Origin of the sequence: Glutamicibacter sp. NPDC088483 (assembly GCF_044753145.1) — a bacterium.
In the GTDB taxonomy this organism is placed as follows: Bacteria; Actinomycetota; Actinomycetes; order Actinomycetales; family Micrococcaceae; genus Glutamicibacter.
In genome coordinates this window covers 55,809-112,662 of the sequence record NZ_JBIVMP010000001.1, presented here as the reverse complement: position 1 = coordinate 112,662, position 56,854 = coordinate 55,809, and the positions used below count along the sequence as shown (strand labels likewise).

The following is a 56,854-nucleotide window of genomic DNA, read 5'->3' as shown; positions in this document are numbered from 1 at the left end:
GATTCGCGGTGACCTGCAAGAACACGCCCTGTGCCGGGCCGCCCTTGTGGTACTGGCCGGTGGAGTGCAAGAAGCGCGGACCCCAGCCGAAGGTGACTGGACGGCCGGTCTTCTTGGCGAGCAGATCGCGCAGTGCGGCAAGCTCCTGGTCCGCATTGCGGTTCAGGTATGCCTGGATGGCAAGGTAGCCGTCTGCCGGAAGCTGCGCGGCGAGCTGCTCCACAGCCGCCTCCAAGGTCTTGGCCCCGGTGCCGTAGAGCTCAACTGGTCCGTCCACTGCATCCGGTGCGCTCTGCGCCGGAGCATCGAGCATGGAACGGGCGGCGATCTTCGCGGCCTCGACATCAGGCTGGTCGAAGGGGCTGATGCCCAGCAGGTAGCCGGCCACGGCGGTGGCGTACTCGAAGATCATGAAGGCGGTGCCCAGCGGTGCACTGAAGTGCACGGCGGTGGCGTCCTCGTCGAAATCCTCAGGCAGCGCGTCGTAGACGAACAGCGGCAGCACGTCCTGGGCCGGGTTCGCCAGCTCCGGTGCATCCACATGCGCGGCAACAGGCAGCACGCCCTTGCCTTCCTTGCCGGTGGACTCGGCGATCAGCTGCTCGGCCCAGTCGCCGAAGCCCGGCAGTGCATCGCCCACACAGGCAATCAGCAGCTTGTCGCGGCCCGCGGTAGCCATGGCGGCACCCAGGTGCAGCGCGAGGTTGTCCTCGTCGTCCAGGGCCAGCACATCGTTGATCAGCCCGGATTCTTCAACCAGGGCTTCGATGTCCGCGCCGGCCAGGCCCGAAGGGACCAGGCCGAAAGCGGTCAACGCCGAGTAGCGCCCGCCGACGTTCGGATCCGCAGTGAATACCGCGCGCACGCCATCAGGATTATCCATGGGCGAGCCCGGATCGGTGACCAGCACCAAGCGGGTCGCCGGATCAATGCCGGCAGCCTGGAACGCAGCGGTGAACGCACGGCGCTGCGAATCGGTTTCCACGGTGGAACCCGACTTGGAAGCAACTACCACGACGGTGCGCTGCAGATCGGTTTCCACGATCTGCTTGACCATCGACGGATCGGTGGTGTCGCAGATGACCAGTTCCACCTCGTCATGGGCGGTGATGACCTCAGGAGCCAGCGAGGAGCCGCCCATGCCGCACAGCACGATGCGGGTCAGGCCCTCTTCTTGCAGCTCATCGCGCAGATCCAGGATCTGCGGGATCAGTTTGCCAGCTGCCTCGAAGGGGTTGACCCAACCGAGGCGGATGGCCGATTCAGCTTCTGCTTCAGGACCCCAAATGGTTGGGTCCTGGGCGGCGATGCGGCTGCCGATCTTCGCTTCGATCAGCTTCGGGAGCAACGCGTCGACGGAGGCCAGGGCCTCGCCGGAGGTTACCAGACCAAGCTCCATCTACTTGGCTCCCTTCAGTGCCACAGCCATGTCCTCAAGCAGTTCGTTCCATGCGACGTCGAACTTCGATACGCCTTCAACCTCAAGCAGGTCCACGACCTCGTTGTAGTCGATGCCCAGCGCAGCGAGCTTGTCCAGCACGCGGTTGGCGGCGTCGTAGCTGCCAGCGATTGCGTTGCCGCGGACCTCTGCTTCAGCCGCGGTGGCGTCCAGGGTCTTCTCCGGCATGGTGTTCACGGTCTGCGGTGCAACCAGCTCGGTGACGTACAGTGTCGATGGGTAGGCAGGATCCTTCACGCCGGTCGAAGCCCACAGTGGACGCTGGACGTTGGCGCCGGCAGCTGCCAGCACCTCGTAGCGTGCCGAAGCGAAGGACTCTTCGAAGACCTGGTAGGCCAAGCGGGCGTTGGCTACGCCGGCCTGTCCGCGTACGGCTGCTGCCGCATCGGTGCCGATGGCATCCAGGCGCTTGTCGATTTCCGAATCCACGCGGGAAACGAAGAAGGAAGCGACCGAGTGGATCTTGGACAGGTCCAGGCCCTCGGCCTTGGCCTTCTCCAGGCCCAGCAGGTAGGCGTTGATGACCTCGCGGTAGCGTTCCAGCGAGAAGATCAGGGTGACGTTCACCGAAATGCCAGCGGCAATGGTTTCGGTGATTGCTTCCAGGCCCTCGACGGTTGCCGGGATCTTGATCAGCACGTTTTCGCGGTTCACGCGCTCGTACAGGGCCTTGGCCTGGGCGATGGTTGGTGCGGTCTCGTGAGCCAGGCGGGGATCAACCTCGATGGACACGCGGCCATCGAAGCCCTTGGAGGACTCGTAGATGCCCTTGAACAGGTCGCAGGCTGCTGCTACGTCATCGCTGGTGATCTCGGTGATCGCGTCTTCTACCGAGCGGTGCTTCTGCTCGGCAATCGCCTGGCCATACACCTCTGCCTTGGACAGTGCCGCGGCGAAGATCGATGGGTTGGTGGTCACGCCGACCACGTTCTGCTCTTCGATCAGCTTGGCCAGCGAGCCGCTGGTCAGTCGTTCACGCGAAAGGTCGTCCAACCAGATGGAGACGCCAGCGTCGGACAGGGCCTGAGTATTCGGGTTGCTCATAATAGTTACTTCAGTTCCTTACTTGGCAGCGTTCTGCAGGGAGGTTTCGGCGGCGGCTACAACAGCCTCGGTGGTGATGCCGAACTCCGAGTACAGCTTCTTGTAATCGGCGGAAGCGCCGAAGTGATCGAGCGAAATGATTTCGCCATGTGCCCCGACCAGCTCGCGCCAGCCCTGGGCTACGCCGGCTTCAACCGAAACGCGGGCGGTGATCGCGGCGGGCAGGACCTCTTCGCGGTAGGCAGCATCCTGCTTGGCGAACCATTCCAGCGAAGGCAGGGATACCACGCGGGCAGCGATGTTCTTGGCTGCCAGTGCTTCACGGGCCTCAACGGCCAGCTCAACCTCGGAACCGGTAGCCAGCAAGATGACATCCGGGGTGGTCTCTGCGCCGTCGCGGACGGCTTCGGCCAGGATGTAGCCGCCCTTCAGGGTGCCTTCTGCGCCGCGGAAGCCGGTGGCCGCGCGGTCGTAGATTGGCAGGTTCTGGCGGGAAAGCACGATGCCCGATGGGGTATCGGTCAATTCCAGCATGCCGCGCCATGCGTAGGCGACCTCGTTGGCATCCGCTGGGCGGACCACATCGAAGTTCGGGATGATGCGCAGGCTAGCGAGCTGCTCCACTGGCTGGTGGGTCGGGCCGTCTTCGCCCAGGCCGATGGAGTCGTGGGTCCATACGAAGATCGACGGGACGCCCATCAGTGCGGCCAAGCGGATGGCCGGACGCTGGTAGTCCGAGAAGATCAGGAAGGTGCCGGAGAATGCACGGGTTGGGCTGGAGAGCACAATGCCGTTCACGATCGAAGCGGCAGCGTGCTCGCGGATGCCGAAGTGCAGTACGCGGCCGTATGGGCTGGCGGACCAGGAATCGGTGGAGCGGCGCTCGGGAGCGAAGGACTTCGCGGTCTCGATGGTGGTGTTGTTCGAACCGGCGAGGTCGGCAGAGCCGCCCCAGAGTTCTGGCAATTCATCGGCGATCGCGTTGATGACCTTGCCCGACGCGGCGCGGGTAGCCATGGTGGAGCCTGGCTCGAAGGTCGGGATCTTCTCGGTCCAGCCCTCTGGCAATTCGCCAGCCTGCAGGCGCTCAAGCAGGGCGGCTTCTTCCGGATTGGCTGACTTCCAGGCCTCGAAGGTCTCGTTCCACGAGGCGTGCAGCTGCGCACCGCGGGTTACGACCTCGCGGGCGTGAGCCAGTACATCGTCCTCGATCTGGAAGTTCTTCTCGGGGTCGAAGCCCAGGATCGTCTTCAGGCCGGCAACTTCGTCGGTACCCAGCTTCGAGCCGTGGATGCCGCCGGTGTTCTGCTTGGTCGGCGAAGGCCAGCCGATGATGGTGCGCAGGCTGATGATCGATGGGCGGGAGGTCTCGGCCTTCGCGGCGCGCACAGCAGCATCCAGTGCGGCCATGTCCTCGACGTATTCTCCGGTGACGGTCCAGTCCACGCGCTGGGTGTGCCAGCCGTAGGATTCGTAGCGGCCCAGCACGTCTTCGGTGAAGGCGATGTCGGTGTCGTTCTCGATGGAGATCTTGTTGTCATCGTAGATCACAACGAGGTTGCCCAGTTCCTGGTGGCCGGCCAGCGAGGAGGCCTCGGAGGTGACGCCTTCCTGCAGGTCGCCATCGGAAGCGATGACGTAGACAGTGTGGTCGAACGGGCTGGTCCCTGCCTCGGCAGCTGGATCCAGCAGGCCGCGCATGCGGCGCTGGGAGTAGGCGAAACCAACGGCGGAAGCCAGGCCCTGGCCCAGCGGACCGGTGGTGATCTCAACGCCGGCGGTGTGGCCGAACTCGGGGTGGCCCGGAGTCTTGGCGCCCCAGGTGCGCAGCGCTTCGATGTCTTCCATCTCCAGGCCGTAGCCCGAGAGGAACAGCTGCAGGTACAGGGTCAGCGAGGTGTGGCCCGGGGAAAGCACGAAACGGTCTCGGCCGATCCAGTTCGGATCCTTCGGATCGTGGCGCAGGTGCTTCTGGAAAATCAAGTAGGCGGCCGGAGCCAAGCTCATTGCGGTACCGGGGTGGCCATTGCCAACCTTTTCGACGGCGTCGGCTGCCAGGACACGGGTGGTGTCGATGGCCTTACGGTCCAACTCGGTCAGTGAGAATTCTTCAACTAAGGATTCAGTCGCCACAGCGGCGTTCCTTCCATTCAGGCTTGGACGGGAGATATCTCCCGCTGACACGCAATACGCCGTCGCCTCCTGCTTCCTCCGGCTGTGCTTTATTCAGAGGGATGCAGGTCGCGACGGCGCAATCTGAGTCAACTCTATCGCGAAAAGGCGTATTGGGGCGTTGGATTTAGCAAGATGACACAGAATTATTCGGTTTGCGCAGAAGGTGGACTTGATACGGCTATTCATGCCACGGCGTGAGCGAATTGCTCAGGCATTCTGCGCATTCGTGCGCAGGTGGCAGCCGGGGGATATGGGTGGCCGGGCACTTCTGCCAGCCGGTGCACGGCAACCAACTAACGTTACAAGGAATAAGATTTGTTCAGCTGGCGGACATCAGTTGCCATCTTTGTTCATTTGGGAGCAGCGTCCGGGGGACCACGCGCGATCTGCCGAAATACTGTTGGGCATTTGGGACCGGATGAGTTCTCCCGCCGCGCGGGGTTATTCCATCGAAGGCTCCCGGCTCGTCGACTTTGACGTGCTGCAACGGTTCGCGGGAAACGCTGGTTGGGGCGGGGGCCGCCTGCAGAAGATCGGTTCGAGGAGCAGAATCCGATGGGAGCGCGAAGCCGCAAAGGTGCATGGCTAGCCACCGGGCAGGTGATTGTAGCGTCTTGAATTGAGCCAAATCACCATTTTTCAACTGTGATCCTCTCCGTGGGGAGTTTCAATCAATTTCTATCCAGCGTAGAATGACAGTGTCTGTCTTGTACCCGTGAAGAACTGAGTGCGTTTAATTGAAGACTCAAAGTGTCGCCGCAGCATCAGTGCCCCGCGCATCGCGTCAGCCTGATGAAAATGCCGGCGATTTTCTGAAGCGCAAGGCCAATGCCTATGTGGCGTTGACGAAGCCTCGCGTAATCGAGTTGCTGCTAGTGAGCACCCTTCCGACCATGATCTTTGCCGAACGGGGTTTCCCCTCCGTCTGGCTCATGATCTCCACCCTTGTTGGTGGAGCTATGGCCGCAGGTGCTTCTGGTGCATTCAACTGCTATATCGATCGCGATATGGATAAGTTGATGAAGCGTACCAAGGGGCGCCCTTTGGTCACTGGGGACCTCACCCCGAGGGAAGCACTGGTCTTCTCTTGGGTATTGGCCATAGCCTCCCTGGTGGTTCTCTGGGTTGGCACCAATCCGCTGACGACCGCCTTGGGCCTGGCTGCAATCCTCCTCTACGTCGTGTTCTACACTTTGATCCTCAAGCGCCGTACCGCCCAGAACATTGTCTGGGGTGGCATCGCCGGCTGCATGCCTGTGCTGATCGCTTGGGCCGCAGTGACCAACACAATTGAATGGCCAGCGATCATCCTGTTCCTGGTGATCTTCCTCTGGACCCCACCGCATTACTGGCCACTGTCCATGAAGTATGCGGATGACTACAACGCGGCTTCAGTGCCTATGCTGGGCGCGATCGCTAACGCTCGCCGCGTTTCGGTGCAGGTTGTGCTCTACGCTTGGGCCACTGTCGTTTGCTCGATGCTGCTGGTCCCACTAGGTAGCGCAGGAATCGTTTACACCGCAATCGCTGGCGGCGCGGGCATCTGGTTCGTCTACGAATCGCACGTGCTCTACCGCGAAGCGCAGAGCGACCATAAGCCGGCTGAGATCAACCGCAAGGCCATGAAGGTCTTCCATATCTCCATCACCTACTTGTCGATCGTATTCCTGGCCTTGGCCATTGACCCGTTCGTGGGTAGCCCGCTGTTCGGCTAGGTTCAACGCCCCAGCTGAGCGTCGGTTAGCGCCCTTCCTGGAATCCAAATGAAATTGGATTCCAGGAAGGGCGCTTTTCTGCGTTCAGGCGTAGTTGCCCTTTACGTTGGTCAATGCATGCGCACCAAGCGTTTAGGCAGAAATTACTCTCATCGAGGGAGATAAGACTGGACCTTGCTATGCAAGTCTTGCTACGCAAGGTATGGTTATGGCATGTCCGATCAACGCGAGAAAATCGCCACGAATATACGCAAGGGCGTCCTTGAGTACTGTGTGCTGGCTTCGTTAGCCAGCGCAGATAAATACGGGTTGGAGCTGGCAGAAGAGCTCACCGCGCGGAAGCTTACCGCCGGCGAGGGGAGCCTGTATCCGTTGCTGGCGCGCATGAAAGCCACTGGGCTGGTAGAAACCTACTGGGAAGAAAGCGCGTCGGGACGCAAACGGAAGTACTACACCATTACCGAGCACGGGCATCTGATGGTTGGCGAGTTCCGCGGGGTATGGGAAGCAATTTCAATGCAAGTCACCGATCTACTTGGAGAACAACATGGCATCGACAGCTGAGCAGTACAGCGCGGAAGCGTATTTGCGGGAATTGGGGAAGCTCCTGCGCGGTGCTCCAAGGGATATGGGCTTAGAGCTTCTGGAGGATGTGGCGCAGCATATCGAGGATGGCCGAGCCCTAGGCAGGGATGATGACCAGATCCTCGCCGCGCTAGGCAGTCCTGAAGCTGTTGCAGCCCCTCTGGTGGCCGAGTACGCGGCTCCGCAAGAGCGGGCCATCCTACGCAGGAATAGCTTGGTGCTCGGTGCGGTGGCACTGGTCCTCGGTGTCCTTGTCTCCATCATCGATACGACTCTGGCAGATACCCTGGGTGACCTGATTTTTGGCGCTTCTGTGCCAGGAGGTGAGGGCAGTAGCTACGACTCGATATATGAGCAAGGCGCATTGCAACTGCTGATCTTCGCAATATTCGGACTTGGCGTAGCGGCCACCGCGGTCATGAAGGGAAAAGCGGCACGAATCTACGGCTACGCGGCGGCCTTGTGCATGACAGTGCTCGTTGCCGGATTCATTACCAGCAGTGGAATCTTCTATATCCCGTCAATGATCGCAGCATGGATGCTTGTCGGAATCAATGGGCGTTCTTCCAAATCGGTGAATCGAGAACCGCGTTCGAAATTGATCCGCATCATTGGTGGCACTGCTCTGCTATTGCCAGTCGTGTTCCTGGGAGCCGCATCGTTCACGGGTATCGAGCCGAACGTCGCCGTATACGCATACCTTGCCCTGGGCTTGGCCTGCGGCATCGGGTTCTTGTCCAATTCCCGGATTGCTCTATGGGCTACCTGCGCTTGCGGTGCTGCCCTCCTTGCGGTTTCCGTCGTGGATCAAGGGCTGCTGCTTGCGTCATTCTGGCTAGCCGGAACAGTCTATTTCTTCTTTGGACTTTATGGTTTGATGTGGTTCACGCGCCGTGGAACGGCCGGGGGACAGCGTTAAGCATCTGGGGGTTGCCCTGCACATCGAGTGCAGGGCAACCCCCAGTCATTTACTCAGGATTCTAGTAATCGTTGCGCTGGTATTCGGGAAGGATGGCAGCCCGATCCCAGACGTTTGCCGAGGCGGCAAGCAGCAAGCTCGCGCCGAGCATGTGGGAGAGTACCAGGGCGACAGGCAACCCATTGAAATGCTGGATGTAGCCAATTGCTGCCTGGACCGCAATTGCCGCGACAAGCCACCAGATGGCGATGCGAAGCTGGGTGTTTCCGCCCTGCTTGTAGGCCAGGATCAGCACCACGATGGTTGCGGCAACGAGCAAGTACACCGGAGCAGTATGCATGCGGGTTACCAGCAGCGGATCGAACAAGTGGCGCGGGGCATCGGCATCGCCTGCATGCGGTCCGGTGCCGGTCACGATAGTTCCGAATGCCACTGCGAGCAGGGAGAAGATCCATGCGGCGAAGGAGAGCTGGCGGATCGACTTGCTGCTCTGATCGAACTTGCGGTTCTTCAGTTCCTTGGCGGTGCGGTTCACCTGGAATGTTGCCATGATGACCAGTGCGCCGGAAATCAGGAAGTGAACCGAAACGACCCAAGCGTTCAGTCCGGTCCACACGGTGATGGCTCCGATGAGCGCCTGCAACGCGATGCCGGCGAGCAAGCCGATGGACAGCTTGAACAGGGTGCGGTGGGTCGGGCGCATCTTCCAGATGGAGATCAGGAACGCGACAGCGATGACCAGCAGGACAAAGGTCAGCAGGCGGTTGCCGAACTCGATGATTCCATGGATGCCCATTTCCGGGACAGGGGTCATCGAACCGGGAACGCAATTGGGCCAGTGGGAGCAGCCGAGGCCCGAATTCGTCAAGCGTACGGCTCCACCGGTGACGATAATGCCAATCTGCGAGATCAGGGATGCGATCGCTAGACCATGCACGAGGCGAGTGACCTTCGTGGGCAGTTTATCGGCCCAGCTCTGGGTGGCTTGGGCTGAAGACATTGAAATCTCCCTTTTCGGAATTTGGGTGGTGGTCAGCTCCATTTGAACAGCTTGATGGCTGCAAAGGAGCCAACTGCTGACCAAAGGATCAAGAAGATGAGGCCAGCAATGCTGAACTGGCCGTGGATCAGGGCATCGCGCATGGCATCGCCCAGCGCTGCTGATGGCAGCGCATTCAGGGTTGGCTGGGCCCAATCAGGGGCCATGCTCAAGGGGTAGAGGACACCGCCGGCACCGGCCAGCAGGATCCAGGCAAGGTTGGTGATCGCCAACGTCGCTTCAGGGCGGACGGTGCCGGCAATCAGCAGGCCCAGCGCGGTAAACGCGGCTGCGCCCAGGAGCAGGAAGAGTATAGCCGGAGCAATGCCCCAGGGGTTCGGATGCCAGTCCAGGAACAACAAGGAGACAGAGCAGATTAAGACGACCTGGATCAGCAGGACCGACAGCACGGCAATGACCTTGCCGAAAATCAGTCCGGTTTTCCCCAGCGGCGTAGTGGAGAACATGGTCAGCACGCCATAGCGGCGGTCAAATCCGGTGCCAATTCCCTGCCCGGTGAAAGCCGTCGAAATGACGCACAAGGCCAAGACGCCAGGAACGGCGGCATCAATGCTGCGGTCTGCGACATCCTTGACCAGATCGGTCAGGGTGAGCACGAAGAGTGCAATGAGCGGCATGACAACAGCGAGAATGAGCTGTTCGCCATTGCTGAGCATCTGGATGGATTCGTATTTGCCCTGGTTCAGGATTCGGCGCAGTGGCGAGACAGCATTGGAGCGTGCCTGTGTTTGGCTCATGCCCTTCCCTCCTTTTGTGCGATTTCAAGGAAAACGTCTTCGAGGCTTCGTGACTGCAAGTTGAGCTCGGTTGGCAAAATGCCCTCCTGGAGCCACCAATGGGTTAGCCAGTTCAAGTGTTCGGGGGAGTTGACCCCGTCGAGCCGGTATTGGCCGGCTCCGGTCTCCTCCAGGTGCAATCCTGCCGGTGGTTCAGGTAGGCGCAGCCCTGCTGGGGCGCAGAAGGACACCGGGCGGGTGTCCTGGTCTTCGGCAGCGCGGGCCGTCAGCTCGGCCACGGTGCCTTGCGCCACGGTGCAGCCCTTGTCGATGATGTAGACGTAGTCGCTGAGGCGTTGCGCGTCATCCATGAGGTGGGTGGTGAGGATGATGGCCTTTCCTGCATCGCGAAGTTCGGCAATGAGGTCGAAGACTACCTGGCGGGACTGCGGATCCAGACCAGCACTTGGTTCATCGAGGAAGAGCACTTCCGGATCTCCGGCCAGCGCCAGGGCCAAGGCGACGCGCTGCTTCTGGCCACCAGAGAGACGGCGGATCGTGCGGGTGCCAAATGATTCTAGATCCAACCGTGTGATCAACGCATCAATATCAATGGGCTTCTGATAGAGGGAAGCGACGTGCCTCAAGAGCGGAACCGGGCGCATTGAGGGTGGCAACCCTCCGTCCTGGAGCATGACTCCGACGCGGGAACGCAATTCGGGATTGTCGCCGAAGGGGTTCTGGCCCAGGAGTTCGACGGTTCCGCCTTCGGGCTGAAGCAGCCCCTGGGCACAAGCGAGGGTCGTGGATTTGCCGGCTCCGTTAGCGCCTAAAAGCGTGGTGACCTGACCCGGATAAGCTTTTAGGGACACCGACTCCAGGACTCGCAACATGCGATTGTCCAAGGCGGGGACCGGACCTAAATCTTTAGCCAGCTCGTTGATGACAAGGCTGGGAGTTACAGAAGACACTGAAACATTCTACGACATGTCGAACTGGCTGAGCTGAGTGTTTTGTCACCAACCCTCGAGTTCCGTTGAGGTGGGCGGGACAATGGAAGTGTCAGAGGTTCGATTCAAGTAACGCACTGGTCGGGCAAGCATGTCCTTAGTAAGTCCTTCCTTACTAGACCTAGAGCAAAAATTTACGCATGATTGTGTTGTGTATTCATCAAATTCAGAATCAGCTAGTGGCTCCACTGCCGCGACAGTTGGCGCAGTTGGGGATACCGAGGAGCGTACGCGCGACCGCGTCCTGTACGCAGTACTCGAGGACGGGCCGGTCAGTGCTGCCGAGCTTGGAAGCAAGCTGGGCTTCACGCCTGCTGCGGTCCGCCGTCACCTCGACGCGCTCTCAAAATCGGGACTCGTAGAGGTGAAACTGGTAGCCAACCAGAAAACCGGTGCTGGACGTCCGTCGCGTCGCTACGTGCTTTCGCACCGCGGGCAGACGAAGTTGGGCAACGATTACCTGGAGATTGCTTCCGACGCATTGAAGATGCTCGGCGATGCGGCCGGAGAGGACGCGATTCGCAAGTTTGCGCGTAACCGCTTCGCATCAATGGAAGACCGATACGCCAAGGCGCTGGTCGGCGTTGAAGGGCTGGAAGCACGAGCCGAGGTGCTGGGCAATTTGCTCAGTGCAGATGGATTCGTGGGATACACCCGAAAAGTGGATACCAAAGTGGCAACTGCCCTGATGCATAGCGTGCAGCTATGCCAGGGACACTGCCCGATACAAGACTTGGCACGAGAGTTTCCAGTGTTTTGCGACATGGAAACGGAAATGTTCGCCCGCTTGCTGGGCGTCGACGTCCGACGACTGTCGACCTTGGCCGGTGGAGGACACGTGTGCACGACCCACATCCCTGTGGGGCGTGAAAAGGCGCCAATGCGCGCTGAGAAAAGAACTCGAATTCAGTTCACGAAGCAGGAGAGGCCGCGATGACGGATCAGATTGCACAGGAGTCTGCCGACCCGGGTGTAATTTCCGAAATTCTGGAGAAGAACCCCGAACTCCACGGAATCGGCAATTACGAATACGGCTGGTCAGACAAGAACGACGCGGGTGCAAATGCGCGCCGTGGCGTCGACAAGGACGTAGTGGCGAATATCTCCGCCCTGAAGTCCGAGCCAGAATGGATGCTGGAGCGTCGCCAGAAGGCGCTGAAGTACTTCGATCGCAAGCCAATGCCTACCTGGGGTCCAGACCTCTCGGGTATTGATTTCGACAACATCAAGTACTTCGTGCGTTCCACCGAGAAGCAGGCGACCTCCTGGGAAGAACTTCCAGAAGACATCAAGAACACCTACGACAAGTTGGGTATTCCAGAGGCTGAAAAGCAGCGTCTGGTGTCTGGCGTTGCCGCCCAGTACGAGTCCGAGGTTGTTTACCACCAGCTGCGTGAAGACCTTGAAGCCCAGGGCGTCATCTTCCTTGACACCGACACTGGACTGAAGGAGCACCCGGAGATCTTCCAGGAGTACTTCGGCTCGGTCATTCCAGCGGGCGACAACAAGTTCGCTTCGCTGAACACTGCCGTGTGGTCCGGCGGCTCGTTCGTGTACGTCCCGAAGGGCGTCCACGTGGAGATCCCGCTGCAGGCTTACTTCCGCATCAACACGGAAAACATGGGCCAGTTTGAACGCACCCTGATCATCGCTGATGAGGGCTCCTACGTTCACTACATCGAGGGTTGCACCGCACCGATCTACCAGTCGGATTCGCTGCACTCTGCCGTTGTGGAAATCATCGTGAAGAAGGACGCCCGCGTTCGCTACACCACGATCCAGAACTGGTCGAACAACGTCTACAACCTGGTGACCAAGCGTGCCGTCTGCGAAGAAGGCGCCACCATGGAATGGGTCGATGGCAACATCGGCTCGAAGGTCACCATGAAGTACCCAGCCGTTTACCTCGTTGGCGAACGCGCCAAGGGTGAGACCCTGTCCATCGCCTTCGCCGGCGAGGGCCAGCACCAGGACACCGGATCCAAGATGGTCCACATCGCTCCGAACACCTCTTCGGCCATTGTGGCCAAGTCGGTGGCTCGTAACGGTGGCCGCTCGGCTTACCGCGGCCTGGTCCAGGTCCAGGAAGGCGCCAAGGGCACCAAGAACTCGGTGGTCTGCGACGCGTTGCTGGTCGACCAGATCTCGCGTTCGGATACCTACCCGTACATCGACGTCCGCGAGGACGACGTAACCATGGGCCACGAGGCGACCGTCTCGCGCGTTTCCGAAGAGCAGCTGTTCTACCTGATGTCCCGCGGCATGGCCGAGGACGAGGCCATGGCAATGATCGTGCGTGGCTTCGTTGAGCCAATCGCACGCGAGCTGCCTATGGAGTACGCGCTGGAACTGAACCGCCTTATTGAACTTCAGATGGAAGGATCGGTCGGCTAAGAATGTCGGAGACCACCACCCATATCCCAGCAGAGAAGGCGCGCATCGGCGCACCATCGATTCCTGGTTTCACCGAAGAGGGCGAAGACCTTTCGCCGATCAACGACAATGACAGCTCGCCGCTGGCCGGTGCCTCCACCAAGGCGCACAGCCACGGCGGCGGAGTTGGAGTTCCCGATTCATCGCGTGCCGGTCGACTGACCAGCACCAACGTAGATGACTTCGCCAAGCTGACCGGTCGTGAAGAGGACTGGCGCTTCACCCCGCTCAAGCGCCTGAAGGGCCTGCACAGCGATGACCTCACCGGCGCGGCTCCGAAGATAGAGCTCGCCGGCAACGGAATCGCCAAGCTGTCGGTTGTTCCGGCTGGCGACGCGCTGAACGGTGTTGCGCATACCCCGGATGACCGCGTGTCGGCCAACGCTTGGAAGTTCGCTTCCGAGACCCACGTTGTGACGATCCCGAAGAACGCCGAAGGTGCCAACGCAACCCTGCGCATCACCGGCGAGTCGCTGGCAGCGGCGGCTCAGCACCTCATCGTTGTTGCCGAGGAAAATTCCGAAGCTACTGTTGTGCTGGACCACGTTGGTTCGGCAGTGCTGGCACAGAACGTCGAGTTCGACGTCCAGGCCAACGCCCGCCTGACCGTGATCTCCCTGCAGGCTTGGGAAGATGACGCCGTTCACGCTTCCTCGCAGCAAGCGCTGGTAGCTGCTGGCGCTTCGTTCAAGCACATTGTAGTTTCCTTCGGTGGCGACTTGGTTCGCGTGAACCCATCGGCTCGCTTCATCGGCGAACGCGCTGAGATCGAGCTCTACGGCTTGTACTTCGCAGATGCCGGCCAGCACCTGGAGCACCGCTTGTTCGTTGACCACGCTGTTGCCAACTGCAAGTCGAACGTGCTGTACAAGGGTGCGCTGCAGGGCAAGGACGCACACACCGTGTGGGTTGGCGATGTGCTGATCCAGAAGGCTGCTGTGGGTACCGACTCCTACGAAGCCAACCGCAACCTGGTTCTGACCGATGGCGCCCGCGCTGATTCGGTTCCGAACCTGGAAATCGAAACCGGTCTGATCGATGGTGCTGGCCACGCATCGACCACCGGCCGCTTCGACGATGAGCACCTCTTCTACCTGATGGCTCGCGGCATCGATGAAAAGACCGCACGCCGCTTGGTAGTTCGCGGATTCCTGAACGAAATCGTTCAGCAGATCGGCGATGAGGCTCTGCAGGAGCGACTGACCGACACCATCGAAGAAGAATTGGCTGCTACCGAGAACTAGGTAGTGCTCGCTTCACCAGCTTTTTAGCCTTAGCGCTTTTTAGAAAGAAACGGAACGACGTATGTCTACTCTGGAAATCAAGGACCTGCACGTCTCGATTGACACCGAGCAGGGCGAGAAGGAAATTCTCAAGGGTGTAACCCTGACCATCAAGACCGGCGAAACCCACGCAATCATGGGCCCTAACGGCTCGGGCAAGTCGACCTTGGCTTCGACCATCGCTGGCCACCCGCGCTACAACGTCACCTCCGGCTCCATCACCCTCGATGGTGAAGATGTCCTGGAGATGAGCGTCGACGAGCGCGCCAAGGCTGGCCTGTTCCTGGCTATGCAGTACCCGGTAGAGGTACCAGGCGTAACCATGACCAACTTCCTGCGTACCGCCAAGACCGCCATCGACGGCGAAGCTCCAAAGCTGCGTACTTGGACCAAAGACGTCAAGGAAGCTATGAGCAAGCTGAAGATCGATGCCGACTTCGCTGGCCGTAACGTCAACGAAGGCTTCTCCGGCGGCGAGAAGAAGCGCGTCGAGATCCTGCAGCTGGAACTGTTCAAGCCCAAGTTCGCAGTACTGGACGAGACCGACTCCGGCCTGGACGTCGACGCTCTGAAGGTTGTCTCCGAGGGCGTTAACCGCGCACAGGACGAGAACGAAATGGGCACCCTGCTCATCACCCACTACACCCGCATCCTGCGCTACATCAAGCCAGAATTCGTGCACGTGTTCGTGGATGGCCGAGTTGCAGAACAGGGCGGCCCGGAACTGGCTGACCGTCTGGAAGAAGAAGGCTACGACCGTTACCTGAACGTCAAGGCCTAAGGTTACAGTCATGAGCGAATCGACCGAACAGAGCACGGGAGCCGCTACGACTCCTCTGGAAGACGTTGAGGAAGCGCTCAAGGACGTCATTGACCCTGAACTGGGTGTCAATATTGTCGACCTGGGTTTGCTGTACGGCCTGAAGTACGCGGATGACGGCGTACTTTTGCTGGACCTCACGCTGACAACCGCCGCTTGCCCGCTCACCGATATTATCGAAGAGCAGGTCGGCCAGGCGCTGGAGAGCGTTGTGGACGACCACCGTTTGAACTGGGTCTGGATGCCGCCTTGGGGTCCAGAACGAATCACCGATGACGGTCGCGATCAGATGCGAGCCCTGGGCTTCAACATCTAATTTAGACTGTTTCAAGCAGAACCGCTTGCTCCCTACGGGGGTGAGCGGTTCTGTTCGTTAACGCCCGAGGGGCCTGCATTCCTTCTGGTACCTCGTGGAAGAGCCGAAAGCGAAAGGGGTACCCGGGGCAGAATCGGGGAGCAGCGCATGTCCGAAGCTGCAAACGGTGCACATGAGAGCGCAACGTGGCCGATCGCAGAAATCGACGAAGCACCCAAGTACGTGAATGACCTCGAGCTGGGAGTCAACATTGTTGGCCTGGGCCTGCTTTACGGACGGTGTTTCGACGGCGATTCAGTCCTGGAAATCGACCTGACGTTGACGACGCCTGCCTGCCCGCTGACCGATCTACTCGAAGCGCAGATTGATGAAGTGCTGAAGAACCTTGTCGACGGCCGGAATCAGATGCAGGCCTTGGGGTTCAACATCTAGGCCAATGCCCCAAGGGCTCAATGCGGTACTGACTCGAAAGCAACCGCGCTTCCGGTGCCACCCGCGGCGGCCATGAGCGCGATCGCCCTTTGCCCAGGTATCCGGGCCTGGTTGGCCTGCCAGAACAGCCGAGTCGCAAGAATCGCGCCGCTAGCACCGTAGGGGTGTCCCAACGCCAAGGCCCCGCCACCCTGGTTCACCGTCACCTCGGTGATCCCTAGCTCATCGAGGCATGCCAGGGCCTGGACGGCAAAGGCTTCGTTGAACTCGATCAGTGGAGTGCTGGAAGCAGCAGCGGATGGCAGCAGGCCGATGAGCTTGCGGTACGCCGGTACCGCCGCCATGCCGAGAATGCCGGGATCGCAAGCACCTGAAGCAGAAGCAAGGTAGCGCATTGCGAAGGTTGGGTTCAGTCTCTGGCGCATTTGTTCGCTCACCAAGATCACCGCGGCTGCACCATCGTTAATCGGGCAGGAGTTTCCCGCAGTCACGGTGCCACCGGGTACGAATGCCTGCTTGAGCGCGGCGAGCTTGCGAAGTGTCAGTCCGGGCCTGGGGCAGGTGTCGGCCGCTACTTGCCCGTTGCTTGTATCCACGGTGACAAGCTCGCGATCAAAGAGCCCAGCCGCTTGAGCGCGCAGCGCACGCTGGTGGCTCTGCAAAGCGAAAGAATCTTGCCGCTCTTGTGCGATGCCGTAGGACTGGGCAATATTCTCCGCAGCTTCGCCCATTTCGGGGTCCGGGTCTCGTACTGGAGTGAATCGGGCACGCGAGTAGAGGCGCGGAGGCTGGATTACGGAGGTTTGCTTTTCAACCCGCCATGGCGCGGTACTCACCGACTCCACGCCACCGGCCACCACGACATGCGCTTCACCGCAACGTATCATCCGCGCAGCGGCGGCAATTGCGTCCAGTCCACTGGCGCATTGGGCATCGATGCTGGTCGCGCTGACGGTATTGGGCAGCACCGACGCCAAAGCAGACACTCGCGCTATATTTCCGCCCGGTCCCGCCGCATTGCCGGCAAATACGTGGTCTACATCCGCAGGGGAGATGCCGCTTCGATCTATTAGCGCGTTGATCACCTGAGCCAGCAGTTGGTCTGCGGTAATGCGGGAATACTCCTTGCCTGCTCTGACGATGGGCGTGCGTGCTGCATTGATAATGAAGGCGTCATTCATCTGAGCCAGTCGCTCCGTTCAATGTCCAGATCCTGGAAGTCCAAAGCCGAGGCATTCAATTTTCCGCTGAAGGTCTCGGGCCACGATCGCAAGTAGATGATTTGGTGCGGGATCTTGTACTGGGGCAAATGCTTCTGCAGGCCGGTGAGAAGCGCGGACGGATTGCGGGGTGGCGAAACCGTGTAGGCCAGCAACTTGGCTGGTGCGCTCGATGCATCGATCCGCACTACGGCATTGGCCAGCCCCTCGGCATTAAGCGCTGCGCCCACTTCGCCCGGGTGGATATTGTTTCCGTTGAGATTCATCATCCCGTCGTTGCGACGGGACAGGACGATGCGATTTGAACCCAGGAGCTTCGCCTGATCACCAATGCCGATTGCTGTGCCGCACCGAGAGATGACAGAGTCCGAGCTAAGGTCGTACCCTTTGGCGTTGAACGGGCTATCGATATAGAGCGAGCCAAAGCCTGAACCCGGCGTTGCCTCATGGGTGTGAGCCTGCACCCCGGGAAACAGCTGGCCGTCGAAGTACGGAGTTCGCGGCTGGTTGGCCAGCCGCTCGCGATACGCGATGAGGCTGTGCTCGCTGCTCCCGAAATATTCAACGCAGCGCGCCGAGGGAGCCATCTGGTGAAGAGTTTGCATGGTCTCCTGGTCCAGGAATTCCCCTCCGCTGATGACCAATCGCAGGCTGGAGAACCGTGCCGGGTCATCCAGGGCCAGCACCTTGCCTAGAATTGTCGGTACGCTGACGATACGGGTGCAGCTGACGCGCGCCAGCAATGATGCAACGCCCTTTTGATCCCATTTTCCGGAAGCCAGGAAGGTGCCGCCAGCATGCAGGGACTCGACCATCGCGTAGAGGCCCAGACCGTGGGAAATGGGACTCGGGCAAAGAGTGGAATCATCTGGCGAAGCGCCCAAGATCGTGGCGCCGGCACTCAGGGACGCTTCCCACGATGCAGCACTCCGGAGCACAGCCTTGGGACGCGATGAGCTTCCAGAAGTACAAATGATCAGCAGGTCTTCAGCGCAATGAGTCTTGGTCGCGGGCGCAATGTATTCACCGGGCTCGGGCGGCTCGGGCGGCAAGGCGAATCTTGGGACGCCGGGCAAAGGCCGCGGAACCGTCGATTCAAGCACGAAATCGCATTGAAGAGCGGTTGCCATGGAAGTGGCCAGTTTTCCGGGCCAAGCAGGGTCAATCACCACCAATGTCTTGCCACTGCGCGCGATCGCATAAAAAGCGATGGCCATCTCAATCGGATCGCTGGTGTGCACGGCGATCCGATTGCCTGGAACGGATTCTAGCCGCTTGGCCAGAGCACCGCTTCTGCTGGCCAACTGCGCATAAGTCAGCCGGCTTTCAACCGTGAGCAGGGCAAGATGATCCGGTCGTTGATTGGCCCACCTTGCCAGTGCCTGCCACAGTTCCATCGAGCTACTTCATCAACCCGCGGTAGCTACGGTGCACGGTCAGGGCCACCAGGGTGGCGACTACGGCTTTGAGGACGTCCCCGGGCAGGAATCCGAGAGACCCCAGCAAGGATGTGCCCAGATCAAGCCCGGTAACAGCAGCGGTCCACGGAACGCCAAACAGATAGATGACGACGATTCCGCCAAGGAGAGCCGAGGCCAGTCCGGACATGAATCGGGCGACCTTGTTTTCGTTGCGCAGAACCCAGTATTTGAAGAGGGCTCCAATAACGAGTGAGCCGAAAATCCATCCAATGAGATATCCGCCGGTCGGCCCGAACAGGACTCCAAGCCCACCACGCCCACCAGCCAACAAGGGCAGCCCTGCCAAAGACAGGACTACGACAACCAGTGAGGCCAATGAACCTCGCCAAGGTCCCAATAAGGCGCCGGCCAGCATGACACCCAGGGTTTGCAGGGTAATGGGTACCGGGATGATCCCCAATGTAATAGGGGGAAGGAGCCCCATGGCCGCGATCATGGCGGCAAAGACTGCGACGTATACCGTATTGCGAGTTTGCGAAGTTGAGTCGGTGCGAGTTGGCATTGTGTTTCCTTGGAAGTGCGAGCGAGATGGAAGTAGATGACGCGCTTAGCGTCGGTAAGGTGCTGAATCGTAGCCGCGGGCGTCTAACGCTTCGGCTGTCTCGTCAGCGATTTTTAGTGATCTGATAACTAATGGGACACTCACGGCCAACGGATTGTTGCCCAGACCCCGAGCATGCTGGGCTTCGCGGACTTCGAGGTATACCTTTTTCAATTCCGGAATGAACCGTATTGTCATGGACAATCCCAATGCGATTTGCGCTGGATTAGCTCCAAGGAATCGTAATGGAGAGGCAACCTGTTGGAAGAGCTCGAGCATCGCGTCAAAGCTTGTGGTGAGGCTGACGGCGTAGGCCATCAGGCACATGGTCAGCAGCCGCAGGACCGAGACCACGGCGTTGGCCCAATCGGTTTGCAGGCCGAGAAGAATGAAGACGATGCCGAGAATCATGGCCAATGAGAACAGTGGCATGCGCAGTTGCTTGAGGTCGACCCTAGCCGAAAGCAGCAGTATCGCACTGAGAATGAACAGGGGCAGCAAGACCTGCCACGAGCTAATCAAGTAAAGCCCGATGCTCAGAACCAGCAATGTTCCGAATTTCCATCCCGGCTTAACACGCGCTAGATACGAAGTATTCTTGGCCGCGATCATGCGTGGCTCCATTGGCGGTAATGGGCGATTGCTTCTTCCGGTCGGCCATCGAATGCGATAGCTCCGTCGGTGACCACGAGAACGCGGTCGAAATCTTCAAGTATTTCCAAATCGTGCGTCACCACAATTGCACGTTGCGCCAGCTTGGCAATTTCGCGTTGGAACGCGAGTCGATTGCGCAGATCCAGCATCGTAGTGGGTTCATCGAACACAATCGTTCGTGGCCGCATGGCAAGGACGGAAGCGAGTGCAACCATTTGCTGCTCGCCGCCGGAAAGAGTGTGGCTTTCGCGATCTGCCAGATGCGAGATGTTGAGCTCTGCCAGTGTCTCATGCACGCGCAATTGGCGCTCTGCTTTGGGAATTTGCAAATTCTTCAGTCCGAACGCAATGTCTTCATAGACCAGCGGCATGATGATTTGATTTGCTGGATTCTGGAAGACAAAACCCACATCGCGGCGGATCTGCTTTGCATGATTCCGAGTGTTCAGGTCGCCAACGTGCACGGATCCTTCAGTAGGCAAAACGAGGCCATTGATGAGCCGGGAGAGCGTACTCTTCCCAGCACCGTTTGCCCCGATAATGCCGATGCGCTGTTCGTTGAGAGTCAAGCGCACATCTTTGAGGACATCGCGCTCTTCAAAGCGGACAGTGACATTCTCAAATCGAATTGGGGGTAGTTCCACGAGTGCTCCAGCGCAAGGTTCGTAGCTTGAACGGCGGGCTCCATGATCGGACAGCCATTCATGCTTGCGTTACAGATGACCGAAGAGCCATCGATTAAGAGCATACTTGATCACCGTTCAATTGTCTTGATCAGTGTTCAATAAATTCTTATGCGACGAAGAATTGTTCGTAGACCAAGCCCAGGGCCAAGAGGATCATTATGGTTCCGGAGCACATGGTTACGATGCGTGCCGCCATGGGCCGGGAACGAAGCAGCACCCTGGCAGCCAATGCAACGGAGAAGTACACGAGGATCGATACCGCGAAATGAGTAAGCCCAAGAGCGCCGGTTTGCAGGGAGAGCGGAAGATCCAGGGACGAATCCAGGTACTGCGGGATGAGGGCCACATACAGCAGTAGTGCCTTGGGGTTAGTGCCGCTGGTGAGCAGGCCCTTGAGGAATTGGCCGCGTCGCGATCGATGCCGGACCTTGTCCAATAGCGCGACGGTGCTATCGGTAGGTTCGGGTTTGCTCCGAGTGTAATCGCCATCGAGTGCTTCAATCTCCGAGGTAGATGGAGCATCGGCATCAAAGAACCTGGCGTTCCTGCAAGAACGCAGGGTCGCGATGCCTAGCCACAGCAGATAGACCGATCCGGCTGCCGTGAGCCAGAGGAGAAGTGACGGGGAACTCGCGACCAGGGCCGCAATTCCGCACACCAGCAATGCAGTATGAACCAGGTATCCCGAGAGCAATCCCCATACGGCTGGGCGATAGCTGGTTTTGCCCAGTGCAGAGGAAATGATGTACGCCCAGTCGGCGCCGGGCGTGCACGCCAACGTCACCGATACCAAGAGGAATCCGGTGAACTGCGAGAGATCCATTGCTTCTCCAAAATCTAGAAACCTGTGCTCTGATAACAGTAAGGAAAAAATCGTGAAATGTGCTTGCCGATTCTTTGGGGATATCCGTCCCTACGGCAAGAAAAAATTGCTCTGGCGTTAAATGACGCAAATTATTTGTGCTGTAGTCTAATTTCATGGATGAACTAGACCGTGCGATCTTGGCCGAGTTGCAGAATGACGGACGGATGAGCGCTACCGCGGTAGCTGCAAAAGTTGGGCTATCGGTGGCTCCCTGCCATCGCCGGATCAAAGATCTTGAGCGCAGGGGAGTCATCAGCGGCTACCAAGCGGTGATTGACCCGGAGAAGGTTGGACTGGGATTCGAGGCCCTGGTTTTCGTCACGTTGAAAGACAGAGCGCAGCTTAAGCATTTTGAATTAGCGGTAGAGAGCGAAGAGCTAATAGTTGATGCGCAGCGCCTTTTCGGCGAGCCAGACTTCCTATTGCGAGTCTTTGCCAAGGATCTGCCGCATTACCAGCGTGTATACGACGAGGTCCTAGTTGACCTACCGGGCGTGGAAAAATTGACGAGCACCATAGTCATGCGAAACATCAAGGAGCGGGCGGTTCTGCCCGTCTAGGACGTCTTGTTGGACGGCTTCCAGTTGCGGGTTACCGCCGGCGTCAAGGACAACGAAATAATCAGAACTACCGCGCAAATCCATAAGGCCTGAGGCAACTTCAAGGTATCGACGACGAAACCAATAAATGGCGGACCGCCAAGCATTGCTCCATATCCAAACGCACTGACGATGCTCACCGCTTTTGGACCCAGGCGTTCTCCGCGGGAAGCCGCGATGCTCATGCCCAAGGGGAAGCCGAGCGAGCTACCGAGGCCCCACAATGCTGCACCGAGGCCTACTAGGGAGGGGCTTGTGCCGGTGATGAACAAGCCGACGCCGAGAAGGCCGATAATTCCCATGATCAGGAGTGTATTTTTCGTGCCGAAGCGGTCCACAAGGCGACCACCGACAAAGCGTCCCAGCGTCATTGCTGCGACGAACAAGGTGAACATGAGCGCGCCAATTTGATGCTTGAAACCGTGCCCGTCAACCGAAGTAACGGCAATCCAATCATTGGCCGCACCCTCGCTGAAACTTAAACCGGCGACCATTATGCCAAGCAGCAGCAAGAGTCCCATTTTGTGCGTTGATTGAGTTCGGTTCTGGGGGACATCCTTGTTGATTGGAACCAAATTTTCGTTTTCCCAGCAGGTAATACCTCGATGGGCAACGTAAGCGAGAAGAAGAATGATGACCGCGACAAACGAGAAGTGCCAAAGGCTCGAGATATTCAAGGAAATGGTTGCTGTTGCCACCCCGGCGCCAATTAGGGTTCCCAGGCTGAAGAACCCATGAAGGGAAGGCATGATGCTGCGGCCGACACGACGTTCAACCTGTGCGCCGCTGACGTTCATCATGATGTCCAAACAGCCAAAAGTAAGCCCGTAAAAGAACAGGGCTACGTAGGCAAGAGTGGCTTCCTCGGTTATGGAAATAGCTATGCCCAGTACGACCAAGCATGCTGCTAATCCGATGGGCAAACAGCACAACAGGCGGCGTGTTGGAACGAATTTGCTCACCGACGGAATAAGGGAGATTCCGAGCAAAGTTCCGATGGTGCTGCAAATCAAGAACGACCCGAGGTTCAAACCAGAGAAATCGAAAACAGCGTCGATAATGGAGAGGCGGCCTGCCCAAGTCGCAAAAGATAATCCTGCAAGAAGGAATATTAGATTGATGCTGGTGCGTTCCGTGATTCTCTGTCGCGCGAGGTGGGCGACCAGTTGGGTCATCGGGCACTGTCCCTTTCGATTTCTACAATTCCTAGAGTTTATCTCAAATTAGGGGGATAAGTTACTGTTCAGTCGGGATTCTGCGTGATTATGCGCCGCTGCACGGCTCACGATCATGACATTCACAGATTCGACGGCCGGACCAGGAAAAGAAACGGTGGTGAAGAACGAAAGTTCTCGCTAGTCAGCAGATTTCTTTGCGGAAAATACGGGTATGGTGGCATTGCCTACCGGGAAGTACGCTCGAGATGAAAACTCGTAAATTTCTTGCGTGCAGAGGTGGGATCGTGAAGTTGAGTTCCGAACAATGCGGAGTGATCATCGTGGGTGCTGGATTGGCCGGGTTGGTTGCAGCGTCCGAGGCACTTGATGAAGGACTGAGAGTCCGAATCCTGGATCAGGAAAACAGGGGTAATCTCGGCGGCCAGGCTTACTGGTCTTTTGGGGGACTGTTTCTCGTTGGAACTCCTGAACAGCGACGCTTGGGAGTTCGTGATTCTTTTGACCTTGCCTGGTCGGATTGGCAGCATAGTGCACAATTTGACCGGTTGGACGATGAGGACCTGTGGGCGCAACGTTGGGCCAAAGCCTACGTGGAGTTCGCAGCTACTGAAAAACGGTCCTGGATCAAGCAAAAGGGCATAGATCTGACTCCAGTTGTGGGCTGGGCAGAGCGCGGCGATGGTCGCGCCGATGGGCATGGGAATTCTGTACCCAGATTTCACATCGCCTGGGGAACTGGCACCGGGGTATCGATGCCATTTGTGAATAGGGTGCTCGACGGACTGCAAACGGGACATGCCGAGTTGCTCAACCGCCACAGGGTTACTGGATTGGTGACCACTGACGGTTCAGTTACCGGCGTTCGCGGTGAGGTCTTGTCGCCTGATGACGCTCCACGCGGGCAACAGTCGTCAAGAAACGTGGTTTCGGAGTTCGAGTTTTCGGCTGAAGCCGTGGTGATTGCAACCGGGGGAATAGGCGGAAATCAGGACCTGGTTCGGAAATTCTGGCCCGACAGGCTCGGCATCGCGCCGGGGCGCATGATTACCGGCGTTCCGAATTATGTTGACGGCAGCGGCATTGAACTCTCGCAGGAGGTGGGGGCGCGTCTTGTTAACCGCGATCGAATGTGGCATTACACAGAGGGAATCCAGAATTGGAACCCAATTTGGCCCGCTCATGGAATTAGAATTTTGCCCGGTCCAAGCCCGATGTGGTTCGATGCTGAAGGGAACCGCCTTCGTCCTCCTTGCCTTCCAGGGCACGACACTTTGGGCACGTTGAAATACCTGCGCACCGATCCCACTGCGCGAAAGTACGACTATTCATGGTTCGTGCTGAATCAGCGAATTATCGAGAAGGAGTTTGCGCTGTCAGGGTCGGAGCAAAATCCAGATCTGACTAATCGGGATAAAGCCGGAGTTATCAAGGACCGGATCTTTGGCAAGGGTGCTCCGGGGCCGGTCATGGATTTCTTGAACAAAGGTGCGGATTTCGTTTCAGCGACTACCGTCGAGGAGCTCGTCACGAAAATGAATGCAATCGCCCCGGAAGCACATATTGATCCGATGCGGCTTCACCAGCAATTAATGGTTCGTGATTCGCAAACTGAAAATCCATTTAGCAAAGATCGCCAAATTCAATCTATCCGCAATGCCCGAAAGTACATCGGAGACCGTTTGACCCGAGCAGTTGCTCCGCACAGCATACTCGATCCTGCGGCGGGGCCATTGATAGCTGTGAAGCTGCACATTCTGACACGAAAGTCATTAGGCGGACTGCAGACAGATCTATCTGGGCGAGTCCTCAAATACGACGGAACAGTTCTTGACGGGCTTTATGCGGCCGGTGAAGCATCTGGATTCGGGGGAGGCGGGATGCATGGGTACAACGCGCTGGAAGGAACTTTCTTGGGCGGGTGCTTATTTAGTGGCCGGCAAATAGGACGAGGGCTGGCTGACAGGATCGGCCGGAAAGGGCCTCAAGCTAGAAAAGAGGCCTAACACTGGTCAAATTCCTAGATCTGGATAGATGCGAAAACCGCCGTTCACTTGCATTACCAAGTGAACGGCGGTTTATTTCGTACCCCCGGCCGGATTCGAACCGGCGACCTAGAGATTAGAAGGCTCTTGCTCTATCCAGCTGAGCTACGGAGGCATAACCGAAAATAGTTTAGCTCATTGATCACCAAAAATACGACTTGAGGCCGATAGGCTGGAGAAGCGAATGTAGATCATCATCTGATTAGGAGTAGTTAAGTTGCCGAAATTGAGAATCGGTAGCGTGTTGAGCATCGTGTGCTTCTGTCTGCTAAGCGTGGTTTTAGCTTGGGCCGTAGCGTTGCCGCTTTGGATGGGAGAAGGCATAAATGATGCCAAGCTTCCAGGAATCGCCATGGCAATGATGTTTACCCCGACCATCGCTGCTCTAGTGATTGCCATTGTCGAACGCCGGCTAACGAGCTTCAGCTCCGAGGTTGGGCTCTGGCCAATCAAGCGTCCGGGGAAGTTTGCCATCGCACTGGTGCTGTCCTATGGGATTCCGCTCGGGCTCATACTTCAAGCGCCCTTCATCGGAACATGGCTAGGGGTCTTCCCTGGTGATCTGCAGAATTTCACCGTACTGCGCGTTGTCTCCGGCCAGGAAGGCCCGACAATCTACCTTCTCGGACAGGTGGGGTTGATAGTTGTCGCTGGCCTCATGAATTCCTTGTTTGCTTTAGGAGAGGAGATTGGTTGGCGGGGATGGCTTTGGATTCGCCTGCAGCCTTATGGGCAGCTTGTATCAATTCTTGTATCCGGCGTCGTCTGGGGGATCTGGCATGCACCATTGGTGCTTCTGGGCTACAACTATCCGATGGCTACGGGCGCGTGGGGAGTCATGGCTATGTGCGGCATGTGTACCGTATTTGGCGCCTTCCTTGGCTGGTTGCGTACCTACAGTGATTCCGTATGGCCAGCGGCTTTGGCGCATGGAGCCTTCAACGCCAGCGTGGGATTGGTTTCACTGTTTATGGTGATGGGAGTTCCTTTGGACGCAACAAAAGCATCAATCATGGGTTGGTCCGGCTGGATCTTGCCAGGAACCGTCATAGCCGCCATGCTATTGAAAGGCGCATTCAAACCTCAATGGGCTAAAGATTTATCCACAGGCCGTTGACTTTGCGTCCGACCGGATCTTGCGGTGCGCCATCATCGGATTCAATGGCAGAAAAGGCTTCTGCCATTTGTATCCAATAGGAGGCAGTCCAATGAGCGATCTTGTGACAATCCGCGGAATTGTCGGAACGGAACCTCAACTCAGCATTACGCCCAAGGGCGTTTCCATCTTGAAATTCCGAGTAGCGACGCATGAGCGAAAACGCGATCTTGAAACAGGGCATTGGGTCGACGGGCCGACCAATTGGTATGCGGTTTCGGCGTTCCGTGCCCTGGGAGAGAATTCCATGGAATCCCTGGGGCAAGGCGACCATGTAATGATTTTCGGAAAGTTGCAGATCCGAGAATACGAACGAGCAGATGGCTCGCGAGGGAATAGCGCAGATATCGAGGCTTATTCAATTGGTCACGATCTGCGTTTTGGAACGAGTTCCTTCAACCGTGTACGGACAGATACCGGCGAAATGGAGCGTGTGCAGCACCCGTCACGTTCGTCCGACACTGAAGCGAGCTGGCAAAGCGAGGATGGGGAAGCGGCCTGAAGACGCGTGTTCTGGTGGTGTTTGAGGGTTTCGTGTGAATCCGGGCACCACCAACCCAAAATAGTGGTGTGTGGATTCGGAAATGACCCCCGCAACAGACTAGCCTTAAGAACATGGCGGAATTCATTTACACGATGACCAAGGCTCGCAAGGCCGTTGGCGACAAAGTCATCCTTGACAATGTCAGCATGTCGTTCTTCCCCGGTGCCAAAATTGGCGTCGTGGGACCCAACGGTGCTGGTAAGTCAACGATCCTAAAGATCATGGCGGGGATCGATACTCCCTCCAACGGTGAAGCGCGTCTTTCACCGGGCTACTCGGTAGGCATCCTGCTGCAGGAACCCCCACTGAATGAAGAAAAGACCGTCCTGGGCAACGTCCAGGAAGGTGTTGGCGAGATCTATGAAAAGATCACTCGCTTCAACGAAATCTCGGAAGAGATGGCACAGGACGGTGCCGACTTCGACACGCTCCTGGAAGAAATGGGCAAGCTGCAGGAAGCGATTGACGCTGCCGACGCTTGGGACATTGACAATCAGCTCGAACAGGCAATGGACGCGCTGCGCTGCCCACCAGGCGACGAGAAAGTTACCCACCTCTCCGGTGGTGAACGTCGACGTGTAGCACTGTGCAAGCTTCTCCTGCAGAAGCCGGACTTGCTGTTGCTCGATGAGCCTACTAACCACTTGGACGCAGAGTCCGTACTGTGGCTGGAACAGCACCTGGCATCTTACCCGGGCGCCGTGCTGGCCGTAACCCACGACCGCTACTTCCTGGACCATGTCGCCGAATGGATCTGTGAAGTTGACCGCGGTCGCCTGCACCCATACGAGGGCAACTACTCCACTTACCTGGAGAAGAAGCGCGAGCGCATGGAAGTTCAGGGCAAGAAAGACCAGAAGCTTGCTAAGCGTCTGGCAGAAGAACTCGAGTGGGTTCGTTCGAACGCCAAGGGCCGTCAGACTAAGTCGAAGGCTCGTCTGGCGCGCTACGAGGAAATGGCTGCGGAAGCCGAGCGCACCCGCAAGCTGGACTTCGAAGAAATCCAGATTCCGCCAGGCCCGCGCCTGGGCCAGCTGGTAATCGAAGCCGAAAACTTGAAGAAGGGATTCGGCGATCGTGTATTGATCGATGGTCTGTCCTTCTCGCTACCGCGCAACGGCATCGTGGGTGTCATTGGTCCCAACGGCGTCGGCAAGTCGACCCTGTTCAAGACCATCGTTGGCATGGAAGAGCTTGACGGTGGCACCCTGAAGGTCGGCGACACGGTCAAGATTTCCTATGTCGACCAGAATCGCGAAAATATCGACCCAGAGAAGTCGTTGTGGGAGGTCGTTTCTGACGGCCTCGATTACATCAACGTCGGTCAAGTTGAGATGCCATCGCGTGCCTACGTTTCGGCGTTCGGGTTCAAGGGCCCAGACCAGCAGAAGAAGGCAGGTGTTCTCTCCGGTGGTGAGCGCAACCGTCTGAACCTGGCACTGACCCTCAAGCAGGGTGGCAACCTGTTGCTGCTCGATGAGCCTACTAACGACTTGGACGTTGAAACCCTGTCGTCGTTGGAAAACGCGCTGCTTGAGTTCCCGGGTTGCGCTGTAGTGGTCTCCCACGACCGTTGGTTCCTGGACCGAGTCGCGACCCACATCTTGTCGTACGAGGGCACTGAGGAGAACCCATCGAACTGGTACTGGTTCGAAGGCAACTTCGACTCTTACGAGAGCAACAAGGTTGAACGATTGGGTGCCGACGCGGCTAAGCCGCACCGTGTTACCCACCGTCGCCTGACCCGCGACTAATCCACGGGCATGAAAATAGCCGCCACATTTGTGGCGGCTATTTTTATGCCGCAGGAGGCATCGTTCAATTAGCTCGTCGTCGAATCGGCACGCAATCCGGACAATTTCAGATACTCGCGATCCTGGTAAAGCAGGTGTTGCTGTTGCGCATGCCCGAAGAGTACCGCATGGACTTCAGCAGCAATCAGGCGGGAGCCTCCAACGCTGATGGAGGAGTGGATACTGGCGCGGAAAGCAACGGGAGCCTCGATGAAATGTGGCTCGCCGGTGGGCAAGACCCGGAAATGTTGATCGCTGGTAAATCGTGGGGCACCCGGGCGCGCGAAATTATTTGCCAGCTCGTGCTGGTCTTCGCCGAGCATATGGATCACGAAACTCGATGCTGCTAGCACAGCGCCGGCAGCGCCGGATTCTTTGGCCAGCGAGAACGAAACGGCAACGGGATCAATGGAAAGTGAAGCGAGGGAAGAGATAGTTAAACCGTAGAATGCCCCGTCGACCGCTGCAGTAATCACTGCTACTCCAGCAGGATGGTGACGGAAGGCTGTACGGAATCCATCTGATAATTCGCTCACTGAGCCGCTCCTTTGCCTGGAGTTGGAATAAAACTCCAGTAACTGATGCAAAAGCCCGAGCTTTTGCCAACAACTTTGAATACTTCCACCCTAAGACCTCAAGTAAACTTGAGGTCAAGGAAAGGGGTGGTGATGCTTCACACAGCGGAATCTGGGGATTGCGAAAAAGATTTTCCCGGGCGTGAACTGCTAAGCATCGGGCAGGTTAGCGAACGCACTGGTGTGGCCAGATCTGCACTGCATTATTACGAAGATATTGGGCTGATCGTTTCCATGCGGACAGCGGGGAATCAGCGACGCTATCCTCGCCACTTGCTGCGTCGTATCTCGTTGATCAGTGTCGGCAGTAAGTTGGGCATCCCACTCAGCGACATCAAGCGTGCTTTGGCACCAGTGCCGATGGGAAAAATCCCCGAGGAAAGAGACTGGCTTCGCGCGACAGAGGAATGGAAGAAAGTACTCGAAGCGAGGCGGCGTGCCATCGAGGAATTAGAAGATCGGCTTATGGGATGCATTGGATGCGGCTGCCTGTCGATGCAGGCCTGCAGCCTCCTGAATCCGGAAGACCAATTGGCGCGTGAAGGTGTGGGCGCGCGGCGATTGGAAGCACCCGCAGATGCCGGGGAGCAGTCCATGTAGCCGGAGGGGCAGAACATTACCTGTTTTGAAATTCCGATATCCTCTGGCGCCTTCGGTTGGCGCCGCCTCGAACTCCCGTACTGAACTCGGCACTTACTAGAATGTAATCATGAAAATTGCTCAAATATATCGCTTTCCTGTTAAAGGGCTACCAGGCGAAGCAGTCAGTTCGGTCGCAGCCAAAAAGGGAAGCGGGCTAGAGGGCGATCGCTGTGTCGCCTTCGGAAACGGCACAATTGAGCACCAAGACGGACAGTGGCAGAGCTGCCTGAGCTTCACTATTCTCAAGAACAACAAGAGCCTGCAAAAGTGGCAAGTTGAATCCAGTTTTCCACTTATCACCATGACCGCGCCAGCATCTACAGGTGCGGCACCATTGACCTTTGATGCCAGTAGCCAGCATGGCAGGGATGCCGCCAGCACCTATCTGTCGAATCACTTGCCGGCGCAGGGGCCAAAACCGCGAAGATTGGTGTCTGCACCGCAAGGAATGTTCGATTCGCGACTGTCGGGCATTTCGATTATTAACCCCAATACGGTTGCGGAGCTGTCGCGAGTATCCGGGGTGCACTTGGATCCCCGGCGGTATCGAGGCAACCTTGTGGTGGAAGGCCTGCCCGCATACTCGGAATATGGGCTTATTGGCAAAGTGCTGCGCATAGGCGAAACCCGTATTGCCATTACCAAATCAATCGCCCGTTGCTCAGCAACCTCGGTAAATCCGGATACTACCGAAGTCGATACCAACGGACCCCGTTTGCTGGCAACGCACTTTGGCCACGTTCACTGTGGCATTTATGGAACCGTTCTGGAATCCGGGGTCTTGGAGACTGGCGCCTCAATTGAAATAGAAAACGAAGCAACAGAGGCCGAAGAACTGGTTCCAGTGAAGATCTCTCCACGGTTCATGACCATACTTCGAAACGAGGACTTGGGCTCAGGAGTAGTCGAACTGCTGCTTCACGATCCTTACGGATGGATTAAGTCTGAGTATGAACCGGGCATGCATCTAAGGGTTCACTTGCCAGATCCGCTGTGGAGAAATTACACCATCACCTCGGCGAGCGACCGGGGCATTAGTATCGCCGTTCGCATCCAAGGTGAAGCTTCAGCGAAAATAGCACAGCTGCAGGAGGACGAGCAACTTCTTGTCTCAGGGCCGTACGGTGTGCTGACCTCGGCTAATGTACTGGGCTCCAGCACTGCCATCGTCAGCGCTGGAATTGGCATCACTCCTGCTTTGGGGCTGCTCGGGGATGCTGCAGCGGTGAATGGCAGCCAAGATCTGAGGTTCATCCATGTCGAACGTGGCGGAGCCAGTGCCTTGTACTGCCGGCTGGAACAGATGGCTGCCGGGCTGAAGGCGCCAATCAGCTTGGATCGCATCGACACCTCCGAGGGGCGGCCAGCGGCTGCTGCGATCGCAGCACGACTACGCGGTTGCAGCAGGGTGGTGGTGTGCGGGCCTGAAGAGTTCACCAAGATGGTATTCGAGGCGTGCGAGCAAGCGGGAATTTCTGCTTCGCAGATTTACAGCGAAACCTTCGCATCACCGGCGACCGATCTGGAACGCCTTTTTGAGAACTATCCGCCCGCAGAAGTCTCTTGTCGCGGGAGCGAAAAGAATTTCACCTGGAGTGCGGAGAATGGAGTGTTGCTTGATGCGCTGGAAGAGCAAGGGCTTGAACCGGCTAGTCTTTGCCGCTCGGGTTCTTGCGGCGAATGCGCCGTTAGCCTGCTCAGGGGCAGGATTTCCTACCCGTTGGAGCCGAGCGCCCGCGTAGCACCGGGCCAGATCCTCGCCTGTATGGCCGTACCAGCAGGCGATATTGAACTGGACGCATGAACCACGCGGGCGGTGCGCTATCGATTCAGGACTAGTGCCCCTCTGCGAACTCAGGCAGGCGGATCATGCCTTCCTGGGCGACGGTCGCGACGAGCTCGCCTGCCTTGTTGTAGAACTTTCCCGCACCAAGTCCGCGGGCCGACGAGGCCGATGGCGAATGAAGTACGTAGAGCAGCCATTCATCGACTCGGAAATCCCGGTGCCACCACATTGCGTGATCGAGGCTGGCGATGCTCAAGCCGCGATGTACCCATGGCACTCCATGGGCTCGCAGGGCAGGCTCAAGTAGCATGTAGTCGCTCGCGTAAGCCAAGGCAGCTCGGTGCAGGGCGGGCTCATTGGGCATTGCCGAGGTGGTGCGCAACCAAACCGCACTATCGGCAAGCTTGGCCGAATTTCCTGGAAGGTAGATCGGTTCCGAAACATGCCGGACGTCGAAAGGCCGTTCGAAAGCCCATTCCTTTGCCACTGGATGGTCCAGGTGCCCCACGAGATCTGCGGTAGTCGGAAGCGACTCGGGATCCGGGATTCCGGCAGGCATTGGATCATGGTGTTCGAGGCCGTTTGCCGGTTCCTGGAATGAGGTGATCATTGATAGGATCGGTTCGCCATTTTGGTAGGCGTGCACTCGACGTGCGGAAAATGAGCGGCCATCGCGCAGGCGCTGTACGCCGAAAGTGATGTTCTGGTTCGGGTCTCCCGGACGCAGGAAGTAACCGTGCAGGGAATGGATCGCACGGGTCGCTTCAACTGTACGCGTGGCGGCCATGATCGATTGGGCCAGAACCTGCCCGCCAAAGACGCGAGGTCGAGTCTGCCCAGGGGTATGGCCGATGAAGATATCCTCATCCGTGCGCGCCTGGTCTTCTCCATCCAGATTCAACAGATCCAGCAGGATCTGGGTGGTGCCTAGGTCTTCAGTCACTGTGCGGGCTCCTTGGAATGCGATAGCGGAACAAAACCAAATTTAATGCTACTCGAAAGTAATATTTTCAGTTGAGATTCGGGCTCATAGGAAAACTATACGTTTCACGGAGCAGCATCACGCCATGAGCAAAGTCGCCACGCGTAGTTGCCGCTCCGTGAGACGATAAATATATGGCTAGTGATGCGGTGATTTTCGACGACAGTAATTCAGTAAGCGACTTAGCGAACTTTATTAGCCGGGCGAAAACAATTGAAGATGATGCGGCCCAATTCGTCGCTCGAAATACGGCCTTGGCTGTCTATGTACCTGTTTTGGTCCCTTCCGACCTCGGTCAAGGCGGCTATACCATCCTCGGAATGCGAGTTCATCGCTTGGCGCAGCCTGCAGATCTCAAGGCCAGCTATTCCTTGGCATCGATCCAGGATCGCCTTGCTCGCATGGGGGAGTCAACCGTCGACTTCGCGCTCCCACCGGTTGAAGAGAACCCTAAATGGGCTGGGATCTCCGTGCCGGTCTCAGGCTGGGAAGATGCAGGAGCCGTAGCGAACGACATGCTATCTTCCTCAGCTCAAAACGGCATCGACGCCGTCGCCCAAGCATTGCCGGTAAACCCGGGATTGCCTGTGCTTGTGCAGATACGGCAGCGAATTTGGGCTGCGGATGTGCCAGGAGAAGATTTGAAGATTCCTATGGGCTCCGCATTTGCCATGCATGCCTTGGGTTTCTTGGCGTCTGGCGGGCAAAGCCGAGTATTCCGCAATGGCAGTTGGACTCGACTGAGCAACGAGCGAGGGCATGTCCTTGTCCGCAAAGCCTCTTTGCTCGGCTAAGCAGTAATAAGGATATGGACTAGAACGCGCCCGTGGCGGTTCTAGTCCATAAATTCTTAGAGCAGATTCCGGTGTTCATCCGGAGTGTTCAGCAGCGAGTGGGCTGCACGCTCAAAGTAGTCCCGAAGGGTTTCGGCCTGCAGCATTGGCAGCTCTAGCTGGTCTATAGCCTTGTTCATATGGCCCAGCCAGACATCACGGTAGTGGCCGTTCACCGGGTAATTTGCATGACGCATGCGGAGCCGAGGGTGGCCACGATGCTCGGAGAATGTTGTCGGACCACCCCAGTATTGTTCCAGGAACAGCTGGAGGCGAACTTGGGCAGCCCGAAGCTCCTTCTCTGGGTACATCCGTCGGAAATCCTCGTCTTCGGCAACGGAACTGTAGAAATTCTTGGTCAGCTGCGCGAAGATTTCGCGACCGCCAACCTCTGCGTAGAAGGTACCGGGATAGTTGGCAACGTCGATCGGCGTTTCGGCGGCATCCAAGAATTCTTGGCTGGATCGGCCTAGAACCAGGGGATTGCTGAAGGGATCTTTTTTCGGGTCATGTGCAAGTGGCAGGTTTTCAGTCATTCGTAAAAATCCTCAGGAGGAGCTAGGGGATACCGGCTCGTGGAGAACCGGGAAGTTGACGGACCGGGCGATGAAGCAAACCTTGTTCGCTTGGGAGTGGAGCGAATCGGCAAGTTCTCGTTGGGATTCATCGGCAAGGTAAACGACGGGCCGCAAGATGGCTTGGGTGAATTCACCGCTGTTATCCCGATTGAGACGCAGTGTTCCAGAAGCATCGTCCGTATAGCCAGTGATATTCACGCCGTGGGTAACCGCTACATGCAGATACGAGAGCATGTGGCATTGGCTCAGGGCAGCAAGCAGGAGTTGTTCTGGATTCCAGCGATCGCGATCCCCATGGAATGTTGGATCCGCGGTGCCCGGCAAATCTGGCAAGCCCGATGCGCGCAATACATGGTCCCGGCCGTAGCTGCGGTAGCTTTCCGTTCCGGTTCCACGATTGCCTGTCCATTCGAGCCCTACCCGATATTCATGTTGCGAGAGGTCCATAGGTCTATTCTCCCACTTTTAACCGAAAGGTGGCGGCGGCTTCCGCATTGAGCAGAAGCCGCCGCCACCATCCGAGCGACCCTAGATTTCTAGTGTCTCGGCGTCCGCCCGACGCGCAGCGAGAGCCCGGACCACGTCGGCACGCGATTCCACCAGCAGACGGCGCATCGCCGCGTGCTTGGATCCCAGGGATTCCAGGAATGCATCCGTCTGGTCCAAAGTTTCATGCGAGACGTTGGAGCTGGGGTAGAAGCCGATCACAATCTGCTTGGCCATCTCATGCGAGTAGGATTCCCACGCGTTGACCAGCAGCCCGAAGTAGTCCTCGGCGTATCCGGAGATCAACGCGTTCTGGTGCACGTTGTTGAAACCGGAAATGACCGCGCTTTGCTGATCGTTGGACAAGGTAGCAGCGGTTGCCGCCCCGAATGCCTCTGCCTTTGCTTCTGCAGTTGGGCGGGAAGCTCGCGCGGTGTACCACGAGGCCTTGCCCTTGGCCGTGTCGTCGCTGGCCAGAACTGCGTCGAGATCAGCATCGCTCAGGTAGCCGCCGGCACTCAGCGCAATTGCGAAGGACCAGCGCAAATCGGTGTCAACGGCCAGGCCTGGCAAGCTCGCCGAGCCGTCGAACAAGTTCCTGACGCGATCCAACTGGGCGGCGGCGCGCGAGCGGTGCGCGAAGGCCTTGACGAACTGCAGCTGCGCGTCGGAGCCTGCTTCAGCATTGGAAGCCAGCTGCCACAGCTGGTCGGCAGCCTGCACCGAAAGTTCTTCGCTGCGTTCTGCAGCAACATAAAGATCCAGCGAGGTGTTCAGCTGGCGCAACAGCACCATGATCACCGTGGAATCCACCTCGTGGCCAATATTGTTCAGCAGCAACTGGACGTAGGTGCTTGCAGGGGCTTCGGCATCACGTACAGAGTCCCACGCGGCTGACCAAACAAGAGTGCGCGGCAGCGACTCCTGGAAGTCCTTCAGATGCTCGGTGGCAGTCGCCAAGGAAACTTCATCCAGGCGGATCTTCGCGTAGGTCAGGTCATCGTCATTGAGCAGAACCAAATCCGGGCGCTTCATGCCGGCCAGCGCGGGAACGAAGGTGAGCTCGCCATCGATATCAAGTTCTTCGCGGTGCACGCGCTGCAGCGTTCCGGCCTCATTGAGCGAGTAGAAGCCGACAGCAAGTCGGTGCTGGCGCAAAGTCGGGAACTGGGCAACGGCGGACTGGCGAATGGCAAAGGACGTAATAGCACCGTCATTGCCGGTTTCAATTTCGGCCTTGAGGGTGTTCACACCAGCGGTTTCCAGCCAGGATGCGCCCCAGCCGCTGAGATCGCGGCCGCTGGCGGCTTCCAGTTCCTTGAGCAGGTCTGGCAGCTCGGTGTTCTTCCAGGCATGCTTGGCGAAGTACTCGCGTACGCCAGCCATGAATTCTTCCTGGCCTACGAAAGCTACCAGCTGGCGCAGAACGCTGGCCCCCTTGGCATAGGTGATTCCATCGAAGTTGACCTCTACGTCTTCAAGGTCATTGATCTCCGCGACAATGGGGTGGGTGGAAGGCAACTGGTCCTGGCGGTAGGCCCAGTTCTTCTCCAACGTATTGAAGGTGGTCCAAGCGCTTGTGAACTCGGTGTTCTGCGCGGCCGCCAGAGTGGACATGAATTCTGCGAAGGACTCATTGAGCCACAGATCGTTCCACCACTTCATGGTGACCAGGTCACCGAACCACATGTGTGCCAGCTCATGCAGGATGGTGATCGCGCGGCGCTCAATCATGGCACCGGTTGGACGGGAACGGAAGATGTATTCCTCGAGGAAGGTCACCGCTCCAGCGTTTTCCATGGCGCCTGCGTTGAATTCGGGAACGAACAACTGATCGTACTTCTCGAATGGGTATGGGGTGCCGAAGTTCTTCTCGTAGAATTCGAAACCCTGACGGGTCACGGTGACGATGTTCTCGACGTCCAGGTACTGCATCATGGATGCGCGGGCGAAGACACCCAGCTCGATGGTGCGGCCGCTGGAGGAAACCAGCGAATCGCGGGCGACCTGGTAGGGGCCTGCGATCAGGGCAGTGATGTAGCACGAGATGCGCTGGGTTGGGGCAAAGGCCCAAGTTGCTGAATCGCCGTTTTCCTCTGGCGCAGGAGTCGGGGCGTTGGAAACAACGTTCCAGTATTTTGGCGCGGTGACCGAGAACTGGAAGGTGGCCTTCAAATCAGGCTGCTCGAAGACGGCGAACATGCGCCGGCAGTCCGCGACCTCGAACTGGGTGTACAAGTAGACTTCCTGGTCCACTGGGTCCACGAATCGATGCAGGCCTTCGCCGGTGTTCATGTACAGCGCGTCCGCGTCGATCACGAGTAGGTTTTCTGCGGCGAGGTTCGGCAACTGGATACGGATGCCATCTGAATGCTGCGCTGGGTCCAGCTCGACGCCATTGAGATTGATGGAGCGTACCGAGTCGGTGACTGCATCAATGAATGTCGAAGCGCCGGCGGTGGCGGAGAACCGCACCGTAGTCTTGGAAGTGAAGACGCGCGCACCGCGAGTAAGATCCAGGCTTACCTCATAGCTGTCAACGTTGAGCAGATTTGCGCGTTCGCTGGCCTCGGCGCGAGTGAGGTTCATTCCTGGCATGGGTTCTCCAATTCTTGGTGATGGCTATCCACCGGTGGAAGTTGTGAAATGAATATTGAATATCTGTCTATTGTGTCACCTTTGACCGGGCATTGCGCAAGTCATCGGGCCGAACAATTTACTCAATTTTCCAATAGCGTCCCGAAATTGCACGCTTTGGGACGCCTCGGAGACTTATTCGGTTCATACTCCGTGATGCGCAGCTGAGAAGTAGCCGGAGCGCGTGCAGCGGTCGCTATCCTAGATAGGACAGTAAAAGAACCCTCCCTAGTAAATGAGGCAATCGACTATGCGCGTGCATATCGCTACTGACCATGCAGGACTTGAGCTCAGCGAATACCTGGTAAAGCACCTGACCGCCAAGGGCTACGAAATGGTCAACCACGGCCCGAAGTCCTACGATCCGGAGGATGATTACCCGGCATTCTGCATCAACGCGGCACAAGCTGTTGTTGATGACCAGCGCGCGGGCGTGGACGCACTGGGTATCGTCTTGGGCGGCTCCGGCAACGGCGAACAAATTGCTGCCAACAAGGTCGAAGGGATTCGCGCCGCACTGGCGTGGAACATGGATACCGCGAAATTGGCCCGTGAGCACAACAACGCCAACGTCATAGCCGTTGGCGGGCGCCAGCACTCAGTAGAAGAAGCTGCGGAACTTATCGAGGCCTTCCTCAATGAACCATTTAGCGAAGCGGAGCGCCACGTACGCCGCATCGGCAAAATCGCCACGTATGAAACGACCGGCGAGGTCATCGACTAGTCGTGCCTGAAGGTCATTCCCTTCACCGTCTTGCCCGCCAGTTCGACGATGTCTTTGGCGGGCAAACGGTCCTGGTTACTTCTCCGCAGGGCCGTTTCAGCTCCGATGCCGCGCGCATCGACGGCCATCAGCTGGAACAGGCCTTTGCCAAGGGCAAGCAGCTCTTCTGCCGCTTTTCCAACGATCTCTATCTGCGAGTGCATCTGGGGCTCTATGGCGCGTTCAATTTCGGGGGAGACAGCTACTTTACGGGTGCTTCCTCTATTGGCGCCCCTCGGAAGATTGGTGAAATCGAAGCCAGTGCCAGTACGGATGCTGAGAAGTACACCGGCCCGCCCGCACCGGTAGGAGCAGTTAGAGCGCGGATCGTTTCCGAACACGGCTGGGCTGATTTGCGCGGGCCAACTGCATGCGAGGTTCTGGAGTACGAACAGGTCCAGATTCATCTGGATAAGCTCGGCCCGGATCCATTGATTGGGTCCGCAGTGCTTTTCAGGGCAGCCAAAGGCCAGGCTGATTTAGCGGACGCAGATATTCGGCTTGAAGCAGGCTTCAAGGAATTCCGGGCGAACCTGATGAAGACCAAGACAGCCATTGGCATCGTGCTCATGAACCAGGCGCTCATTTCTGGTGTCGGCAATATCTACCGAGCGGAAGCCCTATTCCGGAATCGAATCGCTCCGGAATTGCCGGCGAATGAACTCAGTGCTCAAAAGGCCAAATCACTTTGGTGGGACATCGTATCGGTAATGGAAGACGGCGTTCGCGATGGCAAGATCATCACTACCTTGCCCGAAGACCGCGACCCACAGGGCGTGGTTTGGCCCGATAACGCGTACTACGTTTATCAGCGGCAGGGAATGGGGTGCCGGAAATGTTCGGCGCAGATTTCCCTGGCCGAAATCGCGGCTCGCAAGCTGTACTGGTGCCCTCGTTGCCAGAAGCTTCCGCGCAAACATGTGAAGGCATAAGCTGCAGATTCGTCGATGGGACGAGCGGAGTTCTTTTCGTTCAGGCTCGTCGGCGTGTTTTGCTACCCATCACCGTACGGCAGTGATAAGGGAGAGGTGCCAAGTGAGACATGGAATCCCCGATTTGCAAAGCAAGAGTTTTATGGTCTAGACTGAATCTTGTTCGAAGCGCAGAAGCTTCGAAATGGGGATGTAGCTTAGTGGTAAAGCCTTAGTCTTCCAAACTAATGATGCGGGTTCGATTCCCGTCATCCCCTCCAAATGAAAAGGCCTCGCCGTGCGGGGCTTTTTCGCGTATCTGGACGAAGGCCGCTCTTTTCCTGGCCTCCTCTGCGTAGTGCAGCCATTTCGGGTCACTGCAGAAATGAGGCTACGAGAATGTTTGCGGCTTCCATTTTTCTGCTCCTGGACGTCAAATCGCATTCTTGTGCATCGGCGGGGAGCGTTTTTCCCAGGCCCGTTCACTTCGTCAGCGGCGGAGAAGAGTCGTCGCCGAACGTCGCTAATTGATTCGATGAGCCTCGGGTTCCGGGGTGCAGCTTCGGGAAATGGCGGTTTCCCGCTTTCAAATTTGCCAAACTGGCGCCCTCCTAACGCCTGCCTGGGAGCTGTTGGCATGGCGTCAGGTTTGCAAGCGTGACGCTTGGTTTCGACCGGGGTTCAGTCCAGCAGCCACGGATTATGTGCCGGGTCGCCGAGCAAAGCAACAGTTGCTGCGTGAACACCTGGAAAAATAATCGGCCGCATCTGGGTCCCAGTCAATGCTTCAAAGGAGAATGGGTGGATCCTGTCTTCCAGTCGGCCGGCGGCACTGGTGTTGCGGTCGCTCGAAAATCTACCTGTAATTCAACTCACGAAAAAGCGAGTTTTGGCTAAATTCTGTCTTGTGAAACGAGGAAAACCGCTAAATCATGCGGATGTCTTTCTGCAACATGCAAAATCCTCGATTTTGCTTTTGGTTCGAACCCGTGTAACTTAGTTTCTTGTGATCAGCACGGGAAACAAAACATTCCCGGACCGATTGCAAAACGGTTAGTCCAGATGAAACAAGCTTTCTTCTGAACTTTACCGGGGTGTAGCTCAGCTTGGCTAGAGCGCGCGCTTTGGGAGCGTGAGGTCGCAGGTTCGAATCCTGTCACCCCGACTTTATGGCTGAAGCAATTCAGCCGTAGAATTGAGAACTGAGAGATCAGTCCTCGTGAGTGGCGGAAATTGAAAAATTCTCGGTATTCAAGCAAAACGGTTAGTTGGAGCAAAGCATCGCTTGATGCGGCTTCCTGGCTAATCGGGGTGTAGCTCAGCTTGGCTAGAGCGCGCGCTTTGGGAGCGTGAGGTCGCAGGTTCGAATCCTGTCACCCCGACTTTACGAGTGAAAATCTTCGGATTCAGCTCGTGAAATTTGAGAGCTAAATATAATTTAGATCTTGTGATCACTAAGAACCGTAAAAAGTAACTAGTAAGCATCACAAACGATTAGTGGATACAGGATAACTCGGGTTAGACTGTTCACTGCTAATCGGGGTGTAGCTCAGCTTGGCTAGAGCGCGCGCTTTGGGAGCGTGAGGTCGCAGGTTCGAATCCTGTCACCCCGACTCTGTCGAACAACCCCGCAACGCCACCATGTTGCGGGGTTTTTTGCAGATTAGACCTAATATTAGACAACTCAGGAGTACAACGCTGTGAAGAGCGCCGTCGAAAACGTCAACCCGACCCGGGTTAAGCTGACCGTTGAAGTTCCTTACGAGGAACTGAAGCCCCGCGTCGATGAGGCGTACAAGACCATCGCTCAGCAGATTCAGATCCCAGGCTTCCGCAAGGGCAAAGTTCCTGCAAAGATGATCGACCAGCGCGTCGGTCGCGGCCATGTCATCGAGATTGCCGTCAACGAAGGTCTGAACGAGTACTACCAGAAGGCAATGGTTGAGAACGAACTCACCCCGCTGTCCCGCCCAGAGGTAGACATCACCGAATTGCCATCCCTCGAAAAGGAAGGCGAAGGCCAGCTGGTCTTCACCCTCGAGGTAGACGTACGTCCGAAGGTTGAACTTCCGGACTACAAAGGCATCGAAGTTTCTGTTGAGGCCAAGGAAGTTGCTGACGAGGACATCGAGAAGGCTCTCGACGATCTGCGCGGCCGCTTCGGCACCCTGAAGGAAGTTGAAGCTCCAGCAGCTGCAGACTCCTTCGTGACCATCGACCTGACCGCTGCTGTAGAAGGCGAAGAAGTCGACTCCGCACAGGGCCTGTCCTACCAGATCGGTTCCGGCAACATGCTTGAGGGCATGGACGAGGCTGTTACCGGCCTGTCCGCTGGCGAAGACGCAACCTTCGAGACCACCCTGGCTGGCGGCGAGCACGCCGGCAAGACCGCAACCGTCAAGGTTGTCGTCAACGCTGTGAAGCAGCGCGAACTGCCAGAAGCTAACGATGACTTCGCTCAGCTGGCTTCGGAATTCGACACCATCGCCGAACTGCGCGAGAACCTATCGAAGGACGCTGCAGAGGGCAAGGTTGTCGAGCAGGGCGTAGAGGCTCGCGAGCTGGTTCTGGACAAGCTGGTTGAACTGGTTGAGGTTCCTGTTCCTGCATCGGTTATCGATGAGCAGATCGAGCAGCACTTCAACGCACCAGACGCTGAAGCAGACCACGACACCGAAGAGCACCGCGCAGAGGTTCGCGAGAACACCGAGCGTGCTTTCAAGAACGAGATCATCCTCGACGCTGTTGCAGATGCTGAAGAAGTTGGCGTCGAGCAGTCCGAGCTGATCGACTACATCGTTCAGACCGCAGGCCAGTACGGCATGGAGCCAAACCAGTTTGCACAGATGCTGGACGGCGCAGGCCAGGTTCCAATGCTCATGGGCGAAGTTCGCCGCCGCAAGGCACTTGCAAAGGTTCTCGAGTTCGCTAAGGTTACCGATTCCAACGGTGCCGCAGTTGACCTGACCTCCTTCGTCAAGCCAGCCGGTGAAGAAGAAGCTGCTGAGGTTGAGGCCGAAGAGGCCAAGTAGTCTTCACTAAACTCTGATGGCCATCGGCCGCTTGTTCAAAACAAGCCGCCGATGGCCATTTTTGTTCGCTGCGGGCGTGCATCATGCGCCGTGAGCGAAACAGGGGCATGAAACTGCCCAAGAATGGCTTGAAGTAAGTAATCTCAAAGTAACCAGTTGTAGCTATGGGATTAGAAACAGAGATTCCAGAAACTGATCTACACGTTTGGAAGAGGTAGAGAACATGTCAAATGATTCGCGCACTCCCACTATGGCAGCCGCAGAGCCGGCCGGCCGTGATGACTACATCTACAACCGCCTGCTCAAGGAGCGCATCATCTGGCTGGGCTCCGACGTCCGCGACGACAATGCGAATGCCATTTGCTCGCAGTTGCTGCTGCTCTCGGCAGAGGATCCTGAGAAGGACATCTACCTGTACATCAACTCGCCAGGTGGATCGATCACCGCTGGCATGGCCATCTACGACACCATGAACTTCATCCCGAATGACGTCGTGACCGTAGCAACCGGTCTGGCCGCATCGATGGGCCAGTTCCTGCTTTCCTCGGGCACCCCGGGCAAGCGTTTCGCTACGCCGAACGCCCGCATCCTGATGCACCAGCCATCGGGCGGCATCGGCGGTACCGCCTCGGATATCAAGATCCAGGCTGAACTGATCATGCACATGAAGAAGGTCATGAGCGAGTTGACTGCAGAACAGACCGGTCAGACCGTGGAGCAGATCCTCATCGACAACCAGCGTGATAAGTGGTTCACCGCAGAAGATGGCTTGAAGTACGGCTTCTTCGATCAGATCGCAACCCACGCAGGCTCGGTCAACGGTTTCGTAGGCGACGACAACAAATAGTCGCACCGCATCGCTTGATACCCAAAGATTTGTCCTAGGAGAAAACCATGAACTTCAATCCGGAAGCCGTCAGCGGTCAGATGCCGTCGGCCCGCTACATCCTGCCACAGTTCGAAGAGCGCACCCCATACGGCTTCAAGCGCCAGGACCCATACGCAAAGCTATTCGAAGATCGCATCATCTTCCTCGGCGCCCAGGTTGATGACGCATCGGCCGATGACGTGATGGCCCAGCTGCTGGTCCTGGAATCCATGGACCCTGAGCGCGACGTTACCCTGTACATCAATTCGCCAGGTGGTTCCTTCACCGCGATGACTGCAATCTACGACACGATTCAGTTCATCCGCCCAGAGGTCCAGACCGTGTGCCTTGGCCAGGCGGCGTCCGCAGCAGCAGTACTGCTCGCAGCTGGTACCCCGGGCAAGCGTTTGGCCCTGCCTAACGCGCGCGTATTGATCCACCAGCCAGCAATGGGTGGCGGCGAACGCGGCACCGCGACTGACCTGCAGATCCAGGCCGAGGAAGTTATGCGCATGCGCAGCTGGCTGGAAGAGACCATTGCCTCCCACTCCGGCCAGGACGTTGAGAAGGTGCGCGGCGACGTGGAGCGTGACTTGTTCATGACTGCTAGCGAAGCCAAGGTGTACGGCATCGTAGACGAGGTATTGACTCCTCGTAAGCTGAACCGTGCTCAGCTGGGAAGCTAGCGCATACTTGGAATAATCCATGATGAATGGCGGTTTACCTAGTTGTTGGTCTGTCCAAAGGCAGACGGCACAACACAGGTAAACCGCCATATTCATCTAATTTGGGGGACTACTAGCCTAGAATTGAGTAAGTCCACAGCTACTCAAGTAAACGGGAGAATGGTGCGATGGGACGCATGGGTGAAGGCTCGGATCTGTTGAAATGCTCTTTCTGCGGGAAGAGCCAGAAGCAGGTTAAGAAGCTAATTGCAGGCCATGGTGTCTACATTTGTACTGAATGCATCGAACTCTGCAACGAAATCATCGCTGAAGAGTTCGCCGAAGAGCAGGTGCACGAAGAGTTCTCCTTGGCTAAGCCACGCGAGATCTTCAACTCGCTGCAGGAATACGTCATCGGCCAGGAGAACGCCAAGCGTGCTCTCTCGGTCGCTGTCTACAACCACTACAAGCGTATCCACGGCAACCAGGACCACGGTCCTGTTGCGGCGCTGACTAACGATGACCCGCTGGATGATGTGGAAGTCTCGAAGTCCAACATCATGCTTATTGGTCCTACCGGATGCGGTAAGACGTACCTGGCGCAGTCGCTGGCGAAGAAGCTGAATGTTCCTTTCGCTGTCGCCGACGCTACAAGCCTGACTGAAGCAGGCTACGTGGGTGAAGATGTGGAAAATATTCTCCTCAAGCTGCTTCAGTCTGCCGACTATGACGTCAAGAAGGCCGAGACCGGCATCATCTATATCGACGAGATCGACAAGATTTCCCGCAAGAGCGAGAACCCTTCGATCACCCGGGACGTTTCCGGTGAAGGCGTCCAGCAGGCGCTTCTGAAGATCCTTGAAGGCACAGTCGCTGCGGTGCCGCCCCAGGGTGGCCGCAAGCACCCTCATCAGGATTTCATTCAGCTCGACACCACCAATATCCTGTTCATCGTTGCCGGCGCCTTTGCCGGACTGGAAGAAATTATTTCTTCACGGGCCGGGCAGAAGGGCATCGGTTTCGGTGCTCCGCTGAAAGCGCTGAAGTCGGAGACCGCTTCCTACTCGGATGTTCGGCCGGAAGACTTGCTCAAGTTCGGCCTGATTCCAGAATTCATTGGTCGCCTGCCGGTGATCACCACGGTGGAGCATCTGGATAAGGACGCGCTAGTGCGCGTACTGACCGAACCAAAGAACGCACTTCTCAAGCAGTACCAGAAGATGTTCCAGATGGATGGCGTGGCTTTGAGCTTCGACCAGTCGGCACTGGAAGCAATCGCAGAACAGGCTATTGCACGCGAGACCGGCGCGCGTGGTTTGCGGTCGATTCTTGAAGAAACCCTCGGCGGCGTAATGTTCGACCTTCCAAGCCGCGACGACGTTGCCGAAGTGGTCATTACTCGGGCAACCGTCATCGACCGTGAAGATCCCACGTTGCTCTCTCACGCGATGGTGGCCAAGCGCGATATGAAGTCCGCCTAGCCGTATTCAAAAATTCTCTTCGGAAGAAAGTTGGTAGTTCATGGCTGAACGTCAGCAAGTTGATTTTTGGTTCGATCCTATCTGCCCGTTCGCTTGGGCGACGAGCCGCTGGATCAAGGAAGTGGAGAAGGTCCGCGACATCGACGTGAACTGGAACGTCATGAGCCTCTCGATGCTTAACGAAGGCCGCGACCTTCCAGCTGACTACCGCGCCAAGATGGACATCTCATGGGGGCCGGTGCGGGTGGTCACGCGTGCTGCCCAGGAACACGGCGAGGGAGTCAAGGACAGCTTGTACACCGCCATGGGTGAACTGTTCCATTACGAGAAGATCGAAGATCGTGATGAAGTCATCGCCAAGGCGCTGCAGAAGGCGGGATTGCCGGCGGAACTCGCTGAAGCTGCGCATACCGATGCTAACGATGACATGCTGCGCTCGAGCCACGAGGCAGGCATCAACTTGGTGGGGCAGGATGTAGGCACGCCAATCGTCGCCGTTGATGGCGTTGCTTTCTTCGGTCCGGTCATTACCCGTATTCCAACTGGGGAAGATGCAGGAAAGATGTTTGACGCTGCGGCGCAGCTCGCATCCTTCCCGTACTTCTTCGAAATGAAGCGCACTCGTACCGAAAGCCCGGTTTTCGACTAAGCGGGAATTTTCTGTTCCAAGGACGTTGTCTCATTGCGAGGCAGCGCCCTTGGTTTTTAATCAGTGAAGGCGCTTGGCAAGGAGGGCCGGGTGTTCGCCCTCCGATGCCACTAATCCACGGAACGATTGGCTATCCGCCGACGGAGGAAGGCGCGCCATCAAGGCGCCGATCCGCATGGGCCGGACCAGTATTTTGTGCATCCGCCATTCGTTGCATCGTTGCATCGGTGCTTCACCTTCTCGTCGGATCGCGGAGCACGCGGTTCATATTGGCCAGGGACGGTTCCACAGTCCAATTGGTGCGTCGTTCGAACCTCCGTTTCTTAGGCTCGGATGATGACTCATGAGTCCAGGGCAACGGCGCGCGGTGGGCGGACAGTTCATGCTGCCTTCGCAGAGTGCGCAGGAGCGTCATCGGATCGCAAGGCAAGTCGTGGAGGTAGGCCATCGACGTCGGCAACCGGCAATATCGGGTGTCGAATAAGTCCAATTTTAAAGCCTAATTAATGCATATTTTTTCGTACGGGGCAGACATCGCGAAGCCGGGAAAGTATCTGTTACCGAAGCTTCTATTTCATATATTCAGACACGCTGTTCTGGTCTCGCGCGGCAAGGCCGGACTCTGGGCGTGTGATTCGGCTCACTGGTATTTAGGGGCTGGTTTGAAATCACCAGAAATGCACGGGCTCATTCGAAGGGGAGTCGTGGCGCCGGGGAATCGATTGAAAGTATCTGTTTCAAAACTATTTCGCTTCATAACTTGGTGGCCGTTGCAGGTCGGTGACGCGGCGGGCGGAGGAAAATATTCCTGTAGAAAATGCTTGAAGTGTGTGTTTGACTGTTTCCCACGAGTGCAACAGCACCCCCATCGATAGTGGCAAAGAAGCCACTGGACAAGGAGTTAAATCGTGCAGATTCGTTCTCTAATTACGGATTCATCCAAGGGCAAGGGGCGACGCAAGCTGGCAAGCGCCGCGGTTCTTGCAGGCGCGCTGATGCTCGGCGTGGCACCGATGGCCTCGGCAGCGCCGACGACCACTGGTGGCAGCGTCGAGTCAATCACGATCTCGGAACAGAAGGCTGACGCAGCGGTATCCTACTGGACCGCGGATCGGATGAAAGCCGCAAAGAACGCAGATTCACTCGTAGCTGGCAAGTCGGGTTCGGCTGCCAAGGTTGAAGCCGGCAAGCCGGCCAAGGTCGCCGGTCATGGCGCGCAGGCGGCAGCCGGAAAGCAGGCCCAAACGAAGGGTGGCAAGACTCGCGCTACCCAGGAAACACCGGTTTCGCACATCGGCAAGGTGTTCTTCACTCTCGGCGGATCAGACTATGTGTGCTCTGGCAACGCTGTCGTCTCCGCCAACGAGTCGACGGTCTCCACCGCTGGCCACTGCCTGAATGAAGGACCCGGTTCATTCGCAACCCGTTGGGTCTTCGTTCCAGCCTATGAAAACGGCAAAGCACCCTACGGTTCCTACGCAGCGACCGAGCTGGTGGCACCAACTGAATGGTCAAATGGCGGGGACATCACCTATGACACAGGCTTCGCCGTGGTCAGCTCCAGCGGTGGTGCGTCCTTGACTGATGCCGTTGGCGCTTCGGGGGTCGCCTTCAACCAGGCGCGCGGACAGTACTACACTGCTTACGGCTACCCAGCTGCTTCGCCATTCAACGGCGAGACCTTGCAATCGTGCAGCGGATACTCCAGCGACGATCCGTTTGGCCAGTCCCAGTCCCAAGGCATTCCATGCAACATGACCGGCGGCTCGTCCGGTGGCCCATGGTTCCTGGGGAGTGGATCTAACGGCTACCAGAACTCTGTGAACAGCTTCGGCTACAGCTCGGTGCGCGACACCATGTTCGGACCGTACTGGGGGTCGGTGATCCAGCAGGCATACCAGAGCGCGCAGAACTAAGCACTAATAACCCAGCAGCTGGACATCGATGGGGATCCAGCTGCTGGCTGCAAGTAGATGGGAAGAGAAGATGACCGACGGAAATTCGCCAGCTGCCGGGTCAGAAGACTCGGTCCAGAAGCATCGTCTTGAGTCCAGCGCGGAAGACCAATTGGAACACTTCACCGGCGAACGTCGACGCGCGGCTCGGCCCATGGAGAAAACCGTCCAGTCTCCACCCGAGACGGATGACCCTGATGCGGGGGAGGAGCAAGGGCAGAAATAGCAAAACCGGTTGCCATCCCGATGACGGGATGGCAACCGGTTTTTCTGGTTCAACTGCTATTCGGTTTCTTCAGCCGGAGCCAATTCAACGTTGGTGACAGTCATTTCACCGTCGGCTTCAACCAGGGTCAGCTCACGGGCGTTCGCCGCGGACTTCAAGTCCTCGAATCCTGCCTTGAGCTGCGCAACCTGAGACGCTGGAGCGTGGATCTCGCCCGAGAGCACTTCGGTACGCTGCTTGACCTTCGCATCGGACTTGGCCTTGCGGATGCCCGAGAGAGCGACGCCAACCAGTGGCAGTACCGCCGGGTCGGAGCCCTCCACTGCAGCGGACAAGTGCCCGGTGCTTGGCCACTGGGTCAGGTGCACCGACCCGGTGCGCCACCAACCCCAAACCTCTTCGGTAGCGAATGGCAGGAATGGCGCGAACAGCCGCAGCACGGAATCAAGGGTGGTGGCCAGGGTAGCCAGAACCGACGCCTGCTCGGCTTCGCCGTGGCCGCCGTAGGCGCGGTCCTTGACCAATTCGACGTAGTCGTCGGTGAACGACCAGAAGAACGACTCGGTGATATCCAGCGCGCGAGCATAGTCGTAGTTGTCGAAAGCGCGCTGGGCGTCTTCGATAACGGTCGACAGGCGAGCGAGCAGCGAACGATCCAGCCCGTTGGTGACTACCGAAGCGTCATCGGTCAAGACGTTGGCGTCGGTCGCGCCCAAGTTCAGCACGAACTTCGAGGCGTTGAGGATCTTGATGGCCAGGCGGCGGCCGATCTTCATCTGGTTGATTTCATACGCGGTATCGGCACCCAGCTTGGCACTGGCCGCCCAGTAGCGTACGGCGTCCGCGCCGAACTTATCCAGGACTTCGTTAGGTACAACCACGTTGCCCTTGGACTTGGACATCTTCTTGCGGTCCGGATCCAGGATCCAGCCCGAAATCGCAGCGTGCTTCCACGGAGCGTTGCCGTGCAGGGAATCTGCGCGAACCGCGGTGGAGAACAGCCAAGTACGGATGATGTCGTGGCCCTGCGGGCGCAGGTCGAAGGGGTAGACCTTCGAGAAGAACTCGTCGTCACGGCCCCAACGGCCAGCGATTTGCGGGGTCAGCGAGCTGGTTGCCCAGGTGTCCAGGACATCGGCATCGCCAATGAAGCCGTTAGCGGAGCCGCGTTGGTCCTCGGTATAGCCGGTCGGCGCGTCTGCTGCCGGGTCAACCGGAAGCTGGTCGATGGTCGGCAACAGCGGCGCATCGTAGTTCGGTTCGCCGTACTCGTTGACCTGGTACCACACTGGCACTGGTACGCCGAAGAAGCGTTGGCGGGAAACGAGCCAGTCGCCGTTCAGGCCCGAAACCCAGTTTTCGTAGCGCGAGCGCATGAACGACGGGTGGAAATCAATTTCCTGGCCGCGTGCGATCATCTGGTTGCGGCGTTCTTCATCACGGCCGCCGTTGCGGATGTACCACTGGCGCGAGGTCACGATTTCCAGCGGCTTGTCGCCCTTTTCGAAGAAGTTCACCGGACGGGAAATCTTCTTCGGCTCGCCATCAAGCAGGCCCGCGTCGGAAAGCATCTCGACGACGGTTTCCTTGGCGGAGAACACGGTCTTTGCCGAAATCTGGGCGTACGCTTCCTTGCCGGCCTCGGTGGTGATCCACTCGGGGGTGTCTGCAAGGATGCGGCCGTCGCGTCCAATGATCGGACGGGTTGGCAGCTGCAGTTCGCGCCACCAGGTCACGTCGGTCAAGTCGCCAAACGTGCACACCATGGCAATGCCAGAACCCTTGTCGGCCTGGGCCAATGGGTGCGGGTGGACGGTGACGGGAACTCCGAAGATCGGCGAGGTCACGGTCTTGCCGAACAAGTGCTGGTAGCGCTCGTCATCCGGGTGGGCCACTAGCGCGGCGCAAGCAGCGAGCAGTTCCGGGCGGGTGGTCTCGATGAAGACCTGCTCGCCGTTTTCAGCGTCGAATGCATAACGGTAGTAGGCGCCGGGCATTTCCCGGTCTTCGAGTTCGGCCTGGGCCACTGCGGTACGGAAGGTCACGTCCCACAGGGTTGGAGCTTCAGCCATGTAGGCGTCGCCCTTTGCCAGGTTGTCCAGGAAGGCGCGCTGCGAAGTTGCACGCGAATTGTCGTCGATCGTGCGGTAGGTCATGCGCCAGTCCACCGAAAGGCCCAGGGTGGTGAACAGCTGCTCGAAGACCTTTTCGTCTTCGACCGCCAGCTCTTCACAGATCTCGATGAAGTTCTTGCGGCTGATGACATCCCAGTCGCGCTGGTTCTTCGCAGGCTTTTCCGGTGGACGGTAGCCCTCGATGTAAGGCTTGGTCGGGTCGCAACGGACGCCGAAGTAGTTCTGCACGCGGCGCTCGGTAGGCAAGCCGTTGTCATCCCAACCAAGTGGGTAGAACACGTTCTTGCCGATCATGCGCTGGTAGCGAGCCAACACGTCGGTCTGCGTGTACGAGAACATGTGTCCTACGTGCAGCGAACCCGAAGCGGTTGGCGGGGGAGTGTCGATGGAGTACACGGCTTCGCGAGTCGTGTCCTCATTGAAGTGATAGGTGCCCTCGGTGCGCCACCGGGACGAAAGACGTTCTTCCAAGCCTTCCAAAGCGGGCTTGTCAGGAACGGAAACCGTTGCGGGCGTGTCTGTGCCCAAGTTTTCTTCTGCCATGCGTCTATTCTTCCATGTTTTGCCCGGCGCACAGTCATTGTTGCCCATGGCTTGCACCACGCCGCTGTCCAGCCGGGACCAGCTGGATCAAAAGCCTGTGCCGGACCGGCGGCCCTTGGCTCAGCCGTCCTGCCGCGAACGCCGAATCGCCTTGTCGCCCGCACCAGCGGCACGGTGCACCCGGGCATAGCAGCGCTGTCTGGCGTTGGCGCATTCCTGCATGGCTCCGCTTACGCAAGATATTCCCTCCGATTGCATTCCTCCGGCAGCCGCGCCAGCTGCACGTTGCCGCCGCGCAGTAGGCGCAGACGGGACAGCATCGGCCATGGCCCTGGCGGCACCGCCGACGCACGCCGCCCTGGATTCCAGGCCCTGGCCCGGAAGAAAATCTTGCCGCATGAAATGTAAGAGAAATTCATGCCTTACCAACTGGTAATGATCTGGTTCTACAGTTGACGTATGACAATTACAGATAAGACTTCTTCCCGTTCGGCCGTTGTTACCGGAGCTTCCAGCGGAATCGGCCAGGCAACAGTCCGTGCGTTGCGCGCACAAGGATGGACCGTCTTCGCAGTAGCCCGCCGGGCCGACCGCTTGGAAAAGCTCGCCGCTGAATGCGGTGCGATCGCGGTGCCAGCAGATGTCAGCGTGCAGGCAGATGTCGACGCACTGGTAGAAACGGTCACCGCGCAAGGCGGCGCAGATACGCTGGTCAATTGCGCCGGCGGTGCGCGTGGAACCGAAACCTGGGCCGACGCGGTCGATGAAAACTGGGACTTCATGTGGCAAGCCAATGTCATGGGAACCATGCGCTTGACCCGTGCACTGCTGCCCCAGCTTCGCGAGGCGCGAGGCACCGTCTTGAACGTTACCTCCACCGCCGCACTGGCCAGCTACGAAGGCGGCAGCGGCTACAACGCGGCAAAGGCCGCTGAACGTGCCATGACCCAGGCGCTTCGTCTTGAAGAAGTCGAGAACGGGCTGCGGGTAATCGAGATCCTGCCCGGCCTGGTGCAGACAGAAGAGTTCGCGCTCCGTCGTCTGGGAAGCCAGAGCGCCGCCGACAACGTCTACGCCGGTGTGGAGAATCCCTTGACCGGTGAAGACGTTGCCGAAGTCATCCGCTATGCGGTCAGCGCCCCGGCCCACGTGAATCTGGATGAAATTGTCATCCGCCCGCAGGCGCAGGCCGCCAACCACAAGCTAGTGCGCAGCGCCAACTAGGCGCCCAACAACATCGGTGAGGATCAATTCATGAGTCAAGCGACCCAGCAGAAGATACATGTTGTCGCAACATCCCATGGCACGGACAACGCCAACGGGCAGCAACTAATCCATGATCTGCGTGCCGACCTGGAACGGCGGAGCGAAGAGCGATTCCCGGTGCAGCTTGTCTGGCACGAAGCCTATGTGGATGTCCAAGAGCCCCGGCTTGAAACGGTTATCGCCGGTTTGCCTGAAGGCGAGCCGGCAGTGGTCTTGCCGCTGCTGGTCTCCGACGGCGTTCATACGACGCACGACATTGCGCAGGCGGTCTCCTCGCGCGCGGGAACCTCCGCCGCCCTGCCATTGGGTCCGCTGCCGGAGCTGGCCCAAGTCCTGGCGCAACGCGCCGCAGGGCACCTGGCCAACGACCCGCTCGTTGTCTTGGCGACGGCGGGCACGAGATTGGAAGTCGGCCAAAACCAGGTCAAGAATCTCGCCGAGCAGCTCGCTGTCCTATTGGAGCGCGAAGTGCAGGTGGGCTACTGCGCAGGGGCCCAGCCGCGGATCGCTGACGTCGTGGGAAATGCTGCCGCGCGTCCAGTGCTCGTGCTCAGCTCGCTGCTCGCCGACGGATTCTTCCAGCAGAAGCTGGCTAGCACGGGGGCAGGCGTGGTGACAAGCCCCCTGCTTCCTGACGTAATGATTGCTCAATGTTTCCTTGTGCGACTGCAAAAGGCGCTCGAAGAGGAGCTTTTCATGTCTCCAGATGACGAAGTCCTAACTCGTTAGGCAACGCGTAGCCATGTGACACCGGCAGGTTGCCGACCCCCTGGGGGCAGTTCCTACGCTGGTGGACATGACGCAGACAACCACACCAGTTCGCTCCACAAGAGCGGCAAAACCCAACGGCCAATGGAAAATCGACGGCCCTGCCCCGTTGAATGCCAACGAAGAGATGAAGGCCGCCGACAACGGCCTGAACGTGCGCCAGCGCATCGAGGAAATCTACTCGAAGCAGGGCTTCGATTCCATTGAACCCGAGGATCTGCACGGCCGCTTCCGCTGGTGGGGCCTCTACACCCAGCGTGCCCAGGGGATCCCCGGCGGCAAGACGGCGACGCTGAGCCCAGAAGAACTTGAAGACCGCTACTTCATGCTGCGCGTGCGCATCGACGGCGGCGCCCTGACCACCGAGCAACTGCGCGTCATCGGCCAGATCTCCACCGACTTCGCCCGCGACACCGCCGACCTGACAGATCGCCAGAACGTCCAGCTGCACTGGATCGACGTCGTCGATGTCCCGGAGATCTGGCAGCGGCTGGAAGCCGTCGGCCTGCACACCACCGAGGCCTGCGGCGACGTGCCCCGTGTCATCCTCGGCTCTCCGGTGGCAGGCATCAGCAAGGACGAGATCATCGATCCCAGCCCGGTGATCGCCGAAATTTCCCACCGCTACATCGGCAAGCCGGAATTCGCGAACCTCCCGCGCAAGTTCAAGACCGCCATCACCGGCCACCCAAGCCAGGATGTCGTCCACGAAATCAACGACATCGCCTTGATCGGCACCGTCCACCCGCAGCTCGGCCCCGGATACGACCTTTGGGTCGGCGGCGGGCTGTCGGCAAACCCCCGCCTTGGCGAACGCCTCGGCGCTTTCGTGACCGAAGAGCAGGCCCCGGATGTCTGGGAGGGCGTAGTTTCCATCTTCCGGGACTACGGATACCGCCGCTTGCGCAACCGCGCACGCCTGAAGTTCCTGCTGGCCGAATGGGGCACGGAAAAAATGCGCCAGGTGCTGCAAGATGAGTACCTGGGCTATGAGCTGCCCGACGGCCCGTTGCCGGAGCAGCCCACCGAAGCAGGAGACCACAGCGGAGTCAACGAGCAGAAGGACGGCAAGTTCTACATCGGGTTGACCGCTCCGGCTGGCCGCGTATCCGGTACCGCGCTGACCGGCCTTGCCGATTTGGCCGAAGCCCATGGATCCACCCGGCTGCGCACCACCCCGCACCAGAAGATCATCGCCCTGGACATCGCCGAAGAGCAGGTGCAGGATTTCGTCGCTTCGGCCCGGGTCCTGGGCCTGGAGGCATTCCCCAGCTTGTTCAAGCGTTCGGCCATTGCCTGCACCGGTATCGAATTCTGCAAGCTGGCCATTGTGGACACCAAAGACACCATGATTGACGCGGTAGCAAAAATCGAGGATCGCCTGGCCGACCACGAGGGCAAGCTGCCTCGCCAGCTGTCCCTGCACGTCAACGGCTGCCCGAACTCCTGCGCCCGCATCCAAACCGCGGACCTCGGATTCAAGGGCCAGCTGATTACCAACGACCAGGGAGAACAGGTCTCCGGATTCCAGGTTCACCTCGGTGGCACCCTGGCCGGTTTCGAAAATGGCGAAGCCGCCCTGGGGCGCACGGTGCGCGGGCTCAAGGTCGCGGCTGATGAATTGCCCGAATACGTGGAGCGGGTAGTGAAGAACTACTCGGCCTCGGCTGCCGAAGGGGAATCCTTCGCTGCCTGGGCCCACCGAGCTGAAGAGGATGAGCTGAAATGAGCAAGCCGACCCCAGTACGTACCCGCAGCGAGGCTGAACTGCGGCGCATCGCCAAGCTGGGCGCCGCCGAGCTGGGCTGGGATGCCACAGCGGACCAGGTCGTCGCTTTCGCAGCTGAGCACCTCGACGCCGACGAGGTAGCGGTGGCCTGCTCGATGGCCGATGCCGTGCTGCCGCACCTGGTCTGCGCGCAGCTGCCCAAGGTCGATGTGCTGTTCCTGGAAACCGGATACCACTTTGCCGAAACCCACGGAACCCGCGACGAAGTGGCTCGCACGCTGGACGTGAACATCGTCGACGTGCTGCCTGCCTTGACCGTGGCCGAACAGGATGCGAAGTTCGGCAAGGACCTGTTCTCCCGGGATCCGGCCGCCTGCTGCCAGCTGCGCAAGATGGACCCGCTGGCCAGATCCCTGTCCGGATACAGCGCGTGGTTCACCGGGGTCCGCCGTGACGAAGCTGAGACCCGCATCAACACGCCCCTGGTCGCTTTCGACGAGAAGCACGGACTGGTCAAATTCAATCCCGTGGCCCCCTGGAGCTTCGATCAGCTGATCGACTACGCCACCGGGCACCAAGTACCCGTGAACCTGCTGCTGTCCAACGGCTACCCGTCCATCGGATGCCAGCCTTGCACCCGGCCGGTAGCCGAGGGCGAGGACCCGCGGGCTGGCCGCTGGGCCGGGCTGAATAAAACCGAATGCGGAATCCACGTCTAAGGAGCGAATCATGACCATCACCGCTAACGCGCCCGCAGGCACCCAGCGCAGCGTCCTGGACGCCCTGGAAGCCGAATCAATCCACATCATCCGCGAAGTGCTCGCCGAATTCGACAAGCCCGGACTGCTGTTCTCCGGCGGCAAGGACTCCGTAGTCGTCCTGCACCTGCTGGCCAAGGCCGTCTCCCCGGGCCGCGTGCCCATCCCCGTCGTGCACATCGATACCGGCCACAACTTCGCCGAGGTGCTCAACTTCCGCGACGCGGTCGTGGAAAAGTACGGGCTGAACCTCGTCGTCGGCTCCGTGCAGGAGTACATCGACCGCGGAGAGCTGGCCGAGCTGCCCGACGGCACCCGCAACCGCCTGCAGACCCGGGTCCTGCTGGACACCATCGAATCCAACGGCTTCGACGTGGTCTTCGGCGGGGCGCGCCGCGATGAGGACAAGGCCCGCGCCAAGGAGCGCATCCTGTCCCTGCGCGACGAGTTCGGCGTCTGGGATCCGCGCAACCAGCGCCCGGAAATCTGGAGCCTGTACAACGGGCGGCACGAGCCGGATTGGCATGTGCGCGCCTTCCCGATCTCCAACTGGACCGAACGCGATATCTGGGCCTACATCCAGCGCGAGAACATCGAGCTGCCGCCGATCTACTTCGCGCACTGCCGCCAGGTCTTCGAACGCGACGGCATGTGGCGGGCACTGACCAGCGTCAGCCAGCCCAACGCCGATGAGCCGGTCGTCGTCAAGCAGGTGCGCTACCGCACCGTGGGCGACGCCAGCTGCACCGGTGCGGTGCTCTCCGCCGCCGACACCGTGGCGAAGGTGCTCGATGAATTGGCCGTCGCCACCATCACCGAACGCGGAGCCACCCGCGCCGACGACCGTATTTCCGCCGCGGGAATGGAAGACCGCAAGACCGAAGGGTACTTCTAAGATGACCACCACACTATTGCGCATCGCTACCGCCGGTTCGGTCGACGACGGCAAGTCCACTCTCGTGGGCCGCCTGCTCCATGACGCCAAGGCCATCCTCGCCGACTCGCTCGATGACCTGGCCCGTACCAGCGCCGAACGCGGCTTCGGCGGCAGCGCCGGAACCCTGGACCTCGCGCTGGTCACCGACGGGCTGCGCGCCGAACGCGAGCAGGGCATCACCATCGACGTGGCCTACCGCTACTTCTCCACCGACAAGCGGTCCTTCATCTTGGCCGATTGCCCCGGACACGTGCAGTACACCCGCAACACCGTCACCGGCGCGTCGACCGCAGACGCGGCGATCGTGCTGGTTGACGCGAGGCACGGCGTGCTGGAGCAGACCCGGCGCCACCTTGGCGTGCTCGCCTTGCTGCGGGTTCCGCAACTGGTCATCGCCGTGAACAAGATGGACCTGATCGACTGGGACGAAGCGGCCTTCAGCCAGATCGAGGCCGAAGTACTCGCGCTCGCCGGAGAACTCGGCCTGAAGTCAACCACCGTCATCCCGGTCTCCGCGCTTCAGGGAGATAACATCGTCGATCCTTCGGCTTCCGCGCACTGGTATGCCGGCCCGACCTTGCTGGGGCTGCTCGAGGACATCGAGCCACGGCTCGGCGGGGGCACTGCCCGTCTGGATGTCCAGTACGTGATCCGCCCGCAGGGCGCCTTGGCTCCAGGCCTGGACCCGGACGCGTACCGCGACTACCGCGGATATGCCGGAACTCTGGTTGACGGCAGCTTGGCCGTGGGGGAGTCCGTGCAGGTGCTCTCCAACGGCCAGCCGGTGAGTAGCCGGATCAAGGCCATCAGCACGCCTGCTGGTGCCGCGCACCGCGCCCAGGCCGGCGACGCCATCGTTGTCGAGCTGGAGACCGACTTGGATATTGCCCGCGGCGACACCATCGTCGCCGGCGAACTGCCAA

52 protein-coding genes and 5 tRNA genes (2 of these 57 only partly in view) are annotated in these 56,854 nt (G+C 58.5%); 36 read left to right on the top strand and 21 right to left on the bottom strand.

Going from position 1 to position 56,854, the window contains the following annotated elements:
- The 3 genes in view from ACIP6G_RS00565 to tkt are tightly spaced (at most 18 nt apart) and all read right to left on the bottom strand, a layout consistent with a single transcriptional unit that may run on beyond the window.
- A protein-coding gene (locus tag ACIP6G_RS00565) for a glucose-6-phosphate isomerase (RefSeq protein WP_400288103.1) crosses the window boundary here: on the bottom strand, positions 1–1,399 show its 5' portion. The gene continues 176 nt to the left of window position 1, outside the view; 1,399 of the gene's 1,575 nt are visible here — the first part of the coding sequence; it begins with the start codon at positions 1,397–1,399; its stop codon lies off the left edge, out of view.
- Positions 1,400–2,503, bottom strand: a complete 1,104-nt coding sequence (tal, locus tag ACIP6G_RS00560; RefSeq protein WP_400288101.1) for a transaldolase — start codon at positions 2,501–2,503, stop codon at positions 1,400–1,402.
- A gap of 18 nt (positions 2,504–2,521) precedes the next feature.
- Positions 2,522–4,636: a transketolase gene (tkt, locus tag ACIP6G_RS00555; RefSeq protein WP_400288099.1), complete on the bottom strand. Its 2,115-nt coding sequence runs from the start codon at positions 4,634–4,636 to the stop codon at positions 2,522–2,524.
- An 809-nt stretch (positions 4,637–5,445) separates the two neighbouring features.
- Between tkt and ACIP6G_RS00550 the strand changes: the two genes are divergently transcribed.
- The 3 genes from ACIP6G_RS00550 (at position 5,446) to ACIP6G_RS00540 (ending at position 7,897) form a co-directional block, all read left to right on the top strand.
- On the top strand, positions 5,446–6,393 hold the full coding sequence (locus ACIP6G_RS00550) for a heme o synthase (protein WP_105656652.1): 948 nt from the start codon (positions 5,446–5,448) through the stop codon (positions 6,391–6,393).
- 213 nt (positions 6,394–6,606) lie between these two features.
- The gene (locus tag ACIP6G_RS00545; RefSeq protein WP_400288097.1) at positions 6,607–6,957 is read left to right on the top strand and encodes a PadR family transcriptional regulator; all 351 of its coding nucleotides are present in this window, start codon (positions 6,607–6,609) and stop codon (positions 6,955–6,957) included.
- A complete protein-coding gene (locus ACIP6G_RS00540) occupies positions 6,941–7,897 on the top strand; it encodes a DUF1700 domain-containing protein (RefSeq protein WP_400288095.1) in 957 nt (318 codons plus the stop codon). Before ACIP6G_RS00545 ends, ACIP6G_RS00540 begins: the two co-directional genes overlap by 17 nt.
- A 61-nt stretch (positions 7,898–7,958) precedes the next feature.
- On the opposite strand, the gene ACIP6G_RS00535 is transcribed toward ACIP6G_RS00540, so the two are convergent.
- Genes ACIP6G_RS00535 through ACIP6G_RS00525 form a run of 3 tightly spaced genes read right to left on the bottom strand, consistent with a single transcriptional unit; the run spans position 7,959 to position 10,644 of the window.
- The gene (locus tag ACIP6G_RS00535; protein WP_400288093.1) at positions 7,959–8,897 is read right to left on the bottom strand and encodes a heme A synthase; all 939 of its coding nucleotides are present in this window, start codon (positions 8,895–8,897) and stop codon (positions 7,959–7,961) included.
- A gap of 32 nt (positions 8,898–8,929) precedes the next feature.
- Entirely contained in the window at positions 8,930–9,694 is a 765-nt protein-coding gene (locus ACIP6G_RS00530; protein WP_105656649.1) for an ABC transporter permease, read from the bottom strand.
- A complete protein-coding gene (locus ACIP6G_RS00525; protein WP_400288091.1) occupies positions 9,691–10,644 on the bottom strand; it encodes an ABC transporter ATP-binding protein in 954 nt (317 codons plus the stop codon). Before ACIP6G_RS00525 ends, ACIP6G_RS00530 begins: the two co-directional genes overlap by 4 nt.
- A 190-nt stretch (positions 10,645–10,834) precedes the next feature.
- Here ACIP6G_RS00525 and ACIP6G_RS00520 point away from each other — a divergent pair, with 190 nt between their 5' ends.
- The 6 genes from ACIP6G_RS00520 (at position 10,835) to ACIP6G_RS00495 (ending at position 15,967) form a co-directional block, all read left to right on the top strand.
- Positions 10,835–11,620, top strand: a complete 786-nt coding sequence (locus ACIP6G_RS00520) for a metalloregulator ArsR/SmtB family transcription factor (RefSeq protein WP_105656647.1) — start codon at positions 10,835–10,837, stop codon at positions 11,618–11,620.
- Positions 11,617–13,077: a Fe-S cluster assembly protein SufB gene (gene sufB / locus ACIP6G_RS00515; protein ID WP_133834195.1), complete on the top strand. Its 1,461-nt coding sequence runs from the start codon at positions 11,617–11,619 to the stop codon at positions 13,075–13,077. Before ACIP6G_RS00520 ends, sufB begins: the two co-directional genes overlap by 4 nt.
- 2 nt (positions 13,078–13,079) lie before the next feature.
- Positions 13,080–14,360, top strand: a complete 1,281-nt coding sequence (gene sufD / locus ACIP6G_RS00510; RefSeq protein WP_400288088.1) for a Fe-S cluster assembly protein SufD — start codon at positions 13,080–13,082, stop codon at positions 14,358–14,360.
- A gap of 61 nt (positions 14,361–14,421) precedes the next feature.
- A complete protein-coding gene (gene sufC / locus ACIP6G_RS00505) occupies positions 14,422–15,180 on the top strand; it encodes a Fe-S cluster assembly ATPase SufC (RefSeq protein WP_105656644.1) in 759 nt (252 codons plus the stop codon).
- A gap of 10 nt (positions 15,181–15,190) precedes the next feature.
- A complete protein-coding gene (locus tag ACIP6G_RS00500; protein ID WP_133834193.1) occupies positions 15,191–15,535 on the top strand; it encodes a metal-sulfur cluster assembly factor in 345 nt (114 codons plus the stop codon).
- 147 nt (positions 15,536–15,682) lie between these two features.
- A complete protein-coding gene (locus ACIP6G_RS00495) occupies positions 15,683–15,967 on the top strand; it encodes a metal-sulfur cluster assembly factor (protein ID WP_400288086.1) in 285 nt (94 codons plus the stop codon).
- A 17-nt stretch (positions 15,968–15,984) separates the two neighbouring features.
- Here the strand turns inward: ACIP6G_RS00495 and ACIP6G_RS00490 are convergent, their stop codons facing one another.
- From ACIP6G_RS00490 to ACIP6G_RS00465, 6 genes are all read right to left on the bottom strand, one after another.
- Positions 15,985–17,148 (bottom strand): thiolase family protein, encoded by a 1,164-nt coding sequence (locus ACIP6G_RS00490; RefSeq protein ID WP_400288084.1) that lies wholly within the window; start codon positions 17,146–17,148, stop codon positions 15,985–15,987.
- A complete protein-coding gene (locus tag ACIP6G_RS00485) occupies positions 17,145–18,584 on the bottom strand; it encodes a class I adenylate-forming enzyme family protein (protein WP_400288082.1) in 1,440 nt (479 codons plus the stop codon). Before ACIP6G_RS00485 ends, ACIP6G_RS00490 begins: the two co-directional genes overlap by 4 nt.
- Positions 18,585–18,588: 4 nt before the next feature.
- Entirely contained in the window at positions 18,589–19,170 is a 582-nt protein-coding gene (locus ACIP6G_RS00480) for a biotin transporter BioY (RefSeq protein ID WP_400288081.1), read from the bottom strand.
- A 45-nt stretch (positions 19,171–19,215) separates the two neighbouring features.
- Positions 19,216–19,821: an energy-coupling factor transporter transmembrane component T family protein gene (locus ACIP6G_RS00475; RefSeq protein ID WP_400288079.1), complete on the bottom strand. Its 606-nt coding sequence runs from the start codon at positions 19,819–19,821 to the stop codon at positions 19,216–19,218.
- On the bottom strand, positions 19,818–20,507 hold the full coding sequence (locus ACIP6G_RS00470; protein ID WP_332594705.1) for an ABC transporter ATP-binding protein: 690 nt from the start codon (positions 20,505–20,507) through the stop codon (positions 19,818–19,820). The genes ACIP6G_RS00475 and ACIP6G_RS00470 overlap by 4 nt, the downstream gene beginning before the upstream one ends.
- A 148-nt stretch (positions 20,508–20,655) precedes the next feature.
- The gene (locus tag ACIP6G_RS00465; RefSeq protein WP_400288077.1) at positions 20,656–21,372 is read right to left on the bottom strand and encodes a LysE family translocator; all 717 of its coding nucleotides are present in this window, start codon (positions 21,370–21,372) and stop codon (positions 20,656–20,658) included.
- Between the two features lie 155 nt (positions 21,373–21,527).
- Here ACIP6G_RS00465 and ACIP6G_RS00460 point away from each other — a divergent pair, with 155 nt between their 5' ends.
- Positions 21,528–21,974, top strand: a complete 447-nt coding sequence (locus ACIP6G_RS00460; RefSeq protein ID WP_400288076.1) for an Lrp/AsnC family transcriptional regulator — start codon at positions 21,528–21,530, stop codon at positions 21,972–21,974.
- On the opposite strand, the gene ACIP6G_RS00455 is transcribed toward ACIP6G_RS00460, so the two are convergent.
- Positions 21,971–23,188 carry an MFS transporter gene (locus tag ACIP6G_RS00455; RefSeq protein ID WP_400288074.1) on the bottom strand — a complete coding sequence of 406 codons (1,218 nt, stop codon included), beginning with the start codon at positions 23,186–23,188 and terminating at the stop codon, positions 21,971–21,973. The genes ACIP6G_RS00460 and ACIP6G_RS00455 overlap by 4 nt on opposite strands.
- Positions 23,189–23,481: 293 nt before the next feature.
- Here ACIP6G_RS00455 and ACIP6G_RS00450 point away from each other — a divergent pair, with 293 nt between their 5' ends.
- Complete coding sequence (locus ACIP6G_RS00450) at positions 23,482–25,194, top strand: FAD-binding dehydrogenase (RefSeq protein ID WP_400288742.1); 1,713 nt, start codon at positions 23,482–23,484, stop codon at positions 25,192–25,194.
- 80 nt (positions 25,195–25,274) lie between these two features.
- Here the strand turns inward: ACIP6G_RS00450 and ACIP6G_RS00445 are convergent.
- A tRNA-Arg gene (locus tag ACIP6G_RS00445) sits at positions 25,275–25,348 on the bottom strand.
- Between the two features lie 20 nt (positions 25,349–25,368).
- Positions 25,369–25,587, bottom strand: coding sequence for a hypothetical protein (locus ACIP6G_RS00440; protein ID WP_400288072.1), 219 nt, complete (start codon positions 25,585–25,587; stop codon positions 25,369–25,371).
- Between ACIP6G_RS00440 and ACIP6G_RS00435 the strand changes: the two genes are divergently transcribed.
- The 3 genes from ACIP6G_RS00435 (at position 25,586) to ettA (ending at position 28,687) form a co-directional block, all read left to right on the top strand.
- Positions 25,586–26,350, top strand: a complete 765-nt coding sequence (locus ACIP6G_RS00435) for a lysostaphin resistance A-like protein (RefSeq protein WP_400288070.1) — start codon at positions 25,586–25,588, stop codon at positions 26,348–26,350. The genes ACIP6G_RS00440 and ACIP6G_RS00435 overlap by 2 nt on opposite strands.
- Positions 26,351–26,441: 91 nt before the next feature.
- Positions 26,442–26,891: a single-stranded DNA-binding protein gene (locus ACIP6G_RS00430; protein WP_400288068.1), complete on the top strand. Its 450-nt coding sequence runs from the start codon at positions 26,442–26,444 to the stop codon at positions 26,889–26,891.
- Positions 26,892–27,004: 113 nt separating this feature from the next.
- Positions 27,005–28,687, top strand: coding sequence for an energy-dependent translational throttle protein EttA (gene ettA, locus ACIP6G_RS00425; protein ID WP_105661447.1), 1,683 nt, complete (start codon positions 27,005–27,007; stop codon positions 28,685–28,687).
- Positions 28,688–28,755: 68 nt separating this feature from the next.
- On the opposite strand, the gene ACIP6G_RS00420 is transcribed toward ettA, so the two are convergent.
- Complete coding sequence (locus tag ACIP6G_RS00420) at positions 28,756–29,262, bottom strand: flavin reductase family protein (RefSeq protein ID WP_400288066.1); 507 nt, start codon at positions 29,260–29,262, stop codon at positions 28,756–28,758.
- Between the two features lie 132 nt (positions 29,263–29,394).
- On the opposite strand from ACIP6G_RS00420, the gene soxR reads away from it, so the two are divergent.
- Both soxR and ACIP6G_RS00410 read left to right on the top strand, forming a co-directional pair.
- Positions 29,395–29,901, top strand: a complete 507-nt coding sequence (gene soxR / locus ACIP6G_RS00415) for a redox-sensitive transcriptional activator SoxR (RefSeq protein ID WP_332486867.1) — start codon at positions 29,395–29,397, stop codon at positions 29,899–29,901.
- A gap of 109 nt (positions 29,902–30,010) precedes the next feature.
- On the top strand, positions 30,011–31,747 hold the full coding sequence (locus tag ACIP6G_RS00410; protein WP_400288064.1) for an MOSC domain-containing protein: 1,737 nt from the start codon (positions 30,011–30,013) through the stop codon (positions 31,745–31,747).
- Positions 31,748–31,778: 31 nt separating this feature from the next.
- Here ACIP6G_RS00410 and ACIP6G_RS00405 read toward each other — a convergent pair whose 3' ends face one another.
- Entirely contained in the window at positions 31,779–32,672 is an 894-nt protein-coding gene (locus ACIP6G_RS00405; RefSeq protein WP_105659197.1) for an acyl-CoA thioesterase II, read from the bottom strand.
- Positions 32,673–32,845: 173 nt separating this feature from the next.
- Between ACIP6G_RS00405 and ACIP6G_RS00400 the strand changes: the two genes are divergently transcribed.
- On the top strand, positions 32,846–33,505 hold the full coding sequence (locus ACIP6G_RS00400) for a hypothetical protein (RefSeq protein WP_400288062.1): 660 nt from the start codon (positions 32,846–32,848) through the stop codon (positions 33,503–33,505).
- Between the two features lie 56 nt (positions 33,506–33,561).
- Here ACIP6G_RS00400 and ACIP6G_RS00395 read toward each other — a convergent pair whose 3' ends face one another.
- The 3 genes from ACIP6G_RS00395 to pepN form a co-directional block, all read right to left on the bottom strand.
- Entirely contained in the window at positions 33,562–34,080 is a 519-nt protein-coding gene (locus ACIP6G_RS00395; protein ID WP_105659199.1) for a globin, read from the bottom strand.
- Positions 34,081–34,092: 12 nt separating this feature from the next.
- Entirely contained in the window at positions 34,093–34,569 is a 477-nt protein-coding gene (locus tag ACIP6G_RS00390; RefSeq protein WP_332486839.1) for an OsmC family protein, read from the bottom strand.
- Between the two features lie 81 nt (positions 34,570–34,650).
- The gene (pepN, locus tag ACIP6G_RS00385; RefSeq protein WP_400288060.1) at positions 34,651–37,206 is read right to left on the bottom strand and encodes an aminopeptidase N; all 2,556 of its coding nucleotides are present in this window, start codon (positions 37,204–37,206) and stop codon (positions 34,651–34,653) included.
- A 289-nt stretch (positions 37,207–37,495) separates the two neighbouring features.
- Here pepN and ACIP6G_RS00380 point away from each other — a divergent pair, with 289 nt between their 5' ends.
- The 13 genes from ACIP6G_RS00380 to ACIP6G_RS00320 all read left to right on the top strand — a co-directional run bounded on the left by ACIP6G_RS00380 (position 37,496) and on the right by ACIP6G_RS00320 (position 47,795).
- Positions 37,496–37,969, top strand: coding sequence for a ribose-5-phosphate isomerase (locus ACIP6G_RS00380; RefSeq protein ID WP_400288740.1), 474 nt, complete (start codon positions 37,496–37,498; stop codon positions 37,967–37,969).
- Between the two features lie 2 nt (positions 37,970–37,971).
- Positions 37,972–38,940 (top strand): Fpg/Nei family DNA glycosylase, encoded by a 969-nt coding sequence (locus ACIP6G_RS00375; RefSeq protein WP_400288058.1) that lies wholly within the window; start codon positions 37,972–37,974, stop codon positions 38,938–38,940.
- Positions 38,941–39,126: 186 nt separating this feature from the next.
- Positions 39,127–39,200: transfer RNA gene (locus ACIP6G_RS00370), tRNA-Gly, on the top strand.
- A gap of 809 nt (positions 39,201–40,009) precedes the next feature.
- A tRNA-Pro gene (locus ACIP6G_RS00365) sits at positions 40,010–40,084 on the top strand.
- A 142-nt stretch (positions 40,085–40,226) separates the two neighbouring features.
- A tRNA-Pro gene (locus ACIP6G_RS00360) sits at positions 40,227–40,301 on the top strand.
- Positions 40,302–40,457: 156 nt separating this feature from the next.
- A tRNA-Pro gene (locus ACIP6G_RS00355) sits at positions 40,458–40,532 on the top strand.
- An 87-nt stretch (positions 40,533–40,619) separates the two neighbouring features.
- Positions 40,620–41,951 (top strand): trigger factor, encoded by a 1,332-nt coding sequence (tig, locus tag ACIP6G_RS00350; RefSeq protein ID WP_400288056.1) that lies wholly within the window; start codon positions 40,620–40,622, stop codon positions 41,949–41,951.
- A gap of 223 nt (positions 41,952–42,174) precedes the next feature.
- Positions 42,175–42,798: an ATP-dependent Clp protease proteolytic subunit gene (locus tag ACIP6G_RS00345; RefSeq protein WP_286134321.1), complete on the top strand. Its 624-nt coding sequence runs from the start codon at positions 42,175–42,177 to the stop codon at positions 42,796–42,798.
- A 47-nt stretch (positions 42,799–42,845) separates the two neighbouring features.
- Positions 42,846–43,505 carry an ATP-dependent Clp protease proteolytic subunit gene (locus ACIP6G_RS00340; protein WP_105658463.1) on the top strand — a complete coding sequence of 220 codons (660 nt, stop codon included), beginning with the start codon at positions 42,846–42,848 and terminating at the stop codon, positions 43,503–43,505.
- A gap of 167 nt (positions 43,506–43,672) precedes the next feature.
- On the top strand, positions 43,673–44,965 hold the full coding sequence (gene clpX / locus ACIP6G_RS00335; RefSeq protein WP_400288054.1) for an ATP-dependent Clp protease ATP-binding subunit ClpX: 1,293 nt from the start codon (positions 43,673–43,675) through the stop codon (positions 44,963–44,965).
- Positions 44,966–45,005: 40 nt separating this feature from the next.
- On the top strand, positions 45,006–45,614 hold the full coding sequence (locus ACIP6G_RS00330) for a DsbA family protein (protein ID WP_400288052.1): 609 nt from the start codon (positions 45,006–45,008) through the stop codon (positions 45,612–45,614).
- A 908-nt stretch (positions 45,615–46,522) separates the two neighbouring features.
- Complete coding sequence (locus tag ACIP6G_RS00325; protein ID WP_400288050.1) at positions 46,523–47,530, top strand: trypsin-like serine peptidase; 1,008 nt, start codon at positions 46,523–46,525, stop codon at positions 47,528–47,530.
- 70 nt (positions 47,531–47,600) lie between these two features.
- A complete protein-coding gene (locus tag ACIP6G_RS00320) occupies positions 47,601–47,795 on the top strand; it encodes a hypothetical protein (protein ID WP_146112904.1) in 195 nt (64 codons plus the stop codon).
- Between the two features lie 56 nt (positions 47,796–47,851).
- On the opposite strand, the gene valS is transcribed toward ACIP6G_RS00320, so the two are convergent.
- Positions 47,852–50,473, bottom strand: coding sequence for a valine--tRNA ligase (gene valS / locus ACIP6G_RS00315; RefSeq protein ID WP_400288048.1), 2,622 nt, complete (start codon positions 50,471–50,473; stop codon positions 47,852–47,854).
- A gap of 459 nt (positions 50,474–50,932) precedes the next feature.
- On the opposite strand from valS, the gene ACIP6G_RS00310 reads away from it, so the two are divergent.
- From ACIP6G_RS00310 to ACIP6G_RS00285, 6 genes are all read left to right on the top strand, one after another.
- Positions 50,933–51,697 (top strand): SDR family oxidoreductase, encoded by a 765-nt coding sequence (locus tag ACIP6G_RS00310; RefSeq protein ID WP_400288046.1) that lies wholly within the window; start codon positions 50,933–50,935, stop codon positions 51,695–51,697.
- 30 nt (positions 51,698–51,727) lie between these two features.
- Positions 51,728–52,468: a sirohydrochlorin chelatase gene (locus ACIP6G_RS00305; RefSeq protein ID WP_400288044.1), complete on the top strand. Its 741-nt coding sequence runs from the start codon at positions 51,728–51,730 to the stop codon at positions 52,466–52,468.
- Positions 52,469–52,535: 67 nt separating this feature from the next.
- Positions 52,536–54,236 (top strand): nitrite/sulfite reductase, encoded by a 1,701-nt coding sequence (locus tag ACIP6G_RS00300; RefSeq protein WP_400288043.1) that lies wholly within the window; start codon positions 52,536–52,538, stop codon positions 54,234–54,236.
- Positions 54,233–54,955, top strand: coding sequence for a phosphoadenylyl-sulfate reductase (locus ACIP6G_RS00295; RefSeq protein ID WP_105658471.1), 723 nt, complete (start codon positions 54,233–54,235; stop codon positions 54,953–54,955). The genes ACIP6G_RS00300 and ACIP6G_RS00295 overlap by 4 nt, the downstream gene beginning before the upstream one ends.
- Positions 54,956–54,965: 10 nt before the next feature.
- Positions 54,966–55,889 (top strand): sulfate adenylyltransferase subunit CysD, encoded by a 924-nt coding sequence (cysD, locus tag ACIP6G_RS00290; RefSeq protein ID WP_105658472.1) that lies wholly within the window; start codon positions 54,966–54,968, stop codon positions 55,887–55,889.
- A gap of 1 nt (position 55,890) precedes the next feature.
- On the top strand, positions 55,891–56,854 hold the 5' portion of the coding sequence (locus ACIP6G_RS00285) for a sulfate adenylyltransferase subunit 1 (RefSeq protein ID WP_400288041.1). 332 nt of this gene lie beyond the right edge of the window; 964 of the gene's 1,296 nt are visible here — the first part of the coding sequence; the start codon lies at positions 55,891–55,893; the stop codon falls past the right edge of the window.

Excerpts from the sequence above, each read along its gene's own strand:
- tal (WP_400288101.1), bottom strand. The coding sequence starts at position 2,503 with ATGAGCAACCCGAATACTCAGGCCCTGTCCGACGCTGGCGTCTCCATC.
- ACIP6G_RS00545 (WP_400288097.1), top strand. The coding sequence starts at position 6,607 with ATGTCCGATCAACGCGAGAAAATCGCCACGAATATACGCAAGGGCGTC.
- ACIP6G_RS00540 (WP_400288095.1), top strand. The coding sequence starts at position 6,941 with ATGGCATCGACAGCTGAGCAGTACAGCGCGGAAGCGTATTTGCGGGAA.
- ACIP6G_RS00535 (WP_400288093.1), bottom strand. The coding sequence starts at position 8,897 with ATGTCTTCAGCCCAAGCCACCCAGAGCTGGGCCGATAAACTGCCCACG.
- ACIP6G_RS00530 (WP_105656649.1), bottom strand. The coding sequence starts at position 9,694 with ATGAGCCAAACACAGGCACGCTCCAATGCTGTCTCGCCACTGCGCCGA.
- sufB (WP_133834195.1), top strand. The coding sequence starts at position 11,617 with ATGACGGATCAGATTGCACAGGAGTCTGCCGACCCGGGTGTAATTTCC.
- sufD (WP_400288088.1), top strand. The coding sequence starts at position 13,080 with ATGTCGGAGACCACCACCCATATCCCAGCAGAGAAGGCGCGCATCGGC.
- sufC (WP_105656644.1), top strand. The coding sequence starts at position 14,422 with ATGTCTACTCTGGAAATCAAGGACCTGCACGTCTCGATTGACACCGAG.
- ACIP6G_RS00500 (WP_133834193.1), top strand. The coding sequence starts at position 15,191 with ATGAGCGAATCGACCGAACAGAGCACGGGAGCCGCTACGACTCCTCTG.
- ACIP6G_RS00495 (WP_400288086.1), top strand. The coding sequence starts at position 15,683 with ATGTCCGAAGCTGCAAACGGTGCACATGAGAGCGCAACGTGGCCGATC.
- ACIP6G_RS00490 (WP_400288084.1), bottom strand. The coding sequence starts at position 17,148 with ATGAATGACGCCTTCATTATCAATGCAGCACGCACGCCCATCGTCAGA.
- ACIP6G_RS00485 (WP_400288082.1), bottom strand. The coding sequence starts at position 18,584 with ATGGAACTGTGGCAGGCACTGGCAAGGTGGGCCAATCAACGACCGGAT.
- ACIP6G_RS00480 (WP_400288081.1), bottom strand. The coding sequence starts at position 19,170 with ATGCCAACTCGCACCGACTCAACTTCGCAAACTCGCAATACGGTATAC.
- ACIP6G_RS00475 (WP_400288079.1), bottom strand. The coding sequence starts at position 19,821 with ATGATCGCGGCCAAGAATACTTCGTATCTAGCGCGTGTTAAGCCGGGA.
- ACIP6G_RS00465 (WP_400288077.1), bottom strand. The coding sequence starts at position 21,372 with ATGGATCTCTCGCAGTTCACCGGATTCCTCTTGGTATCGGTGACGTTG.
- ACIP6G_RS00460 (WP_400288076.1), top strand. The coding sequence starts at position 21,528 with ATGGATGAACTAGACCGTGCGATCTTGGCCGAGTTGCAGAATGACGGA.
- ACIP6G_RS00455 (WP_400288074.1), bottom strand. The coding sequence starts at position 23,188 with ATGACCCAACTGGTCGCCCACCTCGCGCGACAGAGAATCACGGAACGC.
- ACIP6G_RS00435 (WP_400288070.1), top strand. The coding sequence starts at position 25,586 with ATGGCAATGATGTTTACCCCGACCATCGCTGCTCTAGTGATTGCCATT.
- ACIP6G_RS00440 (WP_400288072.1), bottom strand. The coding sequence starts at position 25,587 with ATGGCGATTCCTGGAAGCTTGGCATCATTTATGCCTTCTCCCATCCAA.
- ACIP6G_RS00430 (WP_400288068.1), top strand. The coding sequence starts at position 26,442 with ATGAGCGATCTTGTGACAATCCGCGGAATTGTCGGAACGGAACCTCAA.
- ettA (WP_105661447.1), top strand. The coding sequence starts at position 27,005 with ATGGCGGAATTCATTTACACGATGACCAAGGCTCGCAAGGCCGTTGGC.
- soxR (WP_332486867.1), top strand. The coding sequence starts at position 29,395 with ATGCTTCACACAGCGGAATCTGGGGATTGCGAAAAAGATTTTCCCGGG.
- ACIP6G_RS00410 (WP_400288064.1), top strand. The coding sequence starts at position 30,011 with ATGAAAATTGCTCAAATATATCGCTTTCCTGTTAAAGGGCTACCAGGC.
- ACIP6G_RS00400 (WP_400288062.1), top strand. The coding sequence starts at position 32,846 with ATGGCTAGTGATGCGGTGATTTTCGACGACAGTAATTCAGTAAGCGAC.
- ACIP6G_RS00395 (WP_105659199.1), bottom strand. The coding sequence starts at position 34,080 with ATGACTGAAAACCTGCCACTTGCACATGACCCGAAAAAAGATCCCTTC.
- ACIP6G_RS00390 (WP_332486839.1), bottom strand. The coding sequence starts at position 34,569 with ATGGACCTCTCGCAACATGAATATCGGGTAGGGCTCGAATGGACAGGC.
- pepN (WP_400288060.1), bottom strand. The coding sequence starts at position 37,206 with ATGCCAGGAATGAACCTCACTCGCGCCGAGGCCAGCGAACGCGCAAAT.
- ACIP6G_RS00380 (WP_400288740.1), top strand. The coding sequence starts at position 37,496 with ATGCGCGTGCATATCGCTACTGACCATGCAGGACTTGAGCTCAGCGAA.
- ACIP6G_RS00345 (WP_286134321.1), top strand. The coding sequence starts at position 42,175 with ATGTCAAATGATTCGCGCACTCCCACTATGGCAGCCGCAGAGCCGGCC.
- ACIP6G_RS00340 (WP_105658463.1), top strand. The coding sequence starts at position 42,846 with ATGAACTTCAATCCGGAAGCCGTCAGCGGTCAGATGCCGTCGGCCCGC.
- clpX (WP_400288054.1), top strand. The coding sequence starts at position 43,673 with ATGGGACGCATGGGTGAAGGCTCGGATCTGTTGAAATGCTCTTTCTGC.
- ACIP6G_RS00330 (WP_400288052.1), top strand. The coding sequence starts at position 45,006 with ATGGCTGAACGTCAGCAAGTTGATTTTTGGTTCGATCCTATCTGCCCG.
- ACIP6G_RS00320 (WP_146112904.1), top strand. The coding sequence starts at position 47,601 with ATGACCGACGGAAATTCGCCAGCTGCCGGGTCAGAAGACTCGGTCCAG.
- valS (WP_400288048.1), bottom strand. The coding sequence starts at position 50,473 with ATGGCAGAAGAAAACTTGGGCACAGACACGCCCGCAACGGTTTCCGTT.
- ACIP6G_RS00310 (WP_400288046.1), top strand. The coding sequence starts at position 50,933 with ATGACAATTACAGATAAGACTTCTTCCCGTTCGGCCGTTGTTACCGGA.
- ACIP6G_RS00305 (WP_400288044.1), top strand. The coding sequence starts at position 51,728 with ATGAGTCAAGCGACCCAGCAGAAGATACATGTTGTCGCAACATCCCAT.
- ACIP6G_RS00300 (WP_400288043.1), top strand. The coding sequence starts at position 52,536 with ATGACGCAGACAACCACACCAGTTCGCTCCACAAGAGCGGCAAAACCC.
- ACIP6G_RS00295 (WP_105658471.1), top strand. The coding sequence starts at position 54,233 with ATGAGCAAGCCGACCCCAGTACGTACCCGCAGCGAGGCTGAACTGCGG.
- cysD (WP_105658472.1), top strand. The coding sequence starts at position 54,966 with ATGACCATCACCGCTAACGCGCCCGCAGGCACCCAGCGCAGCGTCCTG.